The organism is Streptomyces sp. NPDC002870 (genome assembly GCF_042888505.1).
In the GTDB taxonomy this organism is placed as follows: Bacteria; Actinomycetota; Actinomycetes; order Streptomycetales; family Streptomycetaceae; genus Streptomyces.
In genome coordinates, this window is sequence record NZ_JBIAPW010000002.1 from 1 (window position 1) to 56297 (window position 56297).

Annotated in this window: 55 protein-coding genes (1 of these 55 running past the window's edge); 35 read left to right on the forward strand and 20 right to left on the reverse strand. The window is 70.7% G+C overall.

All coding sequences use genetic code 11. The features are described from left to right. The first annotated feature begins 250 nt into the window (after positions 1-250). The 6 genes from ACFYWY_RS02455 (at position 251) to ACFYWY_RS02480 (ending at position 7225) form a co-directional block, all read left to right on the forward strand. Positions 251-1879 carry an ABC transporter substrate-binding protein gene (locus ACFYWY_RS02455; RefSeq protein ID WP_389178444.1) on the forward strand — a complete coding sequence of 543 codons (1629 nt, stop codon included), beginning with the start codon at positions 251-253 and terminating at the stop codon, positions 1877-1879. 73 nt (positions 1880-1952) lie between these two features. Further along, entirely contained in the window at positions 1953-2876 is a 924-nt protein-coding gene (locus ACFYWY_RS02460) for an ABC transporter permease (protein ID WP_389178447.1), read from the forward strand. Further along, positions 2869-3858, forward strand: coding sequence for an ABC transporter permease (locus ACFYWY_RS02465; protein WP_389178450.1), 990 nt, complete (start codon positions 2869-2871; stop codon positions 3856-3858). The genes ACFYWY_RS02460 and ACFYWY_RS02465 overlap by 8 nt, the downstream gene beginning before the upstream one ends. 10 nt (positions 3859-3868) lie before the next feature. Then, positions 3869-4843 carry an ABC transporter ATP-binding protein gene (locus tag ACFYWY_RS02470; RefSeq protein ID WP_389178453.1) on the forward strand — a complete coding sequence of 325 codons (975 nt, stop codon included), beginning with the start codon at positions 3869-3871 and terminating at the stop codon, positions 4841-4843. Continuing rightward, complete coding sequence (locus ACFYWY_RS02475; protein ID WP_389178456.1) at positions 4836-5927, forward strand: ABC transporter ATP-binding protein; 1092 nt, start codon at positions 4836-4838, stop codon at positions 5925-5927. Before ACFYWY_RS02470 ends, ACFYWY_RS02475 begins: the two co-directional genes overlap by 8 nt. A 236-nt stretch (positions 5928-6163) precedes the next feature. Then, on the forward strand, positions 6164-7225 hold the full coding sequence (locus ACFYWY_RS02480; RefSeq protein ID WP_389178459.1) for a hypothetical protein: 1062 nt from the start codon (positions 6164-6166) through the stop codon (positions 7223-7225). A gap of 101 nt (positions 7226-7326) precedes the next feature. Here ACFYWY_RS02480 and ACFYWY_RS02485 read toward each other — a convergent pair whose 3' ends face one another. Further along, on the reverse strand, positions 7327-9459 hold the full coding sequence (locus ACFYWY_RS02485; RefSeq protein WP_389178462.1) for an alpha/beta fold hydrolase: 2133 nt from the start codon (positions 9457-9459) through the stop codon (positions 7327-7329). A 156-nt stretch (positions 9460-9615) separates the two neighbouring features. Here ACFYWY_RS02485 and ACFYWY_RS02490 point away from each other — a divergent pair, with 156 nt between their 5' ends. From ACFYWY_RS02490 to recQ, 5 genes are all read left to right on the forward strand, one after another. After that, positions 9616-9810: a hypothetical protein gene (locus tag ACFYWY_RS02490; RefSeq protein ID WP_324986400.1), complete on the forward strand. Its 195-nt coding sequence runs from the start codon at positions 9616-9618 to the stop codon at positions 9808-9810. A 31-nt stretch (positions 9811-9841) separates the two neighbouring features. After that, positions 9842-10732, forward strand: a complete 891-nt coding sequence (gene mshB, locus ACFYWY_RS02495; RefSeq protein ID WP_389178466.1) for an N-acetyl-1-D-myo-inositol-2-amino-2-deoxy-alpha-D-glucopyranoside deacetylase — start codon at positions 9842-9844, stop codon at positions 10730-10732. A 49-nt stretch (positions 10733-10781) separates the two neighbouring features. Continuing rightward, entirely contained in the window at positions 10782-11195 is a 414-nt protein-coding gene (locus tag ACFYWY_RS02500; RefSeq protein ID WP_389178469.1) for a DUF6113 family protein, read from the forward strand. A gap of 234 nt (positions 11196-11429) precedes the next feature. After that, positions 11430-13667: a hypothetical protein gene (locus tag ACFYWY_RS02505; RefSeq protein WP_389178472.1), complete on the forward strand. Its 2238-nt coding sequence runs from the start codon at positions 11430-11432 to the stop codon at positions 13665-13667. 268 nt (positions 13668-13935) lie between these two features. Continuing rightward, the gene (recQ, locus tag ACFYWY_RS02510; protein ID WP_389178475.1) at positions 13936-15798 is read left to right on the forward strand and encodes a DNA helicase RecQ; all 1863 of its coding nucleotides are present in this window, start codon (positions 13936-13938) and stop codon (positions 15796-15798) included. A 223-nt stretch (positions 15799-16021) separates the two neighbouring features. Here the strand turns inward: recQ and ACFYWY_RS02515 are convergent, their stop codons facing one another. Continuing rightward, on the reverse strand, positions 16022-16876 hold the full coding sequence (locus tag ACFYWY_RS02515) for a transglutaminase-like domain-containing protein (protein WP_389178478.1): 855 nt from the start codon (positions 16874-16876) through the stop codon (positions 16022-16024). A gap of 17 nt (positions 16877-16893) precedes the next feature. After that, complete coding sequence (locus ACFYWY_RS02520; RefSeq protein ID WP_389178481.1) at positions 16894-17904, reverse strand: GNAT family N-acetyltransferase; 1011 nt, start codon at positions 17902-17904, stop codon at positions 16894-16896. A 114-nt stretch (positions 17905-18018) separates the two neighbouring features. On the opposite strand from ACFYWY_RS02520, the gene fdxA reads away from it, so the two are divergent. Together fdxA and ACFYWY_RS02530 are read left to right on the forward strand one after the other, a co-directional pair. Next, positions 18019-18339 (forward strand): ferredoxin, encoded by a 321-nt coding sequence (gene fdxA, locus ACFYWY_RS02525; protein ID WP_018089397.1) that lies wholly within the window; start codon positions 18019-18021, stop codon positions 18337-18339. A gap of 103 nt (positions 18340-18442) precedes the next feature. Then, positions 18443-19537, forward strand: a complete 1095-nt coding sequence (locus ACFYWY_RS02530) for a bifunctional succinyldiaminopimelate transaminase/glutamate-prephenate aminotransferase (protein ID WP_389178484.1) — start codon at positions 18443-18445, stop codon at positions 19535-19537. A 123-nt stretch (positions 19538-19660) separates the two neighbouring features. Here ACFYWY_RS02530 and ACFYWY_RS02535 read toward each other — a convergent pair whose 3' ends face one another. Both ACFYWY_RS02535 and ACFYWY_RS02540 read right to left on the reverse strand, forming a co-directional pair. Further along, positions 19661-20158 (reverse strand): ATP-binding protein, encoded by a 498-nt coding sequence (locus ACFYWY_RS02535; RefSeq protein WP_389178487.1) that lies wholly within the window; start codon positions 20156-20158, stop codon positions 19661-19663. Positions 20159-20435: 277 nt separating this feature from the next. Continuing rightward, positions 20436-21365, reverse strand: a complete 930-nt coding sequence (locus ACFYWY_RS02540; RefSeq protein ID WP_389178489.1) for a hypothetical protein — start codon at positions 21363-21365, stop codon at positions 20436-20438. A gap of 39 nt (positions 21366-21404) precedes the next feature. Between ACFYWY_RS02540 and dapE the strand changes: the two genes are divergently transcribed. Together dapE and ACFYWY_RS02550 are read left to right on the forward strand one after the other, a co-directional pair. Continuing rightward, positions 21405-22484: a succinyl-diaminopimelate desuccinylase gene (gene dapE, locus ACFYWY_RS02545; RefSeq protein WP_389178492.1), complete on the forward strand. Its 1080-nt coding sequence runs from the start codon at positions 21405-21407 to the stop codon at positions 22482-22484. Between the two features lie 79 nt (positions 22485-22563). Further along, complete coding sequence (locus ACFYWY_RS02550) at positions 22564-23313, forward strand: TIGR00730 family Rossman fold protein (protein WP_389178495.1); 750 nt, start codon at positions 22564-22566, stop codon at positions 23311-23313. 323 nt (positions 23314-23636) lie between these two features. Here the strand turns inward: ACFYWY_RS02550 and folP are convergent, their stop codons facing one another. Then, positions 23637-24497, reverse strand: coding sequence for a dihydropteroate synthase (folP, locus tag ACFYWY_RS02555; protein ID WP_389178498.1), 861 nt, complete (start codon positions 24495-24497; stop codon positions 23637-23639). A gap of 101 nt (positions 24498-24598) precedes the next feature. On the opposite strand from folP, the gene ACFYWY_RS02560 reads away from it, so the two are divergent. Together ACFYWY_RS02560 and ACFYWY_RS02565 are read left to right on the forward strand one after the other, a co-directional pair. Further along, positions 24599-24952: a DivIVA domain-containing protein gene (locus ACFYWY_RS02560; RefSeq protein ID WP_389178501.1), complete on the forward strand. Its 354-nt coding sequence runs from the start codon at positions 24599-24601 to the stop codon at positions 24950-24952. Further along, on the forward strand, positions 24949-25536 hold the full coding sequence (locus ACFYWY_RS02565; RefSeq protein WP_389178504.1) for a DNA-3-methyladenine glycosylase I: 588 nt from the start codon (positions 24949-24951) through the stop codon (positions 25534-25536). Before ACFYWY_RS02560 ends, ACFYWY_RS02565 begins: the two co-directional genes overlap by 4 nt. A 61-nt stretch (positions 25537-25597) precedes the next feature. On the opposite strand, the gene ACFYWY_RS02570 is transcribed toward ACFYWY_RS02565, so the two are convergent. After that, entirely contained in the window at positions 25598-26398 is an 801-nt protein-coding gene (locus ACFYWY_RS02570) for an enoyl-CoA hydratase/isomerase family protein (RefSeq protein ID WP_389178507.1), read from the reverse strand. Between the two features lie 313 nt (positions 26399-26711). On the opposite strand from ACFYWY_RS02570, the gene ACFYWY_RS02575 reads away from it, so the two are divergent. Beyond that, positions 26712-26879: a DUF3117 domain-containing protein gene (locus tag ACFYWY_RS02575; protein WP_003966491.1), complete on the forward strand. Its 168-nt coding sequence runs from the start codon at positions 26712-26714 to the stop codon at positions 26877-26879. A gap of 138 nt (positions 26880-27017) precedes the next feature. Here the strand turns inward: ACFYWY_RS02575 and ACFYWY_RS02580 are convergent, their stop codons facing one another. Continuing rightward, positions 27018-27719, reverse strand: a complete 702-nt coding sequence (locus tag ACFYWY_RS02580; protein WP_389179549.1) for an O-methyltransferase — start codon at positions 27717-27719, stop codon at positions 27018-27020. Between the two features lie 107 nt (positions 27720-27826). On the opposite strand from ACFYWY_RS02580, the gene sigE reads away from it, so the two are divergent. From sigE to ACFYWY_RS02605, 5 genes are all read left to right on the forward strand, one after another. Then, positions 27827-28594: an RNA polymerase sigma factor SigE gene (gene sigE / locus ACFYWY_RS02585; RefSeq protein ID WP_389178510.1), complete on the forward strand. Its 768-nt coding sequence runs from the start codon at positions 27827-27829 to the stop codon at positions 28592-28594. Next, positions 28591-29544, forward strand: coding sequence for an anti-sigma factor family protein (locus ACFYWY_RS02590; protein ID WP_389178513.1), 954 nt, complete (start codon positions 28591-28593; stop codon positions 29542-29544). Before sigE ends, ACFYWY_RS02590 begins: the two co-directional genes overlap by 4 nt. Positions 29545-29637: 93 nt before the next feature. Then, on the forward strand, positions 29638-31311 hold the full coding sequence (locus ACFYWY_RS02595; protein ID WP_389178516.1) for a trypsin-like peptidase domain-containing protein: 1674 nt from the start codon (positions 29638-29640) through the stop codon (positions 31309-31311). 138 nt (positions 31312-31449) lie between these two features. Then, positions 31450-31896, forward strand: coding sequence for a sec-independent translocase (locus ACFYWY_RS02600; protein WP_389178519.1), 447 nt, complete (start codon positions 31450-31452; stop codon positions 31894-31896). Positions 31897-32016: 120 nt separating this feature from the next. Continuing rightward, on the forward strand, positions 32017-32709 hold the full coding sequence (locus ACFYWY_RS02605; protein ID WP_389178522.1) for a hypothetical protein: 693 nt from the start codon (positions 32017-32019) through the stop codon (positions 32707-32709). Positions 32710-32867: 158 nt separating this feature from the next. Here the strand turns inward: ACFYWY_RS02605 and ACFYWY_RS02610 are convergent, their stop codons facing one another. Genes ACFYWY_RS02610 through ACFYWY_RS02620 form a run of 3 tightly spaced genes read right to left on the reverse strand, consistent with a single transcriptional unit; the run spans position 32868 to position 35909 of the window. Next, on the reverse strand, positions 32868-34001 hold the full coding sequence (locus ACFYWY_RS02610) for an Mrp/NBP35 family ATP-binding protein (protein ID WP_389178525.1): 1134 nt from the start codon (positions 33999-34001) through the stop codon (positions 32868-32870). 44 nt (positions 34002-34045) lie between these two features. Then, positions 34046-34639, reverse strand: a complete 594-nt coding sequence (locus ACFYWY_RS02615) for a DUF1003 domain-containing protein (RefSeq protein ID WP_389178528.1) — start codon at positions 34637-34639, stop codon at positions 34046-34048. After that, the gene (locus ACFYWY_RS02620) at positions 34632-35909 is read right to left on the reverse strand and encodes a magnesium transporter MgtE N-terminal domain-containing protein (protein ID WP_389178531.1); all 1278 of its coding nucleotides are present in this window, start codon (positions 35907-35909) and stop codon (positions 34632-34634) included. Before ACFYWY_RS02620 ends, ACFYWY_RS02615 begins: the two co-directional genes overlap by 8 nt. A 186-nt stretch (positions 35910-36095) precedes the next feature. Here ACFYWY_RS02620 and ACFYWY_RS02625 point away from each other — a divergent pair, with 186 nt between their 5' ends. Then, positions 36096-36863: a hypothetical protein gene (locus tag ACFYWY_RS02625; RefSeq protein WP_389178534.1), complete on the forward strand. Its 768-nt coding sequence runs from the start codon at positions 36096-36098 to the stop codon at positions 36861-36863. 147 nt (positions 36864-37010) lie between these two features. On the opposite strand, the gene ACFYWY_RS02630 is transcribed toward ACFYWY_RS02625, so the two are convergent. Together ACFYWY_RS02630 and ACFYWY_RS02635 are read right to left on the reverse strand one after the other, a co-directional pair. Next, complete coding sequence (locus tag ACFYWY_RS02630) at positions 37011-37523, reverse strand: hypothetical protein (protein ID WP_389178537.1); 513 nt, start codon at positions 37521-37523, stop codon at positions 37011-37013. A gap of 28 nt (positions 37524-37551) precedes the next feature. Continuing rightward, complete coding sequence (locus ACFYWY_RS02635) at positions 37552-38667, reverse strand: magnesium and cobalt transport protein CorA (protein ID WP_389178540.1); 1116 nt, start codon at positions 38665-38667, stop codon at positions 37552-37554. 444 nt (positions 38668-39111) lie between these two features. Between ACFYWY_RS02635 and ACFYWY_RS02640 the strand changes: the two genes are divergently transcribed. The 4 genes from ACFYWY_RS02640 to ACFYWY_RS02655 all read left to right on the forward strand — a co-directional run bounded on the left by ACFYWY_RS02640 (position 39112) and on the right by ACFYWY_RS02655 (position 42252). Then, complete coding sequence (locus ACFYWY_RS02640; protein ID WP_389178543.1) at positions 39112-39708, forward strand: suppressor of fused domain protein; 597 nt, start codon at positions 39112-39114, stop codon at positions 39706-39708. Between the two features lie 203 nt (positions 39709-39911). Next, complete coding sequence (locus ACFYWY_RS02645; protein WP_389178546.1) at positions 39912-40550, forward strand: DUF6758 family protein; 639 nt, start codon at positions 39912-39914, stop codon at positions 40548-40550. A 188-nt stretch (positions 40551-40738) separates the two neighbouring features. Further along, on the forward strand, positions 40739-41602 hold the full coding sequence (locus ACFYWY_RS02650; protein WP_389178549.1) for a PHP domain-containing protein: 864 nt from the start codon (positions 40739-40741) through the stop codon (positions 41600-41602). A 44-nt stretch (positions 41603-41646) separates the two neighbouring features. Beyond that, positions 41647-42252 carry a MarC family protein gene (locus ACFYWY_RS02655; RefSeq protein ID WP_389178552.1) on the forward strand — a complete coding sequence of 202 codons (606 nt, stop codon included), beginning with the start codon at positions 41647-41649 and terminating at the stop codon, positions 42250-42252. Positions 42253-42335: 83 nt separating this feature from the next. Here the strand turns inward: ACFYWY_RS02655 and ACFYWY_RS02660 are convergent, their stop codons facing one another. Next, on the reverse strand, positions 42336-42488 hold the full coding sequence (locus tag ACFYWY_RS02660) for a hypothetical protein (protein ID WP_307661284.1): 153 nt from the start codon (positions 42486-42488) through the stop codon (positions 42336-42338). A gap of 173 nt (positions 42489-42661) precedes the next feature. Between ACFYWY_RS02660 and ACFYWY_RS02665 the strand changes: the two genes are divergently transcribed. Beyond that, entirely contained in the window at positions 42662-43576 is a 915-nt protein-coding gene (locus tag ACFYWY_RS02665) for an NYN domain-containing protein (protein ID WP_389178555.1), read from the forward strand. A 66-nt stretch (positions 43577-43642) separates the two neighbouring features. Here the strand turns inward: ACFYWY_RS02665 and ACFYWY_RS02670 are convergent, their stop codons facing one another. Continuing rightward, positions 43643-44500, reverse strand: a complete 858-nt coding sequence (locus tag ACFYWY_RS02670) for an alpha/beta fold hydrolase (RefSeq protein WP_389178558.1) — start codon at positions 44498-44500, stop codon at positions 43643-43645. A 322-nt stretch (positions 44501-44822) separates the two neighbouring features. Beyond that, positions 44823-46586 carry a DEAD/DEAH box helicase gene (locus tag ACFYWY_RS02675; protein WP_389178561.1) on the reverse strand — a complete coding sequence of 588 codons (1764 nt, stop codon included), beginning with the start codon at positions 46584-46586 and terminating at the stop codon, positions 44823-44825. Positions 46587-47102: 516 nt separating this feature from the next. Here ACFYWY_RS02675 and ACFYWY_RS02680 point away from each other — a divergent pair. Beyond that, a complete protein-coding gene (locus ACFYWY_RS02680) occupies positions 47103-47828 on the forward strand; it encodes a ferritin-like fold-containing protein (protein WP_389178565.1) in 726 nt (241 codons plus the stop codon). A 109-nt stretch (positions 47829-47937) separates the two neighbouring features. Here the strand turns inward: ACFYWY_RS02680 and ACFYWY_RS02685 are convergent, their stop codons facing one another. The 4 genes from ACFYWY_RS02685 to ACFYWY_RS02700 form a co-directional block, all read right to left on the reverse strand. Then, entirely contained in the window at positions 47938-48207 is a 270-nt protein-coding gene (locus ACFYWY_RS02685) for a hypothetical protein (protein WP_389178568.1), read from the reverse strand. Positions 48208-48404: 197 nt separating this feature from the next. Beyond that, on the reverse strand, positions 48405-48632 hold the full coding sequence (locus tag ACFYWY_RS02690) for a DUF3107 domain-containing protein (RefSeq protein ID WP_307661278.1): 228 nt from the start codon (positions 48630-48632) through the stop codon (positions 48405-48407). Between the two features lie 139 nt (positions 48633-48771). Continuing rightward, positions 48772-49413, reverse strand: coding sequence for a TetR/AcrR family transcriptional regulator (locus tag ACFYWY_RS02695; protein ID WP_389178572.1), 642 nt, complete (start codon positions 49411-49413; stop codon positions 48772-48774). 146 nt (positions 49414-49559) lie between these two features. Then, complete coding sequence (locus ACFYWY_RS02700; RefSeq protein ID WP_389178575.1) at positions 49560-49784, reverse strand: hypothetical protein; 225 nt, start codon at positions 49782-49784, stop codon at positions 49560-49562. A gap of 124 nt (positions 49785-49908) precedes the next feature. On the opposite strand from ACFYWY_RS02700, the gene ACFYWY_RS02705 reads away from it, so the two are divergent. The 5 genes from ACFYWY_RS02705 to ACFYWY_RS02725 all read left to right on the forward strand — a co-directional run. Beyond that, on the forward strand, positions 49909-50874 hold the full coding sequence (locus ACFYWY_RS02705) for an alpha/beta fold hydrolase (protein ID WP_389178578.1): 966 nt from the start codon (positions 49909-49911) through the stop codon (positions 50872-50874). An 8-nt stretch (positions 50875-50882) separates the two neighbouring features. Continuing rightward, on the forward strand, positions 50883-52280 hold the full coding sequence (locus tag ACFYWY_RS02710; protein WP_389178581.1) for a DUF3152 domain-containing protein: 1398 nt from the start codon (positions 50883-50885) through the stop codon (positions 52278-52280). Positions 52281-52609: 329 nt separating this feature from the next. Then, positions 52610-54292: a DUF3492 domain-containing protein gene (locus tag ACFYWY_RS02715; protein ID WP_389178584.1), complete on the forward strand. Its 1683-nt coding sequence runs from the start codon at positions 52610-52612 to the stop codon at positions 54290-54292. Continuing rightward, the gene (locus tag ACFYWY_RS02720; RefSeq protein WP_389178587.1) at positions 54289-55536 is read left to right on the forward strand and encodes a hypothetical protein; all 1248 of its coding nucleotides are present in this window, start codon (positions 54289-54291) and stop codon (positions 55534-55536) included. Before ACFYWY_RS02715 ends, ACFYWY_RS02720 begins: the two co-directional genes overlap by 4 nt. Before the next feature lie 62 nt (positions 55537-55598). Further along, a protein-coding gene (locus tag ACFYWY_RS02725; RefSeq protein ID WP_381193160.1) for an NAD-dependent epimerase/dehydratase family protein crosses the window boundary here: on the forward strand, positions 55599-56297 show its 5' portion. It continues 261 nt past the right edge of the window; only the first 699 of its 960 coding nucleotides appear in the window; the start codon lies at positions 55599-55601; its stop codon lies off the right edge, out of view.

A 56297-nucleotide genomic window follows, 5' to 3' on the forward strand; every position in this document is an offset into this window, starting at 1 on the left:
CGCCCCCCCGCGCGGGGGGGGGGGCGGGGGGCCCGCCCCCCCCCCCGGCCCCCCCCCCCGCCCCCCCCCCCGGCCCCCGGGGGGGGGGGGCGGGGCGGGCCCCCCCCCCCCCCCCCCCCCCCCCCCCCCCCCCCCCGTCGTCGTACGCGACTGCGGCCGCTCGTCCGGACGGGCGATGAGAATATGCGCGCCATGACGTATGAGGTGATATTTGGGCCTAAGTGAGACTCGGGACACTGGAGGCGACCTCATGCGTGGAGCCACGCACGCCAGATGGGCCGCAGGCGCCGTGGCTGTCGGCCTCGTGGCCACGGCCTGCGGCGGCGGCAGCGGCAGCGGTGGCAGTGGTGCCGACGGGATCGTGAGCTCCTCGTGGGGCGACCCGCAGAATCCGCTCGAGCCGGCGAACACCAACGAGGTGCAGGGCGGCAAGGTCCTCGACATGCTCTTCCGTGGTCTCAAGCGGTACGACCCCAAGACCGGCGAGGCCCAGGACATGCTCGCCGAGAAGATCGACACGACGGACTCCACGAACTTCACGGTCACCGTCAAGGACGGCTGGACTTTCAGCAACGGCGAGAAGGTCACCGCCAAGTCCTTCGTGGACGCCTGGAACTACGGCGCCAACCTCAAGAACAACCAGAAGAACGCGTACTTCTTCGGCTACATCGAGGGCTACGAGCAGGTCCACCCGGCGCAGGGCCGGCCAACCGCAGAAACCCTCTCCGGGCTCAAGGTCGTCGACGACAAGACCTTCACGGTCAAGCTCTCCCAGAAGTTCTCCACCTGGCCCGACACCCTCGGCTACGCCGCCTTCGCCCCCCTTCCGAGCGCGTTCTTCGACGACCACGCCGCCTGGCTGTCCAAGCCCGTCGGCAACGGCCCGTACGCCGTCGAGTCGTACGCCAAGGGCTCGAAGATCTCGATGCGCAAGTGGGACGACTACCCGGGCAGCGACAAGGCGCAGAACGGCGGCGTCGACCTGAATGTGTACACGGACAACAACACCGCCTATACCGACCTGACCGCGGGCAACCTCGACCTCGTCGACGATGTGCCGGCCTCTCAGCTGAAGAACGTGCAGGCGGACCTCGGCGACCGGTACATCAACACCCCGGCCGGCATCCTCCAGACCATCGCCTTCCCCTTCTACGACAAGGCATGGAACACCCCGGACGCCGCGAAGGTACGCACCGGCCTGTCCATGGCGATCAACCGGCAGCAGATCACCGACACGATCTTCCACAAGACGCGTACGCCCGCGAAGGACTGGACCTCGCCCGTGCTCGGCGCGGACGGCGGCTTCGACGACACCCTGTGCGGTGACGCCTGCGAGTACAACGCCGCCGAGGCGAAGAAGCTGATCACAGAGGGCGGCGGCATCCCCGGCGGCCGGCTGCAGCTGTCGTACAACGCGGACAGCGGCTCGCACAAGGAGTGGGTCGACGCCGTCTGCAACAGCATCAACAACGCGCTGGGCAACGACACCGCGTGCGTCGGCAACCCGGTCGGCACCTTCGCCGACTTCCGCAACCAGATCGGGCAGCACAAGATGCCCGGTCCCTTCCGGGCCGGCTGGCAGATGGACTACCCGCTCATCCAGAACTTCCTGCAGCCGCTCTACTACACCAACGCCTCGTCCAACGACGGCCTGTGGACCAACGCGGAGTTCGACAAGCTCGTCGACGAGGCCAACGCCGAGACCGACACGGCGAAGGCCGTCGAGACCTTCAAGAAGGCGGAAGAGGTCGTACGCGACCAGATGGCCGCCATCCCGCTCTGGTACCAGAACGGCAGCGCCGGCTACTCGGAGCGGATCTCCAATGTCTCGCTGAACCCCTTCAGCGTCCCGGTCTACGAAGAGATCAAGGTCAACTGACGGCGGAAGGCATCCGGCCCGGCGTCCTCCACGCGCCGGGCCGTCCCCCTTCCCACGACCCCCGGAGCCGCTCATGGGACGTTATGTGATCCGGCGTCTGCTGCAGATGATCCCCGTCTTCTTCGGCGCAACGCTGCTGATCTTCCTCATGGTGAACGTGATGGGCGACCCCATCGCGGGCCTCTGCGGCGACCGGCAGTGCGACCCGGCGACGGCCGCCCAGCTGCGCAGGGAGTTCGGCCTCGACAAGCCGGTGTGGCAGCAATACCTGACGTACATGGGCAATGTCTTCACCGGCGACTTCGGCACAGCCTTCAACGGGCAGAAGGTCACCGAGCTGATGGGCGAAGCCTTCCCGGTCACCATCCGGCTCACGCTGGTCGCGATCGTCTTCGAGATCGTCATCGGCATCACGCTCGGTGTGATGACGGGCCTGCGGCGCGGCCGTCCCGTCGACACCAGCGTGCTGCTGCTCACGCTGGTCGTCATCTCGGTCCCGACCTTCGTCACCGGTCTCATCCTCCAGCTGCTGCTGGGCGTCGAGTGGGGCGTCATCAAGCCCGCCGTCTCACCGGAGGCGCCCGTCAACGAGCTGCTCATTCCCGGACTCGTGCTCGCCTCTGTCTCTCTCGCGTACGTCACGCGGCTCACCCGGACCTCGATCGCAGAGAACGCCCGCTCCGACTACGTCCGGACCGCGAAGGCGAAAGGGCTCCCCAGAGGGCGTGTGATCAGACGTCATCTGCTGCGCAATTCCCTGATCCCGGTGGTCACCTTCATCGGCACCGACATCGGCGCCCTGATGGGCGGCGCGATCGTCACCGAGCGCATCTTCAACATCCACGGCGTCGGCTACCAGCTCTACCAGGGCATTCTTCGCCAGAACACCCAGACGGTCGTCGGCTTTGTGACGGTGCTCGTCATCGTCTTCCTGGTGGCGAATCTGCTGGTCGACCTTCTGTACGCCGTTCTCGACCCGAGGATCCGGTATGCCTGAGCGATACGATCCGGGCGAAGCCGTCGCTCCGACCGGAGCGGGTGGCGCGATGGACCTCGCGACCAGCGAGGGAACGACGCTGGAGCTGGGTGCATCGGCCGCCCCCGGCGGCCCGGCGGGCACCGGGCCCGCCGAGAGGCCCCGCAGTCTGTGGTCCGACGCCTGGCGCGACCTGCGGCGCAACCCGATCTTCATCGTCTCCGGGCTGGTCATCCTCTTCCTCGTCGTCATCTCCATCTGGCCCTCGCTGATCGCCACCCAGAACCCGCTCCAGTGCGATCTCGCCAAGGCCCAGGAGGGTTCCCAGCCTGGCCACCCCTTCGGCTTCAACGGGCAGGGCTGCGACGTGTACACGCGCACGGTCTACGGCGCCCGCGCCTCGGTCACGGTCGGCGTCTGCGCCACCCTCGGTGTCGCGCTGATCGGTTCCGTCTTCGGCGGTCTCGCCGGCTTCTTCGGCGGCGCGTCGGACGCGATCCTGTCCCGCGTCACCGACATCTTCTTCGGCATCCCGGTCGTCCTCGGTGGGCTGGTACTGCTGTCCGTCGTCACCAGCTCCACCGTCTGGCCGGTCATCGGCTTCATGGTGCTGCTCGGCTGGCCCCAGCTCTCCCGTATCGCGCGCGGCTCCGTCATCACCGCGAAGCAGAACGACTACGTCCAGGCGGCGCGGGCGCTCGGCGCGTCCAACTCCCGGATACTGCTGCGGCACATCGCCCCCAACGCCGTCGCTCCCGTGATCGTCGTGGCGACCATCGCGCTCGGCACCTATATCTCCCTGGAGGCGACCCTCTCGTTCCTCGGTGTCGGCCTCAAGCCACCGACCGTGTCCTGGGGCATCGACATCTCCTCCGCCTCGCCGTACATCCGCAACGCCCCGCACATGCTTCTCTGGCCGGCCGGCGCGCTGGCGATCACCGTGCTCGCGTTCATCATGCTCGGCGACGCGGTGCGCGACGCCCTCGACCCCAAGCTGCGCTGAGGAGCCCGCCATGTTGCTCGAAGTGCGCGATCTGCACGTGGAGTTCCAGACGAGGGACGGGGTGGCGAAGGCCGTCAACGGCGTCAGCTACACGGTCGACGAGGGCGAGACGCTCGCCGTGCTGGGCGAGTCCGGCTCCGGCAAGTCCGTCACGGCGCAGGCGGTCATGGGCATCCTGGACACGCCGCCGGGGAAGATCGCCGGCGGCGAAGTCCTCTTCCGGGGACAGGATCTGCTCAAGCTCAAGGAGGACGAGCGGCGGAAGATCCGCGGGGACGGGATGGCCATGATCTTCCAGGACGCGCTCTCCTCCCTGAACCCGGTGCTGAGCGTGGGCGACCAGCTCGGCGAGATGTTCGTCGTGCACCGCAAGATGTCGCGGAAGGACGCGCGGGCCAAGGCCGTCGAACTGATGGAGCGGGTGGGCATCCCGGCGGCGAAGGAGCGGGTCGGGCAGTATCCGCACCAGTTCAGCGGCGGTATGCGCCAGCGCATCATGATCGCCATGGCGCTCGCCCTGGAGCCTTCGCTGATCATCGCGGACGAGCCGACGACCGCGCTGGACGTCACCGTCCAGGCCCAGGTGATGGATCTGCTGGCCAAGCTCCGGAGCGAGCTGAACATGGGGCTGATCCTGATCACCCACGACCTCGGCGTGGTCGCCGACGTCGCGGACAGGATCGCGGTGATGTACGCGGGCCGGATCGTCGAGACCGCCCCGGTGCACGACATCTACAAGGCTCCGGCGCATCCGTACACCAAGGGGCTGCTCGAATCGATCCCGCGCCTGGACCAGAAGGGCCAGGAGCTGTACGCGATCAAGGGCCTGCCGCCGAACCTGATGAACATCCCGCCCGGCTGCGCCTTCAACCCGCGCTGTCCGATGGCCCAGGACGTGTGCCGGACCGATGTGCCGCCGCTGTACGAGGTGTCGCAGGACCGCAGGAGCGCGTGCCATTTCTGGCAGGAGGCACTCAATGGCTGAACAGGCTGAGCAGGCTTGGCAGGCCGCGACGGGGCAGGCCGGGCAAGCTGACTCGATTCTGGAAGTGCGCGACCTGTACAAGCACTATCCGCTCACCCGGGGGATCCTCTTCAAGAAGCAGGTCGGGCTGGTGAAGGCGGTCGACGGCGTCGACCTCGACCTGGCGGCGGGCGAGACGCTCGGCATCGTGGGGGAGTCGGGCTGCGGCAAGTCCACCCTCGCCAGGATGCTGGTCCATCTGGAGCGGCCGACGGCCGGGGTGATCCGGTACAAGGGCGACGACATCACCAAGCTGTCGGGGCGTGCGCTCAAAGCCGTGCGCCGGAACATCCAGATGGTGTTCCAGGACCCGTATACGTCTTTGAACCCGCGGATGACGGTCGGAGACATCATCGGTGAGCCGTACGAGATCCACCCGGAGGTGGCCCCGAAGGGCTCGCGCCGGATGAAGGTCCAGGACCTGCTGGACGTGGTCGGGCTCAACCCGGAGTACATCAACCGCTATCCGCACCAGTTCAGCGGAGGCCAGCGGCAGCGCATCGGCATCGCCCGCGGGCTCGCACTCCGGCCGGAGATCATCGTGGCGGACGAGCCGGTTTCGGCGCTCGACGTCTCCGTCCAGGCGCAGGTGATCAATCTGCTGGACAAGCTGCAGAGCGAGTTCAGCCTGAGCTATGTGTTCATCGCGCACGACCTGTCGATCGTGCGGCACATCTCCGACCGGGTCGGCGTGATGTACCTGGGCCGGATCGTGGAGATCGGCAAGGACGAGGAGATCTACGACCACCCGACGCATCCCTACACCCAGGCACTGCTGTCGGCGGTCCCGGTGCCGGACCCGGAGGCCCGGGAGCGCCGCGAACGGATCATCCTGCGCGGTGATGTCCCGTCGCCCGCGAACATCCCCTCGGGTTGCCGGTTCCGCACGCGCTGCTGGAAGGCTCAGGAGCGCTGCGAGCTGGAGGTGCCGCTGCTGGCGGTGCCGGCGGAGTTCCGGCAGCAGGAAGGGCCGGCGCGGCATCCGTCGGCGTGCCACTTCGCGGAAGAGAAACACGTGGTCCCGTCGGGCCCCGAGGCGGAGTGATGACTCTCGTCGGAGGCCGTGTTCGCGGCGGGCAAAGCCAAACAAATAGCCATCAATTTCGTTAACACGCAGGCAACTTGACCGTCGCAACTCCGATATACGAACGCGCCACGCTGAACAGCGTACGGCCGTGCGGGTGCCGTAGACCGGCTGGGGCTCGCCATGTGGCCCCGGCCGGTCGCCACCCGCTGCATGGGCCCTTGTTCAACGGTGTACAGCGATGCAACATCGCACGTGTGACTCTTACCCGGGGGGCTCGGATCACGGGAGCGCTGCTGTGCGCCGCGCTTGCTCTCATCGTGGGCGGCTGGATCGGCCGGGATCTCACCACCGTGGACGACCCGCTGGACCTCTGGCGGTACTGGACGGGGAACGGCAGCGCGGGAGCCTCGGCCCCGCTGACGACGTCCCTGGAAGACCTGCTCCTCTTCGCGGTGTACGTCACCGTGGTGGTCGTGGCCCTGCGCTCGGCCGTCGCGGCGGCCGCGCTGGTGGCCGTCGGCGTGATCACCCTCGCCCTGCGGCTGCCGGGCCTGTGTGTCCTCAGCTCCTCCTGGATGGGCCTGCGGGCCACCGACGAACTGCGCACCCGCGCGCTGTACTGCGCCTTCGCGGCCCTGGGGCTGGGCCTCGGGCTGATCATCACGGCCGCCGCGGGCCGCCGTGCGCCCGGCGGCTACGACCCGTACGTCTCGTACGCTGCCCACGACGCCCACGCCGCCCATGAGTTGACGCCGACCCGGCCCACCCAGGGCGTGTCCGTGCTCGCCTTTCTGCTGCTCGGCGCCTCGGCGGGGATCCTGGCGGCCTGGGAGGTCTACACGGCGACGGAGATCGGCGGCTCGCGCTTCCTCGACCGGTTCACCGGCAGCGACACGGTCCTGCTGCCGCTGCTCGGAACCCCGCCCGGCTGGCTGACCGCGGTGATCGTCGTGCTCGCCCTGGTGGCGGCGTTCGGCGCGCTCTTCCAGGCGGTCTTCTCACGGCCGCTGGGGTTGACGGTGGCAGTGTTCCTGCTGGGCACGGGCGGGCGGGGCGTCGACATCGCGGTCCGGAACGAACTCGTCTCCCGGCTCGGCGATCTGCCGACCCGTGATCAACTGCTCGTCCTGTCCTGGCTGTTCGAGCTGGCGGCGGGGGCGGTGCTGCTGATGGCGCTGGCGCGGCGGGGCGAGAGCGATGAGGTTTCGGGCGGGGCGCCGGGGTGGCAGCAGCCGCGGCGGCCTGGTCACGGCTACGGCTACCCGCAGAGCGGCGGGGGGCCGCCGCCGCCGACGTCGCCGCCGCCGGGGTGGTGACGGGGGGCGGCTTTCCCCGATTGAGGCGCGGGTGCGGGGCGGAGCCCCGACGCTCAGCCCGTCCGGCGATTGAGGACGAGCCGGCTGCCTGGCGGACCCCGTCACCCCGCCAACGACCGCTTCAGGAAGTCCACCTGAAGCAGCAGCAGATTCTCCGCGATCTGCTCCTGCGGCGTCATATGCGTCACCCCGCTCAGCGGCAGCACCTCATGCGCCCGCCCCGCCGCCAGCAGTGCCGACGAGAGCCGCAGCGTATGTGCCATCACCACATTGTCGTCCGCCAGACCATGGATGATCATCAACGGCCTCGCCGGATTCTCCGGCGCCGTCAACCCGTCCTCCGTGACAAGCGAGTTGGCCGCGTACACCTCCGGCCGCGCACCCGGATCGCCCAGATACCGCTCCGTGTAGTGCGTGTCGTACAGCCGGAGATCCGACACCGGCGCGCCCGCGACCGCCGCATGGAACACGTCCGGGCGGCGCAGTACCGCCATCGCCGCCAGATAACCGCCGTACGACCAGCCGCGAATCGCCACCCGGTCGAGGTCCAGCGGGAACGCCCCCGCCAGCGCGTGCAGCGCCTCGACCTGGTCGTCGAGGGTGAGCGGGAAGTTGTCCTTGATCGCCTTCTCCCAGCCGGGGGAGCGGCCGGGCGCGCCCCGGCCGTCCGCCACGATCACCGCGAAACCCTGGTCGGCGAACCACTGCGAGGTGAGGTATGGATTCTGCGCGGCGAACACCCGCTGCCCGTGCGGGCCCCCATAGGGATCCATCAGCACCGGCAGCGGACCGTCCGACTCCCGGTAGCCCTCGGGAAGCAGTACGCCGCACGGAATCCGCAGGCTGCCGGCCTCGCAGAGCCGCACCCGGGCAGTCAGCACCGGCTGCTCCGCGTACGAGGCGACGGTCGCGACCTGCTTGCCTTCCCGCAGTACCTGCACGGCCGCGCCGCTCACCTCCGTACGCGACGACGCCAGCACCGTCACCGGGCCGGAGCGCACGGCCGAGTGCACCCCGGGGCCCTCCGAGAGGCGCTCGATCCCCAGCTCGTTGACCCGGTAGACATGGATCTCGCCGATCTCCGGATCCGAGGCCTCCTCGCCAGCCGCCGCGGACACCAGCACATCGCTCTCGCCGATGTCCAGCACCGCCCGCAGCTGCAACTGGGCCCCGGTCAGCGCCCGGTCGCCCACCGCGAGCACCCGCGCGCCGCCCTCGTCCGCGATCCGCACAAGCCGCCCGTCCGGCGCCCAGGCCGGCACCCCGGGGAACAGATCGAGCCACACCGGATCCTCGTCGACATGCACCGTCCGGGTCGCGCCCGTCTCCGGATCAACCGCCAGACAGCGCTGCGTGCGCTGGTCACGAGCCTGTACGAGCAGCAGCGGGGCGCCCGCCGCCGACCAGTGCACCCGGGCCAGATACGGATACCGGGACCGGTCCCAGCCCACTTCCGTACGCTCCCCGTCCAGCGTGACCAGATACAGCCGCACCTCCGCGTTGGGCGTCCCGGCCGACGGATAGGCGACTTGCTCCGGTTCCCGGTCCGGATGTGCGGGATCGGAGATCCACCAGCGCCGCACCTCCCGCTCGTCGACCCGGGCGACCAGCAGCCGGTCCGACTCCGGTGCCCACCAGAAGCCGCGCGAGCGGTCCATCTCCTCGGCCGCGATGAACTCCGCGAGCCCGTACGTGATGTGCTCGTCCTCCGGCTCGGCCAGCGCCCAGTCCTCCGCGCCCTCCGCACCGGTCACCCGCAGCGCGCCCTGCGCCACATAAGCGATGTGCCGGCCGTCGGGGGACGGCCGCGGGTCGATCACCGGGCCGGGCGCGGGCAGTTCGCGCGCGGTCCCCGCCCGCAGCTCCGCCGCGTACAGCTGCCCGGAGAGCGTGAACGCCGCCAGCTCGACCGCCTGGTCCACCGCATAGCCGACAATGCCCGCTGAACCCTCACGGCTGCGCTCCCGCCGGGCCCGCTCCTGCGCGGACAGCTCCTCCTCCGCCCCGCCCAGCAGCGCGCCGGGATCCGCGGCCAGCCGCTCCTGCGGACGGCGTGCGTCGCCGTCGAGGTCGAGCACCCAGAGCCGGCCCGCCCGGTCGGTCCCCGAGGACGACCTGAGGAACACCACCCGGGATCCGTCCGGCGACACCGTGAAGGCGCGCGGGGCGCCGAGCGTGAAGCGCTGGGTCCTGGCGTACTGACGCGGGAAGGAGAGCTGCTGCCTCGTGGTCATGCGACCGAACCTAGCGGTCGTGCGCCCCCGTGTGCTGCCGTGCACCGATCGATGCGTTCGTACGGATAGTTATGATCCGTAGCGCAAGGTGGGTATGACCCCCCTGGCACATGCAACCTGCCCGTCCCGACCGAATATCTGTGGAGGTGAACCGCCGTGGCACTCTCGATTTCGGCGGTGGTGCTGCTGGCGATCGTCGTCTTCCTGCTGGTCCGGAAGTCCGGACTGAAAGGTGGGCATGCGGTGGTCTGCGTCTTGCTCGGGTTCTATCTCGCAAGCTCGTCCATCGCCCCCACCATCAACGAACTGACCACCAATGTGGCCGGGATGATCGGGGGCATCAAGTTCTAGCGCGGCGGGTCCGGCCTCGTAGGCTGTCCGCATGAAGGATCTTCCCGCCCGTCGTCTGCTCCTGGTGCACGCGCACCCGGACGACGAGTCGATCAACAACGGCGCGACGATGGCCCTGTACGCGGCCGCCGGCGCCCAGGTCACGCTGGTGACCTGCACCCTCGGGGAGGAGGGCGAGGTGATTCCACCGGACCTCGCCCATCTCGCGCCCGACCGGGAGGACCGTCTCGGACCCCATCGCGCCGGCGAACTGGCCGCCGCGATGAAGGAGCTGGGCGTCACCGATCACCGCTTCCTCGGCGGCCCCGGCAGGTTCCGGGACTCCGGGATGATGGGCGTCCCGCAGAACCGCCGCGAGGGCGCGTTCTGGAACACCGACGTGGACGACGCCGCCCCGTACCTCGTCGAGATCATCCGTTCCGTGCGTCCCCAGGTGCTTGTGACCTACGACCCGGGCGGCGGCTACGGACATCCCGACCACATCCAGGCCCACCGGGTCGCGATGCGCGCCGCCGAGCTGGCGGCGGAGCGCGCCTTCAGGCGCGACCTGGGCGAGCCGCACAGCATCGCCAGGATCTACTGGAACCGGGTGCCGCGCTCGGTGGCCGAGGAGGGCTTCGCCCGGCTGCGCGCCGCGGGCGGCGCGGACTTCCCGGGCATCGCCGAAATCGACGACATACCGGGCGTGATGGACGACTCGGAGATCACTACGGAGATCGACGGCACGGCGTACGCGGAGCGGAAGACGGCGGCGATGCGCGCCCATGCCACCCAAATCGCCGTGGACGGCCCCTTCTTCGCACTCTCCAACCATCTGGGGCAGCCGATCTTCGCGACGGAGTACTACCAGTTGGTGCGGGGCGAGCCGGGCCCGCCGCCCGGAGAGCGTGAGCACGATCTCTTCACGGGACTTGCACGATGAGCGGGAGTTGCGGCATGAGCGGAGTTTCAGCATGGACAGGAGTCGCGGCATGAGCGGACACGACGTACCCGGCTCCTCCTGGGTCACCCAGTCGTCGAAGTCCGGCAGGATCGCCGCTTACCTCGGTCTCGCGGTGCTCGGCGGACTCGTCGGCATCGCGGGCTCCCTGGTCCAAGGCGCTTGGCTCCCGGGCGGGTTGGTGCTCGCGCTGCTCGCGGCGGCAGGGCTGTTCTACGGCTCCCTGCGGGCGACCGGGGCGCAGCTCGGGGTCGTCGCGCCCGCCGTGGGCTGGCTGGCGGCGATCGTGCTGCTGAGTATCGGACGTCCCGAGGGCGACGGGGCGTTCTCCGCCGGGATCGGACCGCTGGTCTACATGCTCGGCGGGATGGCGGTGGCTGTGATGTGTGCCACCATGTCGCGGCCTGAGCAACCGGGCGGCGGGCCCGGCCGACTTGGCAAGTAGGGGGCTGTGGGACCCCCAGGTACCCAGCAGGTGGTGCGGGCCCTATGGTGGGTCGCCCCTAGGGGTGGGAAGCCACTGAACTGACCATGCCCGTACGGTCGGCGGAATGTCGCTTCCCACAGTCCCGGGGCGTCTGTCTTCGGCGGCAAGTATGGTGGTGCGCGCCGCCGAGCCGCCCGCAGCAGTAGCTATCCAGTAAGAAACGGGCGGCGAAGCCAACCGGGAGAACCTGCTTTGAGTCGTGAAACTGACAGTTCGTCCTCCGGGCCCCAGGGGCGCGGCGGAGCCGCGTACCCCTCGGGAACACCGCCGTACGGATCCCGCCAGTATCCGTCGCTGCATCCCACGCAGGACGCTCCGGACGAGGCCGGTGCGGCTCCCGAGCCGCAGCCGGACGAGCCCAGGACCGAGACCACGCTGACCACCCGCATCCGGATCAACATCCCGGGGTCGCGGCCGATTCCGCCGGTCGTCATGCGTACGCCGATGAGTGACGTCTCCGCGACTTCGTCGGGCGGCTCCTCTGGCACGTCTTCGGACGGGCCTTCCGGCGGGCGGGACAGCGAGCGTACGGGCAGCACTCCGCGGCCGGACGTGGCACAGGACGCGGCGGCGAAGCCGCAGGCCGAGGAGAAGCCGGCGACGAGCGACTGGTTCGCGCCGCGCAAGTCTTCCGGCACGAATGGGGCGGGTCTGTCGGCTTCTGCCGCGGCCGGCGGTCCTTCCGCGCCGGTGCCGACGCCGGCGCCGGGTCCGGGTCCGGGGGCCGCGAACGGCGGTGGCTCCGGTGCCGGTCTCCCGTACCTCTCGGACAGCTCGCAGTCCGGCAGTTCGCAGTCCGGCCGGGCTCAGGGCGGACCGGGTGCGCCCCGCCCCTACAGCGCGCTGAATGACCTGGCGGCGAACGCCGACGGCACGGCATCCGCCACGACCGGTTTCGCTCCCGGGAACGAAACGCCTCCGCCGGGTGTACGACCGCCTGCCGGGCCTACGGCGGGGCCGGTGACCGGCGGCATGCCGATCCAACCGCGCCCGGGTGGCCAGGGCGGTCCGGGTGGTCCCGGTGCGCCCGGGCACGGCGTGGGCTCTCCCGCCGGTCCCGGACAGGGTCCCGCGGGTCCGGGCCCCGGTGCTCCCGGTGTGCCTGGTGTTCCTGGCCAGGGGCCTGGCTCCGGCGCGCCCCGGATGTCCGACGACACCGCCGTGCTGACCCCGCAGAACCCCGCCGGCCCGGCCCCCGATCCCGCAGTCGGCCATGTCTCCGGCGACACGCTCACCAGCGGCATCCCCGTCGTGCCCCCGGAGCACCGCTCGCCCTCGCCCTTCCCGCCGCTCGGCGTTCCGCAGCAGGGCCCTGGCACCGGACCGAACCCCCTCCTGCAGTTCCCCGCCCCGGTGGACGAGGGTGACTTCTCCGCACCGGAGTTCCCCGGCGGCCCGGGCGGTGGCCCCGGCGGCCCCGTGGTGCCCGCCCCCCGGCCCGCCGCGGCCAGGCCCGCTCCCGCACCCCGCTCCGCGCCCGCCAAGAAGGGCCGCTCCAAGCTGGTGCTCGCCGGCGTCGGAGTGGTCGCCCTGCTCGGTGTCGCGTACGGCGCGGGTCTGCTGATGAACCACTCCGACGTACCGAAGAGCACCACGGTCCTCGGCGTCGACATCGGCGGCGGCACGAAGGAAGACGCGGTCAGCAAGCTCGACGGGGCCCTCGGCGAGCGCGCCGCCACGCCTCTGCAGCTCACGGTCGGCGGCAAGAAGGAACAGCTCGCCCCGGACAAGGCGGGACTCTCCCTCGACAGCCAGGAGACCGTACGCAAGGCCGCGGGCAGCGACTACAACCCCGTCTCTGTGATCGGCTCCCTCTTCGGTGCCGAGCGCGTCGCCGAACCGGTGATCCTGGTCGACGAGGAGAAGCTGGGCGTCGCGCTCACCGACCTCGCGGGCGTCTCGGGTTCGGCCACCGAGGGCACGATCAAGTTCGAGCCCGGCAAGGCCGTCGCCATACCGGGCAAGGCGGGCCAGTCTCTGGACGTCGGCCGCTCCATGATCTCGGTCAAGGACGCCTACCGCGCCCAGGTCGAGACCGGCAGGCCGAACATCGTCGAACTGCCCGTCGCCACTCGCGAGCCGACCATCAGCCAGGCCGAGCTGGACCGGGCGATGAAGGAGTTCGCCGAGCCCGCGATGTCCGGCCTGATCACGATCACGGCGGGCGGCAAGCAGATCCAGTTCGGCCCGGCCAAGTCGCTGCCGAAGATCCTTTCCATGAAGGCGATCGACGGCAGGCTGGTCGAGGTCTACAACAAGAAGGCGATCGACGAGCTGCTGGACGGCGTTTTCGACGGCGTGCTGATCACCAAGGGCGACGGCAAGAAGCACCAGCTCTCCGCGGACGACGTGGCCCAGGCGATGGGGACGGCCCTGCGCGGCAAGACGCCGGCCGAGCGCACCGCCACGATCGAACTCGACCCGAGCTAGCGGACGGCCGGTCGCCGTCGTCCCGAGCCGGTGGCCGGTCGCCGTCGTCCCGAGCCGGTGGCCGGTCGCCGTCGTCCCGAGCCGGTGGCCGGTCGCCGTCGTCCCGAGCCGGCGGCCGACCGCCACTCGTCCTGAGCCGGCAGCCGACCGCAGTCGTCGCTGATCAGAGCCCCTGCCCGGTCCCGGGCAGGGGCTCTGTCGCGCCGGGGGCCGCAGCGGGTCCGCCCATCGGCCGGACCTCGCCCCGGGATCCTCATAGAATCGCCGGATGAGCACTCCGGACCTCGACACCCCGCCCAAGGCGAGTGACGCGCTGGAGGTCCTGCACCGCGTCTTCGGTTACAGCTCCTTCCGGGGGAGTCAGCAGGAGATCATCGAGCATGTCGTCGCAGGTGGTGACGGGCTCGTGCTCATGCCGACCGGTGGCGGCAAGTCGCTCTGCTACCAGATCCCCGCGCTCGTGCGAAAGGGCGTGGGTGTCGTCGTTTCGCCGCTCATCGCGCTCATGCAGGACCAGGTCGACGCGCTGAGGGCGCTCGGGGTGCGGGCGGGGTTTCTCAACTCCACGCAGGATTTCGACGAGCGGCGGCTGGTGGAGGCCGAGTTCCTTGCCGGGGAGCTGGATCTGCTCTACCTCGCGCCGGAGCGGCTTCGCGTCGAGTCGACGGTGCGGTTGCTCGAGCGCGGCACCATCTCGCTGTTCGCCATCGACGAGGCGCACTGTGTGGCCCAGTGGGGGCACGACTTCCGGCCGGACTACCTTGCTCTGTCCGCGCTGCACGAGCGCTGGCCCGACGTGCCGCGGATCGCGCTGACCGCCACCGCCACCGAGGCCACCCATGCCGAGATCGCGTCCCGGCTGAAGCTGCAGGACGCCCGGCACTTCGTGGCCAGTTTCGACCGGCCGAACATCCAGTACCGGATTGTGTCGAAGGACGACCCGAAGCGGCAGCTGCTTGCGCTCCTGCGTGCCGAGCACGGCGGCGACGCGGGGATCGTCTACTGCCTGTCCCGGGCTTCCGTGGAGAAGACCGCCGAGTTCCTGGTGAAGAACGGGATCGCGGCGCTGCCCTACCACGCCGGGCTCGATGCCCGTACGAGAGCCGAGCATCAGGCGCGTTTTCTGCGCGAGGACGGGCTGGTGATGGTGGCGACGATCGCCTTCGGGATGGGGATCGACAAGCCCGATGTGCGCTTTGTCTGCCATCTCGACCTGCCCAAGTCCTTGGAGGGGTACTACCAGGAGACCGGGCGGGCCGGGCGCGACGGGCTGCCGTCCACGGCCTGGCTGGCGTACGGGCTGCAGGACGTTGTGCAGCAGCGGAAGATGATCGAGGGCTCGGAGGGGGACGAGGCGCATCGTCGACGGCTCTCCGCGCACGTCGACGCCATGCTCGCGCTGTGCGAGACCGTCGAATGCCGGCGCGTGCAGCTCCTCGCCTACTTCGGGGAGGAGAGCGGCCCGTGCGGCAACTGCGATACGTGCCTGACGCCCCCGGAGTCCTGGGACGGCACCGTCGCCGCCCAGAAGCTGCTGTCGACCGTCGTCCGGCTCAAGCGCGAACGCGGCCAGAAGTTCGGCGCCGGCCAGGTCACGGACATCCTGCTGGGCCGGAAAACGGCCAAGGTCATTCAGTTCGACCACGATGCGCTGAGCGTCTTCGGCATCGGTACGGAGCTGCGCGAGGCCGAATGGCGCAGTGTCGTACGGCAGTTGCTGGCGCAGGGGCTCATCGCCGTCGAGGGCGATTACGGGACGCTCCTGCTCACCGAGACGAGTGGCGAGGTGTTGGGCGGGCAGCGCGCCGTCTCGCTGCGGCGCGAGCCCGAGAAGATAGCAGCGGCGCGGACCGAGAAGACGTCCAAGAAGCGAGCCCCCGTCGACCTGCCAGAAGAGGCCCTGCCCGTCTTCGAGGCGCTCCGCGCCTGGCGGGCCGCCACCGCGAAAGAGCAGGGCGTGCCCGCGTACGTCGTCTTCCATGACGCGACGCTCCGCGAGATCGCGGTCACCTCTCCATCGACCCTTGCGGAGCTCGGCACGTTGAACGGGGTCGGCGAGAACAAGCTGGCGAAGTACGGCCAGCCGATCCTGGACACTCTCGCCGAGGCGACGAACGGCCTGACCGACTGACAACCCCCTCCCGATCGACGCCGCCCGACGGCCGGCGGGCGTACGGGCCCCATGTCGTGCCCTGTGCAGGCCGAGGGCGGGGCCGTACTGCCGCCGGACGCCGGCTCCTGACCGCAGGCGGCGACCCAACAGGAGTGCGGGGAGTGCGCCCAGTGCGGCGAAATACGGCTTCATGTCGCTGTGACGGGCGGCCAACGGGCCGGGTACCCGCGGCCGTTGCGGCTCAGTTCAGCATCGCCCGCGCCGCCCGCGCCCGCCCCTTGATCGCGTCCGCCGCGGTCTGGTCCACCGCCGCCACCACATCCGCGTACGCGTCAAGCTCCGCGGCCCCCGTCGCGAACTCCCCGCGCTGTACGAGCAGCTGGGCCCGTTCGTAGCGCAGGCGCGCCGGGTGGGACGGCAGCAGCAGGGACAGGTCGAGCGCCCACAGGGCTACGTCCGACCGTTCCGGGCGGGTCGCCGCCCAGGCGCGGATGTTGTTCAGGATGCGCACCACCACGTCGAGCGGGTCCGCCGGGGTCAGCATCGACGGGTCGAGCGGCGCACCGGTCGCGCCCGCGACCAGCAGTTCCGCGTCCGGGCCCGTCAGCAGGCGGCCGCCCGCGAAGGGATCCACGAGGACCTGCTCGTGGGGGTCGCCGAAGCCGACCACGAAGTGGCCGGGCAGGGCGACTCCGTACACCGGCGCTCCCGCCCGGCGTGCCACCTCGATCCAGACCACCGAGAGGAGGATCGGCAGGCCCCGGCGGCGCCGCAGGACCTCGTGGAGCAGGGAGGACTCAAGGCGCTGGTAGTCGCCGGGGGTACCTCTGAAGTCATAGCGGCCGCCGAGGAGGTCGGCCACGGCGGATGCCCATGCGCGGGGGCCGGTCAGACCGAAGGGGAGCAGGCCGGCCAGGCGGTCCAGTTCGATCTGGGCCGCGTCCAGGGCCGCCTCGTCCATGGAGGGGTCCGCCTCCGCGCCTACGAGCAGGCACAGCATCGAGAGGTCGGGCCGCTCGGAGCGGGCCTCCTCGGCGAACAGCCGCCGCCGGTCGGCAGGCCCGTCGGCGGGCGGATCGGGGGATTCGTCGTGCATACGCGATTCGTACCCGCTCAGGCAGCTCGGAAGTGGTGGTAGCGGTGGTGGGTCGCGAAGCCCATACCGTCGTACAGCGCACGCGCCCCGTCGTTGTCGGACTCCACCTGCAGCCAGGCCGCGGACGCGCCCTCCTCCAGCGCACGCCGGGCGAGCGCGGTCATCACCGAGGTCGCGAGGCCCTGGCGCCGGTACGCCGGGTCCACCTCCACCGCCATGAAGCCCGCCCAGCGGCCGTCGACCACACACCGCCCGATCGCCGCCGGTGGACCGCCCATGACTCCGGGTACGGATGCGAACCACACAGAGGGGCCGCTCCCCACTACCTGCAGCAATGCCTTCAGCACATGTGGCCCGGGCACACCGGACCGCTGGTAGCGCTGTAGCCACGCCTCGTCGACCGAGCGCGCGAGCCGCACGCGCTCCACCTCCGCGTCCAGGTCGCCGATCGGGGCCAGCGCCCCGATCCGCACCTCCGCCGAGACCTCGCGCCGCCAGCCGCGTGCCTCCAGCTCCGTGCAGAGCTCCTCCTGTGTGCCCGCCGCCCCGGTCGCCGTCTGCACATACGCGGGCAGGCCCCGGTCCTCGTACCACGTGCGCACCCTGGCCAGCGCGTCGTCGAGCGGCAGCCCCGGGTCTCCGAGCGGCAGCACCGAGTTGGCCCGCCGGGTGAACCCGGACGACGCCCGCAGCTCCCACTCGCCGAGGCGCTCGCTCTCCACCGGCTGCCAGGCACGTGCGGTCACCCTCGCGAGCTCCGGGAAATCCGCCGCGGGACCCCGTCGACGGGCCGGCTCGGCGGGCACCACCTTGCCCGCGACCAGCGACGCTTCGGGGATACGGACGGTCTCACCGGTCCGGCGTGTGATCAGCAGCACACCCTCGTTCCAGGATGTGAGAACGCCTACTGCGTCGGTGAACGTCGCGGGCGCCCCGGCGGAGCTGGTCAGGCGCCTGACTGATACACGTTTGCCCACGTCAGCGGGTGTAATACGGACTTCGAGCTGTCCGCCGCGGGTGAATTCCACAGTTCTGTGAGCCCCTCCTGTTCGGATCGTCCCCAAGAACGGAGATACTAGGGGCGGGCATCGACGACGCCGCGCTCCCGCGCAATGCCAGCCCTACCGAGGAGGAACGACAGCGTGACCTACGTCATCGCGCAGCCTTGTGTCGACGTCAAGGACAAGGCGTGCATCGAGGAGTGCCCCGTCGACTGCATCTACGAGGGCTCCAGGTCCTTGTACATCCACCCGGACGAATGCGTCGACTGTGGTGCTTGTGAGCCGGTCTGCCCGGTCGAGGCGATCTTCTACGAGGACGACACCCCCGAGGAGTGGAAGGACTACTACAAGGCGAACGTCGAGTTCTTCGACGAGCTCGGTTCGCCCGGTGGCGCTTCCAAGCTCGGCCTGATCGAGCGCGACCACCCCTTCATTGCTGCACTGCCGCCGCAGAACCAGTAGTTCCCGCAGCAAACGGCCCGCAGCAGTGCCGCTCCCGGTCCCGTACGGTTCGTCGTCCGTACGGGACCGAGGCCTTTGCCTGACGTACGAGAAAGAGAAGCCAGTGCCCGCAGTCTCTTCGCGCCTTCCGGTCTTCCCCTGGGACAAGCTCGAGCCGTACAAGGCGACGGCGGCGGCCCACCCGGACGGCATCGTGGACCTCTCCGTCGGCACGCCGGTCGACCCCGTCCCCGAGCTGATCCAGAAGGCCCTGGTCGCGGCCGCCGACTCGCCCGGCTATCCGACGGTGTGGGGGACGGCCGAGCTGCGGGACGCGCTCACCGGATGGGTGGAGCGGCGACTCGGCGCCGTCGACGTCGCGCACACGAACGTCCTGCCGGTCGTCGGCTCCAAGGAGCTGGTGGCCTGGCTGCCGACCCAGCTCGGTCTCGGCCCGGGCGACAAGGTCGCCTACCCGCGGCTCGCCTACCCGACGTACGAGGTCGGCGCGCGCCTTGCCCGCGCGGAGGCCGTCGTCTACGACGACCCGGCAGACCTCGACCCCGCCGGTCTGAAGCTGCTCTGGCTCAACTCGCCCTCCAACCCCACCGGCCGGGTGCTGGCCAAGGAGGAGCTGATCCGCATCGTCGCGTGGGCGCGCGAGCACGGCGTGCTGGTCTTCAGCGACGAGTGCTACCTGGAGCTCGGCTGGGAGGCGGAGCCGGTCTCGGTCCTGCACCCGGACGTCTGCGGCGGTACGTACGAAGGCGTCGTCGCCGTCCACTCCCTTTCCAAGCGTTCCAACCTGGCGGGCTACCGCGCCGCGTTCATCGCCGGTGACGAGGCCGTGCTCGGCGAGCTGCTCCAGATCCGCAAGCACGGCGGGATGATGACCCCCGCGCCGGTACAGGCCGCCACGGTCGCGGCGCTCGGCGACGACACGCATGTCACGGAGCAGCGGGCGCGGTACGCCGCCCGGCGCGTCGCCCTGCGCACGGCGCTGGAGGGGCACGGCTTCCGGATCGAGCACAGCGAGGCCAGCCTCTATCTGTGGGCGACGCGCGACGAGCCGTGCTGGGACACGGTCGCGCACCTGGCGGAGCTCGGCATTCTGGTGGCGCCCGGCGACTTTTACGGAACGGCCGGGGAGAGTTTCGTACGGGTGGCGTTCACCGCGACCGACGAACGCGTCGAGGCCGCGGTCAAGCGGCTGGGCTGAGAGCGGCAGAGAAGCGCAAAGAGGGGCCCCGGGAGTTCGCGCTCCCGGGGCCCCTCAGTCGTATCTCCGTTTGTCTCCGCCTGCCGCGGCCTGTCGTGGCCTGTCGTGTCCTGTCTGCGAGGACTAGAGCGGGGAAGTCACCGGCAGCTGCTCCACCGGCAGCTGCTCGGTGGGCAGACCGCCGCCGACGGGCAGGCCGCTGCCGACGGGCAGTCCGCCGAGGGACGGGGTCGCGGTGCCGACGGTCTCGCCGCCGAGCGACTCGGTCGCCGTGCCCGCCGTCTCGCCGACGACGTCGGCGGCGTTGCCCGCGGTGTCACCGGCGGCCTCCTTGGCGGTGCTGGGCGCCGACTTGCCGGTCTTGCCGACGGTCTTGCCGGCGGCCGGGACGGTCTTCTTGACCGCTTCGCTTCCGGTCTCGCCCGCGGTGTCGGTGGCCTTCTGCGAGGCACCGTCGACAGTGTTGCCGAGGCTGTCCGTGTCGAGGGCGGTCAGGCCGCCGAGCGGGCTCTGGGGAAGTTCCACGGCGCTTGCGGAGCCGGCCGCACCGACCACGGGGGTTGCGCCCGCCGCGATGAGCAGCGCGGCACGGGCGATCCGACGGGTCAGGGGGAGGGACATGATGCTCCTTGAGACGAGAAGGACTTTGGTTCGGACGCAGTGACAACCGCTGGAAGGGCGGGGGAAGTTGCGGTGCACCAAGGTAAAGAGTTGGTAATGCGTCGCATTATCAGCCCTGGATAAAAATGGACAAACGTTCCATTGCGCAGCGGTCTGCTGAACCGTCACTTCCCTTTTGGCGCAAGGGGTTTGATGGATCACTGGCAACCCGTGCGAATGGCAGTCCGGCTTCTCGTCAGGACGTGACCGAAGCGCCTCCTACGAGGGAGCGCCCGGATTACTGTGCGATGCGAATTCGGACGCCGGCCGTCTCGGAACCCGACGCCGGACCCGACGCGGCGCCCGCGGAACGCCAGCCCTCGTCGGACTCCTCCGCGCTCCACACCCGGCCCCCGTACGAGACCTCCTCGATACGCAGCCCCTCCGCCCGCGCCACCGCCCAGTGCGCCAGCTCCCAGCCGCGCTGTGAGGATCCGCCGCCGTCCGCCGCGACCGTCGACGGCACCGGTACGGACACCTCGCGCGAACCGGGCGCTCCCGCCCTGCCCGCGGTCCTCGCCCCGGGCAGGACCTCCGGGCCGAACGCGCGCACCAGCTCCTCGCGTACCTTCGCCGGGTCGCCCGGTCCCTCGCCCTTGGCCGACTCGCAGGTCAGAGCCCCGGTCGCGCGGCCGGTCAGGGCGGCCGCCAGCAGCGTCGCGTCCGGCTCGTGCTTCGCGTACGCCTGCGGGAAACCGCTGCGCTGGACGCGCTGCGCCGCGACGGTCAGCGGCAGCCGCGAGTAGCCAGGGACCTCGGCGAGATGCTCGTAGAACTTCCCGGCGGAGTAGACCGGGTCGAGGATCTGCCGGGTCGTGCCCCAACCCTTGGAGGGACGCTGCTGGAACAGGCCGAGCGAGTCCCGGTCGCCGTGGTTGATGTTGCGCAGCCCCGACTCCTGGAGAGCCGTGGCGAGCGCGATGGTGACCGCGCGCTCCGGCAGGCCGCGGGTGGTGCCGACTGCGGAGATCGTCGCGGCGTTCGCGGCCTGCTCGGTGCTGAGTTCGTACGTGGGGCCCTCGCCCTCGGCCGTACGGACCGTGCAGCGCGGGGCGCCGCCGGTGACGTACTGCACCACGACGTAGCCGATGAGTGCCAGCAGCACGGCGACCGCGGCCGCGATACGCAGGAGGCGGCCGCGCCGGACAGGGGAGGCGGTCTCGGACACGCTGCCCACCGTACTGGAGCCCGCGTTAAGGTCGGAGCCATGCCCGACACCGTGCTTGACCTCACTCTTGATGCTCCGGCCCTCACCGCCCGGCTGGTCGACTTCCGGTCGGTCAGCGGCGAGGAGAAGCCCCTCGCTGACGCGATCGAGCAGGCGCTGCGCGACCTGCCGCACCTCACCGTCGACCGGCACGGCAACAACGTCGTGGCCCGTACGAACCTGGGGCGCGCCGAGCGGGTCATCCTGGCGGGGCACATCGACACGGTTCCGATCGCCGACAACGTGCCGTCCCGGCTGGACGAGAACGGCGTGCTGTGGGGCTGCGGCACGAGCGACATGAAGTCGGGCGTCGCGCTGCAGCTGCGCATCGCCGCGACCGTCCCCGAGCCCAACCGCGACCTCACCTTCGTCTTCTACGACAACGAAGAGGTCGCCGCACACCTCAACGGTCTGGGACATGTGGCCGAAGCCCACGCCGACTGGCTGAAGGGCGACTTCGCGGTCCTCCTCGAACCCTCCGACGCACAGGTCGAGGGCGGCTGCCAGGGCACCCTGCGGGTCTTTCTCCGTACGGAGGGGGAGCGGGCACACTCCGCGCGCAGCTGGATGGGGTCCAACGCCATTCACGCCGCGGCGCCGATCCTGGCCAGGCTCGCCGCGTATGAGCCGCGACGGCCGGTGATCGACGGCCTTGAGTACCGGGAGGGGCTCAACGCCGTACGGATCGAGGCCGGAGTGGCCAACAACGTCCTCCCCGACGAGTGCACCGTGGTGGTCAACTACCGCTACGCGCCCGACCGCAGCGAGGAGGAGGCCGTGGCGCACGTCCACGAGGTCTTCGCGGACTGCGGGGTCGCGGAGTTCGTGGTGGACGACCACACCGGCGGGGCGCTGCCCGGGCTCTCGCACCCGGCGGCAGCCGCGTTCATGGCGGCGGTCGGCGGCACGGCGCAGCCCAAGTTCGGCTGGACGGACGTCTCACGCTTCAGCGCGCTGGGCATGCCCGCGGTGAACTACGGACCCGGTGACGCGCTCTTCGCCCACAAGCGGGACGAGCATGTCGCGGTCGGCAAGATCACGCACTGCGAGGGACGACTCCGCGACTGGCTCACTGCCTGACAACCCGGATTTCACATGTCGTAACGTTCACCGACCTACCCTGACTCAAAGCAACAATGTTCGGCGGAGGGAGCAGGTCATGGGCAACCCCGAGGGTTTGCGGGCGCTGGAGGAGCAGCGACTGGGGCCGGTGCTGCGCCGTAGGGACCAGGTGCAGCCCGGCACCACCGACCAGCGGCTGCTGGACACCGAGGGCGATTCCGAGTGGGTGCACACAGATCCCTGGCGGGTCATGCGCATCCAGTCGGAGTTCGTGGAGGGCTTCGGCGCGCTGGCCGAACTGCCCAGCGCGATCAGTGTCTTCGGTTCCGCCCGCACGGGGCCCGGGACCCCCGAGTACGACACGGGCGTCCGCATCGGCAAGGCGCTCGTCGAGGCCGGCTTCGCGGTGATCACGGGCGGCGGCCCGGGCGCGATGGAGGCGGCGAACAAGGGGGCGCGGGAGGCGGATGGCATCTCGGTCGGCCTGGGCATCGAGCTCCCCTTCGAGCAGGGCCTCAACCAGCATGTCGACATCGGCGTGAACTTCCGCTATTTCTTCGTCCGCAAGACGATGTTCGTGAAGTACGCGCAGGGCTTCGTGGTGCTGCCGGGCGGACTGGGCACGCTGGACGAGCTGTTCGAGGCGCTGACGCTGGTCCAGACCCGGAAGGTCACGCGCTTCCCGATCGTGCTGTTCGGCACGGCCTACTGGAGCGGACTGGTGGACTGGCTCCGCCACACGGTGGTGGCGCAGGGGAAGGCGTCGGAGCACGATCTGCTGCTCTTCCATGTCACGGACGACGTGGAGGAGGCGGTGGAGATGGTGACGAAGGAAACGGGCCACTAGGCGGGGGGCGCCTGCGGCGCTTTCCCCTATCCCCTTCCCGTAACCGGGGGGCAAGCCCCCAGACCCCCCGTACGCGCTTCGCGCGTGTCCTCAAACTCCCCCAGACTTCGTCCGGGGGGACCCCCACGGGCTGGATGTGCGGCCCTGCCGCAGATCCAGCCCCGTCGGCGTTTGAGGCGCGGGGGTCCGGGGGCAGCGCCCCCGGTTACGGGATGGGGGTACCTCCCACGGCCGCCAGGCCGTAGAGGGAGGGCGGGGTGGGGAACAAGCCCGCCGGCAAGCGCCCCGCACCCGCCCCGCACCCGGTACCGCACCCGCACCGCCTACGCCAACCCCCGCCGCGCCACCGCCGGCCCCCGGTGGCCCGCGATCGCCGACACCATGTCCAGCACCTGCTTGGTCTCCGCCACCTCGTGCACCCGATACACCTGCGCCCCCAGCCACGCCGACACGGCCGTCGTCGCCAGCGTCCCGATCACGCGTTCCTTCACCGGCTTGTCGAGCGTCTCCCCGACGAAGTCCTTGTTCGATAGCGAGACCAGCACCGGCCAGCCCGTCGCCGTCAGCTCCCCGAGGCGACGCGTCGCCTCCAGCGAATGGCGCGTGTTCTTCCCGAAGTCATGACCGGGGTCGATCATGATCCCGTCCCGCCGGACGCCGAGCTCCACCGCCCGTTCCGCCAGCGAGAGCGTCACCCGCAAAATGTCCGCCACCACGTCGTCGTACGCGATCCGGTGCGGCCGTGTCCTCGGCTCCGCTCCGCCCGCGTGCGTGCACACCAGTCCCGTGCCGTACCGCGCGGCGACCTCCGCCAGCTTCGGGTCCACCCCGCCCCACGCGTCATTGAGCAGATCCGCGCCCGCCTCACAGACCGCCTCGCCCACGTCGTGCCGCCAGGTGTCGACGCTGATCACCACGTCAGGGTGGCGCCTGCGCACCTCCGCCACGAAGCCGACCGTCCGACGTGCCTCCTCCTCGGCCGTCACTTCCTCCCCGGGACCGGCCTTCACCCCACCGATGTCGATGATGGCAGCACCCTCTGACACCGCCTGCTCGACGCGGGCGAGGGCCGGCTCGTCGTGGAAGGTCGCGCCCTGGTCGTAGAAGGAGTCAGGCGTACGGTTCACGATCGCCATGATCACCGGCTCGTGCGCGTCGAATTCGCGCCGTCCCAGCCGCAGCATCAGCGGTTTCCTCCTCAGGTCGTCCGCCTGCGACCCTAACTGTCAGAGTCCCGTGGCACGATCAGCACCGGACGGTTTTCCGCTTGGGGAGAGGCTCGCTCGTGTTCTTGTTCTTGCTGATCGCGATGGTCGTGGTCGTCGCCGCGGTCACCCTCGCCGTGGTCGGCGGCGGCGACAGCGCGGCCCTGCCCGAGGCGGCGCCCGAGCAGCTGGTCGACCCGCTGCCGGCCACCCGCCCGGTCGGCCGCGCGGACGTCGAGGCGCTGCGGCTGCCGGTCGTGCCCCGCGGCTACCGGATGGCCGACGTGGACGACGCGCTCGGCCGTCTCGGCGCCGAGCTCGCCGAGCGGGACGCGCGCATCGCCGAGCTGGAGTCCGCGCTGGCCGGGGCGCAGGCCACCGCGGTGGGCAGGGGCGACCTGTTCACCAAGCCCGGCGAGGAGCCCGAGCAGTGAACGGCGGCGTCGCACCCGGCTCCGACGGGAAGCTGCGCTGCCCCTGGGGCCTGTCCACGGACGACTACGTCACGTACCACGACGAGGAGTGGGGCCGCCCCGTCCACGGCGACGACGCCCTCTTCGAACGCCTCTGCCTGGAGGCCTTCCAGTCCGGCCTGTCCTGGATCACCATCCTGCGCCGGCGTGAGGGCTTCCGCGTCGCCTTCGACGGCTTCAAGATCGCGTCCGTCGCGGAGTTCACCGACGCCGACGAGGAGCGCCTCCTCGCCGACGCCGGGATCATCCGCAACCGCGCCAAGATCAAAGCAACCCTCGCCAACGCGCGCGTGCTCGCCGGCTGGTCCCCCGGCGAGCTGGACACGCTGATCTGGTCGTACGCCCCCGACCCGGCCGTGCGGCTGGCTCCACGCACGATCGCCGACGTCCCGGCCGTGACGGACGAGTCGACCGCGCTCGCCAAGGACCTCAAGAAGCGCGGGCTTCGCTTCATCGGACCGACGACGGCGTACGCACTGATGCAGGCGTGCGGCCTTGTGGACGACCACCTGCGCGACTGCTTCGCCCGCCGCGCGAGCGCCTAGCCCCAGTGCCTGGCCCCCAGTGCCTGGCCCCCAGTGCCCGGCCCCCAGTGCCTGGCCCCTCCTAGCGGCCGAGGTACTTCGGCTTCTCCTTGGCGATGAAGGCCTGGACCGCGATCGTATGGTCCTCGGACGCGCCCGCCCTCGTCTGCAGCTCGTCCTCCTTGTCGAGCGTCTCGCTGAGCGTGTGACCGGCGCCGTATGCCAGGGAGGCCTTGAGCGCCGCGTACGCCACGGTGGGCCCCTCGGCCAGCGCCCGGGCCACCGCGGCGGCCTCCTCGGCAAGGTCGTCGGCGGGGACGACCTTGTTCGCGATGCCCAGCTCGTACGCCTCCTGCGCGGAGAACGAGCGCGGGAAGAGCAGCAGATCCGCGGCCCGGCTCTGGCCGATCAGCCGGGGCAGCGTCCACGACACCCCGGAGTCAGCCGTCAGCGCGACGCCCGCGAAGGACGTCGTGAACTTCGCGGTGTCCGCGACGACCCGGTAGTCCGCGGCGAGCGCGAAGCCGAGGCCCGCGCCCGCGGCCACGCCGTTGACCCCGGCCACGACCGGCTTCGGCATCTCGGTCAGGGTCCGCACGATGGGGTTGTAGTGCTCCCGCACGGTGTTCATCGTGTTGCCGGTGCCCGACTCGCGGTCGGCGGCGAGGAGCCCGATGTGCTCCTTGAGGTCCTGGCCCACGCAGAAGGCGCGCCCGGACGCGGTGAGCAGTACCGCCCGTACGGAAGGGTCGGCGGCGGCTGCCCGGGCCGAGTCCCTCAGAGCGACTTTGGCCTCGATGTTCATCGCGTTCATGGCCTCGGGCCGGTTGATCGTGATCGTCGCGAGTCCGTCGCTCACCTCGTACAGCACGGAGTCGGCCATGGCAGGGTCCCCTTTGCGGCTCTGACGGTGGTGTTCAGGCGTGTTCTGGGCCCAGCATGGCGGAGATCGCCGGGGTCGAACATGTGACCTGCGTCAAACAATCTTCGGGCCCGGCCCGGCGCGCGGAGGCGAAGTATCGCAGGCGGATCGGCGAATTGAGTGGTTTTGAGAGAGCGCGTTGCGCAAGCGATGCCGACTGATGTTGGTCATCGGGTCCCGCCATGCGGGATAATGACCTGGAAGCAATGTGTTCGATGCCGGTGACACCTGGGTTGTCGGCTGCGATGAGCTGGTTTCAGGAAGGGGAACGAGCATGGCGGCCATGAAGCCGCGGACGGGCGACGGCCCGCTCGAGGTGACCAAGGAGGGGCGGGGCATCGTCATGCGCGTTCCGCTCGAAGGCGGCGGTCGGCTCGTGGTCGAGCTGACTCCGGACGAAGCCGATGCCCTCGGCGACGCTCTGAAGAAGGTCGTCGGCTGACGCGGAAGCGCACACACTCTGCACTGCCCCGGTACCTCGGTGCCGGGGCAGTGCTGTGTTCCGGGCCGGATGCGTTACGGGCGTGGCGGCGGACGTGTCGGCCGGGGCGGCTATGGGCTCAGCAGGGGCGGATACGGCTCAGCCGCGGCGGACCGCGCAGAGCAGGCCGTCGCCCACCGGCAGCAGCGACGGCAGCAGCTCCTGGCTCTCACGTACTGCGCGCAGCAGCTCCCGCAGACGCAGCACCTCCGCCGGCTGGGCCGCCGAGTCGACCGTGCGGCCGTCCGCGAATACGCCCTCGAAGCAGACAAGACCGCCAGGTCGCAGCAGGCGCAACGATTCAGCGAGATAGTCCAGCGACTCAGTCCGGTCGCCGTCGCAGAAGACGAGGTCGTAACCGCCGTCCGCCAGCCGCGGCAGCACGTCGAGCGCGCGGCCGGGGATGAAACGCGCCCGGTTCCCGGCGAAGCCCGCCGCGCGGAACGCCTCTTTGGCGAACTGCTGCCGGTCCGGCTCCGGGTCCACGGTGGTCAGTACGCCGTCCGGCCGCATGCCGTGCAGCAGATAGATCCCGGAGACACCCGTCCCCGTACCGATTTCGGCCACCGCTTTCGCGTCCGCGGTGGCAGCCAGCAGTCGCAGCGCGGCGCCGGTGCCTGGCGACACCGAGGGGAGCCCTGACTCCCGGGCCCGGTCACGGGCCCAGCGCAGCGCTTCGTCCTCGGCGACAAAGGCGTCGGCGAACGCCCAGCTCGTCTGCCGGTTGGCGGTAATGATCCTCTCCTGTCCCCGTAGTGGCGCGACGCTGACTGTATCCGCTGCGCCCGGGAACCCGCGGATGGGACCAGGCGTTATGGAGGGACAGGGGGAAGCGCATGGATCTGGAGCAGAAGCAGGACCCAAATTCGCGTAAAGATTCTTATCCGGAGCTAACGGGCGAGGTGGCTATGGTAGGGGCTCCGCTGGACACCACCAGAGCCGACAGGGGAGGTGCGGCTGCACCTGCGGATCGGAGAGGAGTGCTGAGGCGCTTCCTCAGGTCGGCGGGTGAGCCGAGATCCGTGACCGACATTGCTGACCGTTCTCGCTCCACTGACTCCGCAGCTACCGCGACCTTCGCATCGGATGCGGAATCGCAGGCGTGGACGCCTCCCACCTGGGAAGAAATCGTCAGCACGCACAGCGGCCGGGTCTACCGCCTCGCCTACCGGCTGACGGGCAACCAGCACGACGCCGAGGACCTCACCCAGGAGGTCTTCGTGAGGGTGTTCCGCTCGTTGTCGACGTACACGCCGGGCACCTTCGAGGGCTGGCTGCACCGCATCACCACCAACCTCTTCCTGGACATGGTCCGTCGCAAGCAGCGGATCCGCTTCAACGCGCTCGCCGACGACGCCGCCGAGCGGCTGCCCAGCCGTGAGCCGTCCCCGCAGCAGGTCTTCAACGACACCCACTTCGACGCCGATGTGCAGCAGGCGCTGGACACCCTCGCGCCGGAGTTCCGCGCCGCCGTGGTGCTCTGCGACATCGAGGGGCTTTCGTACGAGGAGATCGCCGCGACCCTGGGCGTCAAGCTCGGCACGGTCCGCAGCCGGATCCACCGCGGCCGGTCCCATCTGCGCAAGGCTCTGCAGCACCGTTCGCCCGAGGCACGTGCCGAGCAGCGCTCGCTGGCGGGTGTGGTCGGCCTGGCAGGGGAGGTCGGACCGGCGTGAGTGGCTCCAGCCCCACCCCTGCGGAGCAGCATCTGGGGGATCGGCTCGCCGCGCTGATCGACGGTGAGCTCAAACACGACGTCCGGGACCGGGTGTTGGCCCATCTGGCGACCTGTCCCAAGTGCAAGGCCGAGGCCGACGCCCAGCGCCGCCTGAAGAACGTCTTCGCCCACACCGCGCCGCCGCCGCCCTCCGAAGGGCTGCTCGCGCGGCTCCAGGGGCTGCCCGCGGGCCCCGGAGGCGATGACGGCCGGGGTGGACCGTTCGACGGGGGGCGGCTCGGTGGCGACGGGGTGTTCGGAGCGCTGAACGCCTCGTCGGGACGGGGCCGGGACTCCGGTGAGTCCCGTACGCAGACGTTCGGATATGTTCCCGCGGGCCCACACGCGAGCGTGCTTCCCGGCGGTTCCGGCAGCGGCTTCCGGATCCATGACGTGGGGCGTACGGAAGCGGAGCGCTCGCCATGGCGCGCGAGGAGGTTCGCCTTCGCGGCGGCCAGCGCGGTGTCGTTCGCGGCATTCGCCCTCGGCGGGGCACTGCCGCTCGACGCCTCGGTCCAGGCCGGACCCAGGGGCGAGGGCGCGGGCCGCAACGTCACGCCGCTGCGGGCCGCGACCCCGACCGCGGGCGCCACCGGCGGGAACACCGCGGCGGGCAACCCCAGGAGCGCCGAGACCGAGCGCCGCCGCACCGCAGGAAACGCCCTGGTCAGGTCGGACAACCGCCCTGCCGTCGCCGGGGCGCCCAGCCTGCTGGCCCCGGCGCCGCTGAGCCACCCCTTCTCGGCCCCGATGCTGACCGGCGCCTCCTACTCCCCGCCGCTGATACGTCCGACGGGCGCGGCATTCCAGCTCGCTACCGCCCCCGGGCTCACCCCGAGCGCCACACCCGTGCCCACGCATCTCGCTGCCCCGACCCAATCCGCTCTGCCCCTGTCGTCCCGGCGCTGAGCAGGACACTGCGCGGAGATTCGCAAACCTGGTTGAATCCTCGGAGGGGTGCCCCGTGGGGGTGCGCAGTGGCCGGCAGTTTGCGGGGAGAGCATGGACGACGGGAAGCCCACCGGACCGAAGGCGAAGTGGTGGAGCCGGCCCAGTGCGGGACGTGCGACCCAGCCCGAGCCTGAGACACAGGAGTCGGTGTCGGTGTCGGAGCCTGTGCCGGCACGTGTTCCGGTTCCGGTTCAGGTGCCCGAGGACGCCTCGGTGACCGCGGACACCGAGGTGACGGCGGAGCTGCCGCCCACGCCGGCGCCGGGCAGGCCGCAGCCGCTGCACGAGCCCGACGCCTACAGCACCCCGCCGTACGGCGGACCCGGGCCGTGGGCGCCCGCGCCTCCCGTACAGCGGCCGATGCCGACTCCGGCGCAGGGCACTCCCGTACCGCCGCAGTACTCCCCGGCGCCGAACGGCACCGCGCCGGGCACCGGCGGCGGGTACGCACCGCCGGGGCCCGGAGCGCCGCAGCCGCACGCCCAGCAGCCGCACGCCCAGCAGCCCCACGCCCACCAGCCCCAGGCCCAGCCCCCGACCTCCCACTGGCTGCAGTACGACCCCTGGAGCGCGCCCGGTCAGCCGCTGACCCACCCCGGTGAGCCCACCAGGAAGAAGCGCCGGGGCGGCTCGCTGCTGGTCGGGGCGGTCCTGCTGGCTCTCGTCGCAGGCGGCATCGGCGGCGGCATAGGCGCGTACATCGAACGCAACGGCGGCATCACCCAGGTCGAACTCCCGCAGGCGTCCAAGGACAACGGCAACCGCCCCCCGGACAGCGTCGCGGGCATCGCAGCAAGTGCGCTGCCGAGCGTCGTCACGCTCCACGTCAGCGGCGGCGGCGAACAGGGCACCGGCACCGGCTTCGTGCTCGACCAGCAGGGCCACATCCTGACCAACAACCATGTCGTCGACCCGGCGGGCTCGGCCGGCGACATCTCCGTCACCTTCAGCGGCGGCGAGACCGCCAAGGCGACGCTCGTCGGCAAGGACAGCGGCTACGACCTCGCCGTCGTCAAGGTCTCTGGCGTCTCCGGCCTCAAGCCGCTGCCCCTGGGGAACTCCGACAACGTCCAGGTCGGCGATCCGGTCGTCGCCATCGGCGCACCCTTCGACCTCCAGAACACCGTGACCTCCGGCATCATCAGCGCCAAGGAGCGCCCCATCACCGCGGGCGGCGAGAAGGGCGACGGCAGCGATGTCAGCTATGTCGACGCGCTGCAGACCGACGCTCCGATAAACCCCGGCAATTCAGGCGGTCCGCTGGTGGACACCAAGGCCCGGGTCATCGGCATCAACAGCGCGATCCGCGCAGCGGACTCCGGCGCGGGCCCCGAGGGCGGCCAGGCCGGCTCCATCGGACTCGGCTTCGCGATCCCCATCAACCAGGGCAAGCGCGTCGCCGAAGAGCTGATCAACACCGGCAAGGCCACCCACCCGGTGATCGGCGTCAGCCTGGACATGAAGTACACCGGCGACGGCGCACGTGTCGGCGAGAAGGGCAAGGACGGCAGTCCGTCCGTCACTTCGGGCGGCCCCGGCGCCAAGGCGGGGATCAAGCCGGGCGACATCATCACCAAGGTCGACGGCCAGCGGGTGCACAGCGGCGAGGAGCTGATCGTGAAGATCCGCTCGCACCGCCCGGGCGACCGGCTGGAGCTCACCCTGGTCCGCGGCGGCAATGAACGGACGATGACGCTCACGCTCGGCTCCGCGGACGGCACATGACAGACAGGGGAACCCCCGCGGGACCGGTCCCGGCACAGTTCGTCGGAAGGTACCGTGCGGACAGTTCCGGCGGGTACCGTGGATCGGGCCCGGACCCCATCCGACCTGCGGGCCGCAGAGAACACGAGGAGCAGCAGGGTGTTCAATGACATAGGCGCACTGGAGCTGGTGGCGCTCGTGGTGCTCGCCGTGCTCATCTTCGGCCCGGACAAGCTGCCGAAAGTCATCCAGGACGCCAGCCGCTTCATCCGGAAGGTCCGGGAGTTCTCCGAGAGCGCGAAGCACGACATCCGCAGCGAACTGGGCCCGGAGTTCAAGGACTTCGATTTCGAGGACCTCAACCCCAAGACGTTCATCCGCAAGCAGCTGAACGACAACGACGACCTCAAAGAGCTCAAGGACCTCCGCAGCAGCTTCGACCTCAAGAAGGAGATCAACGAGGTCGCCAACGCGGTGAACGGCACGGAATCCGACACGTCGGTCCCCGCCGCCGTCAACGGCTCGCCGGGCACCCCCGACCTGCTCAAGAAGCGCGAAAAGCCCCTTCAGGACGAGCGCCCGCCCTTCGACGCAGACGCGACCTGAGCCCCTCAATCCCTGCGAGCCGGGACAGGGTGGCTATTCTCTCCATCTGTCCGGAAGCGAGGACGCCCGAGGGGGGCGGGTCCGCTCCGGGCCTCGGACACAGAGGAGGCGGCCGGGTAGATGGAGACGACAAGTCGACTAGGAGCGCAAGGCACGGTCGGCGATCCCCATGCCCCCGACGGGGAGCCCCCGCTCGCGGCGGCGCCTGCGGGAACGTCGGCCCAGCGCGTGGTCGACGACTATCGGCGTGCGTCCTTCCCCTGGTACGGGCTGGACGAGGCATTCACCGGCCCACGCTGGCTGATGCAGGTCGGCATCGCGGCGGACGGCACGGTCCAGCACGGTGCGGTCGGCCACGGCGACGAGCCGTCGATACGGTCGGAAGCCGCCGGCGCTGAGAAAGAGCGTTTCGCCGCGGTCATCACCGTGGTGGCCAGCCCGGTGCGGCGCAGCGGCGACGGCACCGGCGTACTGGACGCCACCACGGTCTCCTCCGCGGCCTGGCTGGCCGGCTCGGGGCTGCTGGCCTACACCTGGCCCGCCCAACTGGACCACTCGCTGCGCGACGACTGGCTGGACCAGCAGACCGAGACCGCGTTCGAGCTGGCCGACGATCTGGCCGGACCGGTTTGGTCGATGCTCTCGCTGCCGGTCGACGGGGTGCCGACGACCTTCCACTACCGCGAGTCGGAGTTCGGCTGGGTGCTGGCCGGCTCGACCCGGGCCGGGGTGCACATCGGCGCGTACGGGCGTGGGATGAGCGCGTACGGGCTGGGCTTCTCGGCGGTCCAGGATCTCGGCGCGTACGTCTAGTCGCGTACGTCCAGTCGGGTACGTCCAGTCGGGTACCTCTGGTCGCGTGCGTCCAGCACGGTGACCGCGACGGCTGCCGGGGCCGGCCGGCAGCCGGTTCGTCCTCAATCGCCGGACGGGTTTGATTTCCAGCCCGTCCGGCGATCGGTGGCAAGCGCCTAGAACTTGTTGCGCGGGGTGATTCCCAGCGACATGCCCGCCAGGCCGCGCTGACGGCCCCCCAGCTTGGCCGCGATGTCCCGCAGCGCCGCGCCCGCCGGTGAGTCCGGGTCGGTCAGGACGACCGGCTTGCCCTCGTCGCCGCCTTCGCGCAGCCGTACGTCGATCGGGATGGAGCCCAGCACCGGCACATCCGCGCCGGTCGTCTTCGTCAGCCCCTCGGCGACCCGCTGCCCGCCGCCCGAGCCGAAGACATCGACCATCTCGTCGCAGTGCGGGCACGGCAGACCCGACATGTTCTCGACGACGCCGACGATCTTCTGGTGCGTCTGTACGGCGATGGAGCCGGCCCGCTCTGCGACCTCGGCCGCCGCCTGCTGCGGGGTGGTGACCACCAGGATCTCGGCGTTCGGCACCAGCTGCGCCACCGAGATCGCGATGTCGCCGGTGCCCGGCGGCAGGTCGAGCAGCAGCACGTCCAGGTCGCCCCAGTACACGTCGGCGAGGAACTGCTGGAGCGCGCGGTGCAGCATCGGCCCACGCCACACCACCGGGGCGTTGCCCGGGGTGAACATGCCGATGGAGATCACGCTCACACCGTGCGCGGACGGCGGCATGATCATGTTCTCGACCTGGGTGGGACGGCCGTCCACGCCCAGCATCCGCGGCACGCTGTGTCCGTAGATGTCGGCGTCGACGACGCCGACCTTCAGCCCGTCGGCCGCCATCGCCGCCGCAACGTTCACGGTGACGGAGGACTTGCCGACGCCGCCCTTGCCGGAGGCGACCGCGTAGACGCGGGTCAGCGAGCCGGGCTTGGCGAAGGGCACCTCGCGCTCGGCGGTCCCGCCGCGCAGCGAGGACGCGAGGTTCTTGCGCTGCTCGTCGCTCATCACGTCCAGCGTGACGTCGACGCGCGTGACGCCGTCGACGCGCGCGACCGCGTCGGTCACATTCTTGGTGATCGTCTCGCGCATCGGGCAGCCGGAGACGGTGAGGTACACCGTGACGGCGACCGCACCATCCGCCCCGATCTCGACCGATTTGACCATGCCGAGGTCGGTGATCGGCTTGTGGATCTCGGGGTCGTTCACCGTCGCCAGTGCTTCAAGCACCGCGTCTTCCGTAACCATACGGACGATGGTACGGCGCTGACGCCCACTGCCGGAAAGGGCGGTCAGCGGTCGCCTTCATCACTCCCGCGGGAGCCGTCGTGCGGGAATAGATGCCGCTCGTCCATGTCCTTCATCAGGTCCTGGAACTCGGAGCGGATCCAGTCCCGGGTGGCGACCTCGCCCAGACCCATCCGCAGCGCCGCGATCTCCCGCGTCAGATACTCCGTGTCGGCGATGGAGCGCTCGTTCTGCTTGCGGTCCTGCTCGTGCGTGACCCGGTCCCGGTCGTCCTGCCGGTTCTGTGCCAGCAGGATCAGCGGGGCGGCGTACGAGGCCTGGAGCGACAGCATCAGCGTCAGGAAGATGAACGGGTACTCGTCGAAACGCAAGGCCTTCGGCGCGAAGACGTTCCAGACCACCCACACGAGGACCGTCAACGACATCCAGACCAGGAACCGTCCGGTCCCCAGGAAGCGGGCGATCCGCTCCGAGAACCGGCCGAAGGCCTCGGGGTCGTACTCCGGCAGCAGGATGCGCCGCGGCGCGCGCGGCTGGTCGAGCCTGACCCGGTGACGCGGCGCGGCACCCGCTCCGGACGGCGTGCGCTCCTTCGGCTCGCCGCGTTCGCTCAGTCCGTACTCGCTGCCGCTACCCATGGCCGGACTCCTCGCGGAGGGACTCCTCGAAGTCCGTCTCCCGCCAGTCGTCCGGCAGCAGATGGTCGAGCACGTCGTCGACGGTCACCGCGCCCAGCAGCGAACCGATCTCGTCCACGACCGGCGCCGCGACCATGTTGTACGCCGCGAGATAGCTGGTGACCGCCGACAGCGGGGCGTTCGGCGAGAGCGGCGCCAGATCGTTGTCCACGATCGAGCTGACCAGCGTGAACGGCGGGTCCCGCAGCAGCCGCTGGAAGTGCACCGTGCCGAGGTACTTGCCGGTCGGCGTCTCGTCGGGCGGCCGGCACACATACACCTGCGCGGCGAGTGCGGGGGAGAGGTCCTGTTGGCGTACGCGCGCCAACGCGTCCGCGACCGTCGCGTCCGGCCGCAGCACGATCGGCTCAGTGGTCATCAGACCGCCCGCCGTGCGCTCCTCGTACGCCAGCAGTCGGCGCACGTCAGCGGCGTCGTCCGGCCGCATCAGCGCCAGCAACCGCTCCTTCTCCTCCTCGGGCAGCTCGGAGAGCAGGTCGGCCGCGTCGTCCGGGTCCATCGCCTCCAGGACGTCCGCCGCCCGCTCGTCCTTCAGCTTGCCGAGGATCTCCACCTGGTCGTCGTCGGGCAGCTCCTCCATCACGTCTGCGAGCCGGTCGTCGTCGAGGGCCGCGGCGACCTCGGCACGCCGCTTGGGAGAGAGGTGGTGCAGCACATTGGCGAGGTCGGCGGCGCGCAGCTGCTCGAAGGTCGCCAGCAGACTCTCGGCGCCCTGTCCGTGCTCCTCCAGCGAGAACCCGGTGACCGCGGACCACTCGACGGTCAGCGTCTGTCCCTTGCGGCGCAGCGCCCCGGACTTGCCCTTGCGTACGAAGACCTTGTCGATCTCCCAGTCGCGGCGGGCCGGCAGCTGCTGGATCGACACGTCGAGCACGGTGGCCTCCTCGCCGGTGTCCGCGAGCCGAACCCGTCGGTCGAGCAGTTCGCCGAGCACCAGACGCTCGGTGGGGCGCTGTTCGAAACGGCGCATGTTGAGCACGCCGGTGGTGATGACCTGGCCCGACTCCACGCCGGTCACCCTCGTCATCGGCAGAAAGATCCGGCGGCGGCTGAGCACCTCGACGACCATGCCCAGCAGCCGCGGCGGACGGCGGCCCACGCGCAACATCGCGACCAGGTCGCGGACGCGTCCCACCTGGTCTCCCTGCGGGTCGAAGACAGGCACGCCGGCGAGGTGGGAGACAAAGATCCGGGGGGCGCCTGCGGGCATGCTCCGCGCCTCCTCTTCGCCGGGACATCTGACGCTGAATGCCAGTGTTTGACGGCTTCAGGCTAGCCCGTACCCTTCTGGGCCGCCCCTGGCTGGCGTCCGTACGGCTCTCTGCGGATCGGTGCCCTCCGCACAGGTACGCTGCGGTCTGCCACCAACGACAAGCAGATGAGAGGCAGTGCGCTTGTGACTCCCCTCCCTCCGGCTTCCCAGGCCCGCCGGGTCACGCTCCCCCTGGTGCTGTGTGCCGGGCTGACCGTGGCGCTCACGGCATGCGGCAGCGAGGATCCGGACGCGGGGACCAATGGCGTCGGCAGGCTCAGCGCCGCCGAGATCGAGACGAAGGCACGTGCGGCGGCAGACGCGGCGGTGTCGGTACGCCTCTCCGGGACGCTGGTCAGCAAGGGCGGCACGTACAAGCTGAACATGCGCCTCAAGCACGACGGCGGCACCGGTTCCGTCACCTCGAAGGACAACACCTTCGAGCTGCTGCGGGTCGGTAAGGCGCTCTATCTGAAGGCCGACGCCGGTTTCTGGAGCGGCGGGGGCGACAAGGGCGAGGAGAAGCCGAGCAAGACGGACGCCGAGGCGGCGGGCAAGCTCGACGACAAGTACGTGAAGGTGCCGGAGGGGGACCCGGCGTACAACCAGTTCCGTGGCTTCACGGACATGGATGTGCTGCTGGAGGGGCTGCTCGGTATGCAGGGCGACCTCAGCAAGGGCGACCGCACACAGGTGGGCGGCGTCCGCACGATCAAGGTCATGGCGGGCGAGGGCGCGGGCGGCACGCTCGACGTCTCGCTGGAGGGGAAGCCGTACCCGCTCCAGTTCGCGAGGGCGGGCGGCGCGGGGGTGCTGACGCTGGGGGACTGGGACAAGGACTTCGCGCTGGCGGCGCCGGCGAAGGACGAAACGGTCGACTACGGCCGCCAGTTGCCGAAGACCAGCGACTAGCTGTTCCCCGGGGCTCCGCCCCGGACCCCTGCCGGGGTTCCGCCCCGGATCCCGGTCCTCAATCTCCCCCGGACTTCGTCCCGGGGACCCCCAACAGGCTTGATTTTCAAGCCTGTCCGGCGATTGAGGACAAAGCCCCTGCCGGGGCTAGCCGCGCTTCTTCTTGCGCTTCAGCAGCAGCCTCGGCAGAGCCGCCGGTGCGGGCTGCCGCGTCGTCGCCGGCGTCGGCAGGGGCGCGGCCGCCCCCGAGCCCTCCGGCAGCTCCGTGCCCGCGTCCTTCGGCTCCAGCCGCAGCACCCGGCACTCCCGTGCCCATCGCTCCGTCATCTGCTCCGCGTCCGGCGCGTTCAGACGCTTGCCCTTCAGCTCCGCGACGGCCGACTCCCACGCCTCGGAGTGCGGCTCCAGCTCGCGAACCGCCGCCGTCCAGGCGATCAGCCGGCCGCCCTTGTCCTTGCTGCGTACGGTGACCTCCGCCGTACCACCGTTCACCAGCTGCGGCAGTGGCTGCTCGCCGGGGCCGTCGCCGACGACGTGTGCCGCGCCCTCGTGCCACACGTGCCACAGGGCCCTCGCGGGTCCCTCGCCGCGCACCCAGATGAGGCCGGACTTCTTCGTGGCCTCCTCGATGAGGGCCTGGCCGAGCAGCATGTCTGTCATGCCCGCAGCTTAACGACAGCTGCCGGGGCTACAGCCAGCCGTTGCGCTTGAGGGTGCGGTGGATCGCGAGGCAGACGCCGACGATGCCGGTGAGCACCATGGGATAGCCGTACTTCCAGTGCAGCTCCGGCATGTGGTCGAAGTTCATGCCGTACACCCCGCAGACCGCCGTCGGCACGGCGATGATCGCCGCCCAGGACGTGATCTTGCGCATGTCTTCGTTCTGCGCGACCGTCGCCTGCGCCAGATTGGCCTGAAGGATCGAGTTCAGCAGCTCGTCGAAGCCGACGACCTGCTCCTGCACCCGCACGAGGTGGTCGGCGACATCGCGGAAGTACTTCTGGATGTCCGGGTCGACCAGCCGCATCGGCCGCTCGCTCAGCAGCTCCATCGGCCGCAGCAGCGGCGAGACGGCCCGCTTGAACTCCAGCACCTCACGCTTGAGCTGGTAGATCCGCCCCGCGTCGCCGCCGCGCGTGCTGCCCTTCGAGGGCGCGGAGAAGACATCGATCTCGACCTCGTCGATGTCGTCCTGCACCGCCGCCGCCACCGCGATGTACCCGTCGACGACATGGTCGGCGATGGCGTGCAGCACGGCCGAAGGCCCTTTGGCGAGCAGCTCGGCGTCCTTCTGCAGCCCGTGCCGCAGTGCCCGAAGCGAGCCCTTGCCGCCGTGCCGCACCGTGATGACGAAGTTCCGGCCGGTGAAGCACATCACCTCGCCGGTCTCGACGACCTCGCTCGTCGCGGTGAGCTCGGCGTGCTCGACGTAGTGGATCGTCTTGAAGACGGTGAAGAGCGTGTCGTCGTACCGTTCCAGCTTGGGCCGCTGATGGGCGTGGACCGCGTCCTCGACGGCCAGCGGGTGCAGCCCGAACTCCGCCGCGATACCGGCGAATTCGGCCTCTGTGGGCTCGTGCAGCCCGATCCACGCGAAGCCGCCGCCCTCGCGCACCCGCAGCATCGCCTCGTGCGGCGTCTGGCAGGTCGCGCTCTCCATCCGCTTTCCATCGCGGTAGACGGCGCAGTCGACGACCGCGCTGGAGGCGGACGGGTCGCGGGTGGCGTCGTACGTGCTGTAGGGGGCGTTGCTCTTGCGCAGGGACGGACGGACTGCTTCACGCAGTTCACGGATCATCGACATGGCAGGCTCCTTCACGGAGAGGCCGTCGTACGAGTGGCGTGGCACAGCCCGGAATGAGGACGTGATGCGTACGTCCGCAAAGCGGGCGGCACCGCGGGATCGCGGTGACGGCGTTCGCTACAGACAGGCAAAAACGAAGTGCTCTTCCGTCGTGCGAAATGCCATGGGCCCCGTGCGGGAAGGCCTCAGATCACAGAGGAAAGGTGCCGTGCGGAAGAGCGGTTGGTACTGACCGGTCGACTTCGATCCACCGCAGCCCCACCTCCTCCAGCCGGTCCCCCGTGGGGGATGACGTGTCGTCGGGACCTGAGAGCAACTCCTCCAGAGCTCCGCCTGGGGGGTACCCCCACCAGCGTGCCCGTCCCGACCAGCGGCCAAGACTATCAGCCGACTGAGGGTCAATCCCTTCGCTTGCCCATTCCTTACGCCATTTATGCTCGCGACATGGAAGATGTTCTTGCTCTGGTCGAGGCCCGGCTGCGTACGGCACTTGGCGAACCGGACGCGCGCGCCGCGGTGACCTTCCTCGGTACGGACCGTATCGAGGTGCTCCGGTTCGTTGACCCGAGCGGCGAAGCGGGCATCGTGCGGTACGCCACTCTCGGCATGTCCGCCCACCCGATGACGGACCCCACCGCGGCTCTCGCCGACCCGGTGCAGGGGCCGCGCGCCGAGCTGGTTCTTTCCGTACGGGCCGGGCTCGCCGACACCGACAAGGTGCTGCGGCCGCTTGCCGTACTGGCCGCGTCCCCGCAGGTCGAGGGCGTGGTCGTGGCGCCGGGCGCCTCACTGGACGTCGGCGGTCCGCTGTGGCCGGCCGCGCCGTTCAGCTCGGTGCTCGTCGCCGAGCCGGGCGGGCTCGTCGAGGACCTGGAGCTGGGCGGGCAGATGGATCCGGTGCGCTTCCTTCCGCTGCTACCGATGACGTCGAACGAGGCGGCCTGGAAGCGGGTGCACGGCGCGCAGGAGCTCCAGGAGCGGTGGCTGTCGCGCGGCACGGATCTTCGCGATCCGCTGCGCAGGTCCGTAACTCTCGACTGATTTCAGGCCAGTTGGTGAAGACCGTCACACCGTCCCCCGTCGGTGGGTGACCTGGAGCGCTCCGCCGAATGGGTGCGACATGCAAGCAATAAGCTAGACATCCTAATGATTGTAGAATGCATCTAATTTCGCCTGGTGAGGGTACGCGCCGGACGGGTGATCGTCCTTGACGGGGCGACGGCCGGGGAGGACCGTTGGTCGCTATGAGGGGCGAACCCAGTTGCCCGAAGTGCGGTGGCCGGGTCAGGGCGCCCGGTCTCTTTGCCGACTCCTGGCAGTGCGATGTGCACGGTGCGGTGCATCCGCTGCAGCCGGTGATCCCGCCCAGCGTCGAGGCCCTCGGGGTGGTCGTGCACCGCGCGAAAGTCCCTGTCTGGATGCCCTGGCCGTTGCCTGTCGGCTGGCTCTTCACCGGCGTCGCCTATGCGGGGGACGACCGAAGTGGCGGTCGTGCGACGGCAGTTGCCTGCTCGGGGCCCGGCCCGCTCGGCGGTATGGGCGAACTGCTGCTGATCGCCGAGGAACTGGGCGTCGGCCTCGGTGCGCGTTACGCGGGGATGGACGGACCGGATCCCGGCCCGCACATCTGCGTCGACAAGCCGCCGCAGACCAAGGTGCTCGCAGCGGGACGTCCCACCCCGCTGTGGCATGTCAGCGACGCCCCCGATGACCGCGCGGTCTTCGCGGGCGAGGCACGCGGGCTGTGGCTGTGGGCGGTCGTCTGGCCTGAGCAGTCAGGGTTGTTGATGTACGACGAGCTGGTGCTGACGGATCTGCGGGACGCGGGCGCGGAGGTGGAACTGCTGCCCTGCGGAGCGCTGTCGCCCCGCCTGCTGTCCTGAGCCGGACTTGAGCCGGACTGAAGCGGACTGAGCCGGACTGAAGCGGGCTGAGCCGGCCTGAAGCGGGCTGAGCCGGCTGATGCGGGCGAAGCGGGGCTGTTCGAATCCCCGATACACTGGACCGTCCCCTTGCCCGTCTTCCCCCAGAGCTTCGCCTGGGAGGTGCCCCCACCCTGGAGTTACGCGTCGTGCGCATCGATCTGCACACCCACTCCACTGCTTCGGACGGTACGGACACCCCCTCCGAGCTGGTGCTGGGCGCCGCAGCGGCCGGACTGGACGTCGTAGCGCTGACCGACCACGACACCACCCGCGGTCACGCAGAGGCGATCGCCGCGCTCCCCGAGGGCGTGACCCTGGTCACCGGCGCCGAGCTCTCCTGCCGTATCGACGGAGTGAGCCTGCATCTGCTGGCGTATCTCTTCGACGCCGACGAGCCGGAGCTGCTGCGCGAGCGTGAGCTCGTACGGGACGACCGGGTGCCGCGCGCCCAGGCGATGGTGGCCAAGCTCCAGGAACTGGGCGTCCCGATCGAATGGGCCCAGGTCGCCCGTATCGCCGGGGAGGGCTCGGTCGGCCGACCGCACATCGCGACCGCGCTCGTGGAGCTCGGCGTCGTGCCGACTGTCTCGGACGCTTTCACGCCCCAGTGGATCGCCGACGGCGGCCGTGCGCACATCACCAAGCACGAGCTCGACCCGTTCACGGCGATCCGCCTGGTCAAGGCCGCGGGCGGGGTCACCGTCTTCGCGCACCCGCTCGCAGTCAAGCGCGGCAAGACGGTGCCAGAGGCCGCGATAGCAGACCTCGCCGCGTACGGCCTCGACGGCATCGAGGTCGACCATATGGACCACGACGAGGCGACCCGGGCCCATCTGCGCGGCCTCGCCGCCGACCTCGGGCTGCTGGCCACCGGATCCAGTGACTACCACGGCTCCCGCAAGACCTGCCGGCTCGGCGACTACACCACCGACCCGGAGATCTACGGCGAGATCACGCGGCGCGCGACCGGCGCTTTCCCGGTGCCGGGCACGGGCGGACGCCCCGCCTGACCTCGCCCTCCCTGTTCGACCCCTCTTCCCGCTAGGCCCTCACTGTGTTCGACGCTGCCGTTTTCGGCTCCCTCTTCCTGACCCTTTTTGTGATCATGGATCCCCCCGGGATCACCCCGATCTTCCTCGCCCTGACCTCCGGGCGGCCCGCCAAAGTGCAGCGCCGGATGGCCTGGCAGGCGGTTGCCGTCGCCTTCGGCGTGATCACCGTCTTCGGCATTCTGGGCCAGCAGATCCTGGACTACCTGCATGTCTCCGTACCGGCGCTGATGATCGCGGGCGGTCTGCTTCTGCTGCTCATCGCGCTCGACCTGCTGACCGGCAAGACGGACGAGCCCAAGCAGACGAAGGACGTCAATGTCGCGCTCGTACCGCTCGGCATGCCGCTGCTCGCCGGGCCGGGGGCGATCGTCTCGGTGATCCTGGCCGTGCAGCACGCGGACGGCACGTCCCAGCAGATCTCGGTCTGGGCGGCGATCGTCGCGATGCACGTCGTGCTCTGGCTGACCATGCGCTACTCGCTGCTGATCATCCGGTTGATCAAGGACGGCGGTGTGGTGCTGGTGACCCGGCTCGCGGGCATGATGCTCTCCGCGATCGCCGTGCAGCAGATCATCAACGGCGTCACCCAAGTCATCCAGGGGGCTTGAGGCCGGTGTGCCGAACGTACTTCGCCCCCGTACGGACATTCCGTACGGGGGCGAAGTGCGTCACATCACTACGTCGTCAAGTGTTACGAAGCCATGGATTCGGCCGGTCGGATATAGATGCGCTGGCCGGTCGAGGCGGCCTGTTGCACGATCCGGTTGACGGAGGCGGCGTCTACGACGGTGCTGTCCACGGCGGTGCCGTCGACGTCGTCCAGTCGCATGATCTCGAAGCGCATGGCTTCTCCCTTCGTCTGATCCTCCTGCTGGAGAACTGATGGCGACGGTTGTCCGTCTGTGTTCTGTACGTGTTCAACGGGATGCACCCTGCAAACATTCCCTACGCTAAGGAAATTTTTTGGATGCCTAACTACTGGCAGGCTGCGGCGCGGCCACGGAGAATGAGCACCGTATGAATGAGCACCGTATGGACGACGCAGAGATCAATGACATCGGCGCCCGCCTGGAGCGCACCAACGAGCTGCTCCATCGCATGCTCGCCGAGGTCGCCAAGACGCCTTCCACCCACGCCATCTTCGTGGACGCGGGTTACGTCTATGCTGCGGCCGGGTTGCTTGTGGCGGGCACCGAGGACCGGCGCTCCTTCGACCTGGACGCGGAGGGTCTGATCGAGGCCTTCATCGACAAGGCCCGCACGATCTTCGCGGACAGCAGGCTGCTGCGGGTGTACTGGTACGACGGCGCACGGCGCCGTATCCACACCCCCGAGCAGCAGTCCATAGCCGAGCTGCCGGACGTGAAGGTGCGCCTGGGCAACCTCAACGCGAACAACCAGCAGAAGGGCGTCGACTCACTCATCCGTACGGACCTGGAGTCACTCGCCCGGCACCGCGCGATCAGCGACGCGGCGCTGGTGGGCGGCGACGAGGACCTGGTCTCGGCGGTCGAGGCGGCGCAGGGGTACGGCGCGCGGGTCCATCTGTGGGGCATCGAGGCGTCGGAGGGGCGCAATCAGGCGGAGCCGCTGCTGTGGGAGGTCGACAGTCAGCGGACGTTCGACCTGGACTTCTGTCGGCCCTACATCACGCGCCGCCCGGTCACGACGTACGAGAACGAGGGCGCGCCGCCGCCGTCGCGGGACGAGGTGCGCTTCGTGGGGGCGCAGATCGCGGCGACGTGGCTGGGGGAGCGGGGGCGGGAGGCGATGGTGGAGCTGCTGCCGGGCCATCCGTATCTGCCGGGTCCGGTGGACCAGGACTTGCTGATCGAGGCGGAGAGGGTGCTGCAGCGGTCGCTGCGGGGGCATGCGGTGCTGAGGCGGGCGCTGCGGGACGGGTTCTGGCAGCACCTGCAGGCCCAGTTCTGACGCGCCCGGTTCCGGCGTGCCGGGACCGGGCGTACCGGCGTGCCGGCTCGTTCCGTACCGACTCGATCAGTGCCGATCCCAGAACGCGGCGAGGGCTGCGGCGGTCTCGCTGGGGCGGTCGGTGTTCGGTGAGTGCTCGGCGCCCGCGATCACGGTCCGGTGAGCGTCCAGCCGCCGCGCCATCGCGTCGAGCAGCGGCACCGGCCAGGTGTCGTCCCGCTCGCCGGAGACCACATGCTTGGGCAGCGGCTGTACGGCGGCGAGTTCGTCGACCCGGTCCGGCTCCGCGGTCAACTGGCGGCCGGTGGCGATCAGCTGGGCAGGGTTGTGGCGCATCCAGCGGCGACGGAGGTCCTCGCCGTTGCCGGGTCCGGTGTCCGCGTCCTCGGGCGGGTCGAGCGACTTCATCGCCTCCCAGACCTGATCCATCGTCATGACAGCGAGCGCGTCGCAGAGCAGCTTGACCTTCTGCTGCTGGCCGGGGGAGATCTGGGCGGGCCCGGAGGACATGAGGGTGAGCGTGCGGAAGGGGGCGGGGTCGATGAGGACGGCGGCGCGGGCGATCTGCCCGCCGAGGGAGTGCCCGAGGAGGTGCACGGGCCCACCGACCGCCTCGGCCTGCGCGAGCACGTCGCGGGCCAACTCTTCCTGGGCGTACGCCTGTTGGCCGTCCGGCCCGGCGGTCTCGTACTGCCCGCGACCGTCGACGGCGACGGCACGGTAGTCGGCCTCGGCGAGGGGCTGCAGCAGGGCGATGAAGTCCTCCTTGCTCCCGCCGAACCCCGGAAGGAGGAGGGCGGTGCGGCTGCCGGCGCGGCGGCCGGGGCCGGGCTGCGCATCGAGCACGGCGAAGGTGCCGCGGGAGGTGTGGAGGTCGAGGGAGCGGACGGAGGGGGGCGGGGTGAAGGTGGGCGGGCGACTCATGCGACGAGGCTAGCGGGGGTGGAGATTTCCCCCACCCCGCGCCCTCGAACCGGGGCTCCGCCCCGGACCCCGCGCCTCAATCTCCCCCAGACTTCGTCCGGGGGACCCCCACGGGGCTTGAAAATCAAGCCCGTCCGGCGAGGACACGGCCGAAGGCCGTACTGGGGGTCCCCCACGCCCGCAGGGCGTAGGGGCGGGTCTGGGGCTTGCCCCCAGTTCGGGATGGGGGTACCTCCCACGCGCGCCCGGCCGTAGCGGGACGGCGGGCCGGGAAAAGCCAATGGCCCGGACCCATCGCGGGTCCGGGCCATTTGGGGGACGGTCAGCTCTCGGACTGAGCCGCCTTCAGCGTGCGCGTGCGACGGCGCGGCTTCGTCTCCGCCTCGGGCGTGTCCACGGCCGCCTCGACGGGCTTGGCGGCCCGCGTACGGCGGCGCGGCTTCGTTTCCGCCTCGGCCGTTTCGACGATCGCCTCGACGACCGGCTTGGCAGCGCGAGTGCGGCGGCGGGGCTTCGTCTCGGGCTCGGGCTCGGCCGTGACCGTGGCCACCGCCTCGACCGGGTCCGCGACCTTCACCGCGCGCGTACGGCGGCGCGGCTTCGTCGCGACCTCCGCCTCGACCTCAACCGCGACCGCGACCTCGGCCTCGACCATCTCCACCGCGGCCGGCGCTCCCACGCGGGTGCGGCGACGGCGGCGCGGGGTCCGCGGCTCAGCGGGTGCGTCGGGCGCGGCCGGTGTGTCCGTCGCGTCCGGCGCGTCCGGCGTCACCGTCGGCTCCGGCGCGTCGAGAGTGGAGCCGCTCCGCGTCCGGCGGCGCTGACGCGGCGTGCGCGGTCCGCGCTCTTCCCGCGTCGGGGCCGCGGACGGCGACGACTTGCGGCCGCGGCCGCCCGTCTCGCCCAGGTCCTCGACGTCCTCCGCCGCCAGGCCCGCGCGGGTGCGCTCCGCCCGCGGCAGAACACCCTTCGTGCCGACCGGGATGCCCAGCTCCTCGAACAGGTGCGGCGACGTGGAGTACGTCTCGACCGGGTCGCTGAAACCGAGGTCGAGCGCCTTGTTGATCAGCTGCCAGCGCGGGATGTCGTCCCAGTCCACCAGCGTCACGGCTGTACCGGACGCGCCCGCACGGGCCGTACGGCCGACGCGGTGCAGGTACGTCTTCTCGTCCTCGGGCGACTGGTAGTTGATGACGTGCGTCACGCCCTCGACGTCGATGCCGCGCGCCGCGACATCGGTGCAGACGAGGACGTCCACCTTGCCGTTGCGGAAGGCCCGCAGCGCCTGTTCGCGCGCGCCCTGGCCCAGGTCGCCGTGGACCGCGCCGGAGGCGAAGCCGCGACGTGCGAGCTGCTCGGCGATGTCCGCCGCCGTTCGCTTCGTACGGCAGAAGATCATCACGAGCCCGCGGCCGTCGGCCTGCAGTATCCGCGAGACCATCTCCGGCTTGTCCATGGAGTGCGCGCGGTACACGCGCTGCGTGACGTTCGCGACGGTCGCGCCCTCGCCGTCCGGCGAGGTCGCGCGGATGTGCGTGGGCTGCGACATGTAGCGGCGGGCGAGGCCGATGACCGCACCCGGCATGGTCGCCGAGAACAGCATCGTCTGGCGCTTGGGCGGAAGCATGTTGATGATCTTCTCGACGTCGGGCAGGAAGCCCAGGTCGAGCATTTCGTCGGCCTCGTCGAGGACGAGCGCGCGCACATGCGAGAGGTCGAGCTTGCGCTGGCCGGCCAGGTCGAGCAGGCGGCCCGGGGTGCCGACGATCACGTCGACGCCCTTGCGGAGCGCCTCGACCTGCGGTTCGTACGCACGGCCGCCGTAGATCGCGAGCACGCGGACGTTACGGACCTTGCCGGCGGTCAGCAGGTCATTGGTGACCTGCTGGCACAGCTCGCGAGTGGGGACGACCACCAACGCCTGCGGGGCGTCGGTCAGCTGCTCGGGCTTCGCCCGACCCGCCTCGACGTCCGCGGGGACGGTGACACGCTCGAGCAGCGGCAGGCCGAAACCGAGCGTCTTGCCGGTGCCGGTCTTGGCCTGGCCGATGACATCGCTGCCGGAGAGCGCGACGGGGAGCGTCATCTCTTGGATGGGGAACGGGGACAGAATGCCGACGGCTTCGAGGGCCTCGGCGGTCTCGGGAAGGATCCCGAGATCCCGGAAAGTCGTAGTCAGGGCGCTTGCCTCTTCTGTGAGACGCGGCGCGAGGCGAACGAAGGGGGTCGTACCGCACCTGGGTACTGGGCCGGCCGTGGGTTGGCCGGATGGCGCGGGACCACTGCCGTCGCTCGAGCGCTCGTGCCGCTGAGGGGGCCCCTCATCTGCGGTCATACGCAACTATGCGCACGGTCCGCGCGGAGGGCGGTCGGTTCGGAGCCGATCGTGCCACCGACCGGGCATCCTCAAGGGGACTCTGGAGGAGCAAATCCTCCAGTCATACACTGCGATCGCCCGCCGAGTAACCAAAACGCTCGACAGGCGCATTACCACTGTACCCCGGAATCGCGCATGTGTGTTGGGTGAAATCGTAGGAACCGAGGTGCGGAAGGGGCTGACCAGCCCCTTCCGCCCTGTGGCGAGCGGGCTATTGTGCGCTTCATGGAGACGCCTGACAACGCCACTGAACACACCGGGATCGCCGCCCAGGACTGGGCCACGGCGTCCGCCGACCCGCAGTACCGCGCCGCCGTGGTGGATCTGCTGGGCGCGCTCGCGTACGGCGAGCTCGCGGCCTTCGAGCGGCTGGCCGAGGACGCCAAACTCGCACCCACGCTCGGCGACAAGGCGGAGCTGGCGAAGATGGCGTCCGCCGAGTTCCACCACTTCGAGCAGCTGCGCGACCGGCTCACCGCCATCGAGGCCGAGCCGACCGCCGCGATGGAGCCCTTCGCCCAGGCCCTGGACGACTTCCACCGCCAGACCGCGCCGTCCGACTGGCTGGAGGGCCTGGTCAAGGCCTACGTCGGCGACTCGATCGCCAGTGACTTCTACCGTGAGGTGGCGGCCCGGCTGGACACCGACACCCGCGCGCTGGTGCTCGCCGTGCTCGATGACACGGGCCACGGGAACTTCGCGGTCGAGAAGGTCCGCGCCGCGATCGAGGCCGAACCGCGCGTCGGCGGGCGGCTCGCGCTGTGGGCGCGCCGGCTGATGGGCGAGGCGCTCTCCCAGGCGCAGCGCGTGGTGGCCGACCGCGACGCGCTCTCCACGATGCTCGTGGGCGGTGTGGCGGACGGCTTCGACCTCGCGGAGGTGGGCCGGATGTTCTCCAGGATCACGGAGGCGCACACCAAGCGGATGGCGGCCCTGGGCCTCGCGGCCTAGCTCTTGGGCGGCCTGGGCGACCCCGGCGATTGCGGAGGTTTCGCAGACTCCGGCGGTTTCGGCGGCTTCCGCGGCTCCTCGGGCTTCGCGGAAGCCGCGTCGTGCGGCCTCAGAAAGGGAACGCTCGGCGCAGGCGGCGCGTTGACGGCCGGATCAGCAGCGAGAGCAGTACGGCTCCGATGGCCGCCGCGCCCACCAGTGTCGCCAGGAAGTGACCGGGACCGAGCGCCGCGTGCGTCACATACGCGCCGAACAGCGCGCCCACCGGGCCAGTTGTGAAGACCACGCGGCGTGCCGGGAGCCGGTCGGGCAGATGACGGGAAACAGCCCAGGAGAGGGCGAGTCCGAGCAGGACTGAACCGAGCGCTTCCAGCAGCACTGCTGATCACCTCACGGACGTCGGGGCGGGCAAATCGGTCGTAGCCCGTACTACCCGGCGTCCGAGGAGCGCAACCCTCCCTGAGCGGCCGACCTGAGCAGCGGATCTGAGCAGCCGATCTGAGCAGAAAAGGAGGGCCCGGCGGGAATTCCCGCCGGGCCCTCCTGCGTACTGCTCCAGTGGCCGGAGCCGTCCTGCTACAGCGCGCCGAATCCCACGCGCCGTGCCGCCGGCTCACCGATCTCGATGTACGCGATCCGGTCGGCCGGTACCAGGACCTTGCGGCCCTTGTCGTCCGAGAGGCTGAGCAGCTGCGCCTTGCCGGCCAGCGCGTCTCCCACCGCGCGCTCGACCTCCTCGGCGGACTGCCCGCTCTCCAGAACGATCTCCCGGGGCGCGTGCTGCACGCCGATCTTGACCTCCACGGCTATGTCCCTCCGAACGGTCAGCGATGCGCGGTCAGCCGCGCCGTACGCAGCACACATTAGCCCGGCCGACGGACGGGGCCGACGTCCGCGGTCAACGCCAGGAGCGAACACCCCTCGACAGCGCCGCCGCAGTGCCTCAGTGCTGCTCTGTGCCGTGCAGCGGGAAACCCGCGATGCCCCGCCACGTCAGGGAGGTGAGCAGCTGCACCGCCGTGTCGCGCGGGATGCCGGAGCCGCTGGACAGCCAGTACCTGGCCACCACCTGGGAGACCCCGCCGAGGCCCACGGCCAGCAGCATGGACTCTTCCTTGGACAGGCCCGTGTCCTCGGCGATCACGTCCGAGATCGCCTCGGCGCACTGGAGGGAGACCCGGTCCACGCGCTCGCGCACCGAGGGCTCGTTCGTCAGGTCCGACTCGAAGACCAGCCGGAAGGCCCCGCCCTCGTCCTCGACGTACGCGAAGTAGGCGTCCATCGTGGCGGCGACGCGCAGCTTGTTGTCGGTCGTCGACGCCAGCGCCGTACGGACCGCGTGCAGCAGCGATTCGCAGTGCTGGTCAAGCAGGGCGAGATAGAGCTCCAGCTTGCCCGGGAAGTGCTGGTAGAGCACGGGCTTGCTGACGCCGGCCCGCTCGGCGATGTCGTCCATGGCGGCCGAGTGGTAGCCCTGCGCCACGAAGACTTCCTGGGCAGCGCCCAGAAGCTGGTTCCTGCGGGCTCGGCGTGGCAGACGTGTGCCCCGCGGGCGCGCTGCCTCTGTCTGCTCGATGGCTGTCACGCCGCCTCCCAAAATTCGTTCCGTGCGCGCTGTGCGCCGCGCCGCCATCGTACTTTTGGGTAACCCGGCTGTGCGTCCTGCGAACGCAGAATTTCACGGACCGGACGGTCTGGGTAGCTCCCGATTCGGGGGCAAAGAGGGGCAGGTCACCGGTAGTCGTCCTCGTCGAGAGAGACGACGCGGGCCTGTTCCGCGGCATCGGCCTCGTTCGCGGTCTCCGGGTCGATGTCGGTCAGCGGGTCGTCGTGTTCCGGTTGTATATCGGTGTGCTGCTCGGCGGCGTCGGCCTCGGGCACCTCTTCGTCGAGTGCGGCGTCGCCCAGGCCCTCTTCGTCCTCGAAGGTCTCCGGGTCGGTGGGATCGACAGGCATGCGGCACCGCTTTCCATGGAGAGCTGCCTTTCCTACGAGCCTAGGAGGTCCTGATTCATGGCGCTACGCGATGTGTGATGCCGAACACACGAATCAGAGTGTGATCGTCTCGTAACATTGCCGCATGTCTTCGACCGAGCTGCCGGGAGTCCGCGCCATCAACGCCGCGGTGGCCCCCAAGGTCGCGCCCGTGCGGGTCGCCGAGGGGGAGGAGCTGCGCTCCGTCGCGCTGCCCGGGCTGTCCCTCACCGTCAGATCCCGGCCCCCGGCGCGCACCGGACTGCCGCCCGCTCTGTACGTGCACGGGCTGGGCGGCTCCTCGCAGAACTGGTCGGCGCTGATGCAGCGGCTCGATGATGTCGTGGACGGCGAGGCGCTCGACCTGCCCGGCTTCGGGGACTCGCCGCCGCCGGAAGACGGCAATTACTCGGTCACGGGGCATGCCCGGGCGGTGATCCGGCACTTGGACGCGGCCGGGCGCGGGCCTGTGCATCTGCTCGGGAACTCCCTGGGCGGCGCGGTCTCCACCCGGGTCGCGGCCGTCAGGCCCGATCTGGTGCGCACCCTCACCCTCGTCTCGCCCGCTCTGCCCGAGCTGCGTGTCCAGCGCTCCGCCGTGCCGACCGCGCTGCTCGCGCTGCCCGGGGTCGCCTCGCTGTTCGGCAGACTCACCAAGGACTGGACGGCCGAGCAGCGCACCAGAGGCGTGATGGCGCTCTGTTACGGAGACCCCAGTCGGGTCGACGAGGAAGCGCTGCGCAATGCTGTGGAGGAAATGGAGCGGCGTATGCAGCTCCCGTACTTCTGGGAAGTGATGGCCCGGTCGGCGCGCGGCATCGTCGACGCGTACACGCTCGGCGGCCAGCACGGACTGTGGCGGCAGGCCGAGCGGGTGCTGGCGCCGACTCTCCTGGTGTACGGGGGGCGGGACCAGCTCGTCGCCTACCGTATGGCGCGCAGGGCGGCGACGGCCTTCCGGGACTCCCGGCTGCTGTCTCTCCCGGACGCGGGGCACGTTGCCATGATGGAGTACCCGGAGACGGTCGCACTGGCCTTCCGGGAACTGCTGAACGACTTCGACAGGAGCTGAATCGGGGCGTGGGACGACACAGCCGCAAAGGCCCCGCACCGAGGGGCTCCGAATCGGACGAGAAGTCCGGCATATCGACCGCCGGTGGGCCACAGGACCTCGGCCCGGACCCCGGCAGCGTGCGGCGGGGGCGGGGGGCGGCGCCCACGGGCTCCGAGCGGCACACCCCCTCCGGGTACGTCCCTTCCGGATACGGCTCCTCCGAGTACGGCCCGCCACAGGTCAGGGGTGGGCACCCCGAGCAGCATGAGGCGGGCGGCGGCTGGGGAGTCCCGCAGCCGTACGACAACAGGCAGGGCGGACAGGGCCGACAGGGCGCGCAGCGGTTGCAGACACCCGTCGCCTCGCCGCGGACGATCGCCACGGGGGCGCGAATACCGGGCCCGCGACGAGAGTTCGTCGATGCGTTCGACCAGCCGCAGTCACAGGCGCTGTCGCAGCAGGGCAGGGTGCCAGGTCCGCGGGGGGCCCAGTGGGGGGCCGATCCGTACGCCTCCGTCACCTCCTGGGACGACGTCCCCGACCTCGTCTCCGAGCCCGATGTCCCCGACGCCGACGGGGAAGCGCCCGAAGAGCCGCCCGCCAAGGCCGGCAAGGGCCGCACACTCGCCGGGGTCACCGCCGCCGCGGTGGCCACCGTTCTCGCGGTCGTCGTGGCCGGTCAGGTCGCCACCGACGGGCCCGGCGCCCCGAGCGCGCAGTCCGCGGGCGAGGACCGGGGGGCCGCTCAGAGCCCGGCGTCCCGCTCCAACGGCCGGCAGGTGCCGCCGAAGGGCGCGCCGCCCGCCGCTCCGGCCGCACCGGTCGCGTACGCGAAGCTGATGGCCACTCAGTTCTCGGTCGATCCGAAACTGACGGCGGACGGTGAATTCGAGGCGGTGCCCGGCTTCCAGAAGGCGCCGGGCAAGGGTCGCAAGATCCGCTACCGGGTGGATGTCGAGAAGGGTCTCGGACTGGACGGCGCGCTGTTCGCCAAAGCGGTCCAGGAGACCTTGAACGACGAGCGGAGCTGGGCGCACGGCGGGGCCATGACCTTCGAGCGGATCTCGTCCGGCGAGCCGGAATTCGTCATCACGCTCGCGAGTCCGGGGACCACGGCGGACTGGTGCGCCAAATCCGGTCTGGACACGACCGTCGACAATGTCAGCTGCGACTCCGCGTCGACCGACCGCGTGATGATCAACGCGTACCGCTGGGCACAGGGTTCGGAGACGTACGGCGACAAGGCGATGTTCCCCTACCGCCAGATGCTCATCAACCACGAGGTCGGGCACCGGCTCGGGTACGGGCATGTGACCTGCCGCACGCCGGGAGCGCTCGCGCCGGTGATGCAGCAGCAGACCAAGTCCCTGGACGTGGACGGGATCCAGTGCAAGCCCAACCCGTGGGTGCACCCCGGCGGTTGAGTCCAGCGGCGGATGAGTCCAGCATGCGGGACAGGTGTCTCGCACACAGGCTCCCCATGCGTTGACAGCGGCGGCGGGGTCGTACCCGGTGCTCGCCGCGGCCCGCCGCTCCGGCCGCAAGGAGCTGGCCGCAGCCTGACGCACCGTAATCAGATACTCGCGTAGCGCGACAGAACGCTACCCGGGTGGGAAAGTTACGTGCATTCACCCCTTCCGGTGGCGTGATGGACAACCGTCCGTCGCGCCACCGGCGTACCGGCTTACGTTCTTCCCGCTGCGAGTCGCCGGACCAACGGCGGCCGCCCACAAGGGAGATCGGGGGTGCACTGGTGCGGATCGGACTGCTTACGGAAGGTGGTTATCCGTATGCGACGGGTGATCAGAGGCTGTGGTGCGACCGGCTTGTGCACGGGCTCGCGCAGCACGAGTTCGACGTCTACGCGCTGAGCCGCAGCGCGCGCCAGGAGGACCACGGCTGGATCCCGCTCCCGCCGCAGGTGCAGCGCGTGCGTACCGCACCGCTGTGGGCGCCCGAGGACGACGGGCGCACGTACGGGCGGCGTGAACGACGGCGCTTCGTCGGCCACTTCAAAGAGCTTGCCGCCGCTGTCTGCGGCGAGGGCGACGGCTTCGCCGACGGGCTGTACGGGCTCGCCGGACTCGCCCGCGACAGCGGCGGCCTCTATGCGGCCCTCCGCTCCGAACTCGCGGTACGGGTCCTCGAATCCGCCTGCCGCGCCCCCGGCGCGCGCCGCACCGTGCACGCCGCCACCGTCCCCGACTACCTCGCCTTCGCGGACGAGTTGGAGCGCGCGCTGCGTCCGCTCTCCCTGGACTGGTACGGCGAGGACGGCCTCGGCGCGGTCGACCTCTGCCATGCCGCTTCCGGTGGATCCGCCGCCCTGTCCGGCCTGGTGGCCAAACGCTTCTTCGGCGTCCCGCTGCTGGTCACGGAGTACGGCGTACAGCTGCGCGCGCACTATCTGGCCGCGAGCGACGGCGAGCTGACCGCGCCGGTACGGGCCCTGCTCGCCGCCTTCCAAGGACGGCTCGCCGCCGAGGTGTACGCGCAGGCGTCCGTCATCACGCCCGGCAACACGCACGCACGGCGCTGGCAGGAGAAGTGCGGCGCCGACCGCGCCAAGCTGCGGACCGTCTACCCCGGCATGGAGGCGGATCGTTTCGCGGCGGTGGGGGAAGCGGTGGGGGAGGGCGCGGACAGCGGCGACCCGCACACCCTCGTCTGGGTCGGCAGGATCGAGCCCGCCAAGGACCTCATCGCGCTCCTCCACGCCTTCTCCGAGGTGCTCAAGAAGGAGCCGCGGGCGCGGCTGCGGCTGTTCGGCGCGCCGGTGCAGGGGCCCCAGGCGGCGACGTATCTCGCCCACTGCAAGGCGCTGGCCGCCCAGCTCTTCCCGGACGAGGCGGCCGACGCGCACGCCGTCGGCACCAACCCCGTCTCCTTCGAGGAGATCGGCGGGCCCGAGGCCCCCGAGCTAGCCGACGCGTACGCCTCCGGAGGCGTGGTCGTCCTGTCCAGCGTCGTCGAGGGCTTCCCGATCAGCCTGGTCGAGGCGATGTTCTGCGGCCGCGCGACGGTGTCGACGGATGTCGGCGCGGTCGTCGAAGTCATCGGCGGTACGGGCCTCGTCGTGCCCCCGCGCAATCCGCGGGCGCTCGCGGACGCCTGCCTCGCGCTGCTGCGCGACCCGGAGCGCCGCGAACGGCTGGGCGCCGCGGCGCGCGCCCGGGCGCTCGAACTCTTCACGATCGAACAGAACCTGACGGCATTTCGCGGCATTTACCTGGAGCTGATCTCGCACTCCCCGGTGCAGCGCGAGGCCGTGAACGAGGACGGCGAACCGTTGCCCTTCGCCCATCCCGCAGAGGCGCATGTACCGGGCCACTGGGCGGGCGGCGGCACTCCGTCGCAGGGCCGCACACCACGCTGGGCGGACGGGCCGGGGCTCGTCTGTGCGGCGGCCGCCACCGCACAGGAGGCACGCGCATGAGCACGTCCCGTACCACCGAGACCGGGGAGAACGCGCCCGCAAAGCCGGGCAAGGCCGCCGCCCCGCGCCGTGGCCCCGCCGATCCCGTCAAGGCGCTCATGCACCGCCACCGGGAGCTGTGCGAGCGGGCCGTCGATCCCCTCGAGATCGCCGCGGGCCTCGAAGCCCATGGCGTCACCGACCGGACCGCCTCGCGCTTCCGTCACCGGGATGTCTTCTCGCTCGCCGAGGAGCTGTACGCGCGCGTGCCGCGCGGAGGGGAATCGGGTACCAGCCCGGCACGTACGGGGGCGCGCGCCGCCGAATCGCGAGCCGGACACGCCGGGGGCGCCGGACACACCAGGGATGCCGGGCGCGCCGGGCGTGCACTCCTCGCGCTGTTGCCGGGCGCGGTCTGCGCCCTCGCGGTCGTCGCCCTGGAGGTGACCGACGGCGCGGCCCGGCTCGCGGCCGGGGCCGGGGGCGCGGTCGCAACCGCCGTCGCGCTCGCTCTCTGTCTGCGGCGCGGGCCGCTCCGCGCGGTGGGGCGCACCGTCCCCGCCGTGCGCCTGTGGACGCTCTGGCTGCTGGCGTACGCGGCGTACGGCGAAGGCCTGCTGCAGCAGATCGCCCACGGCGGACCCGTAGGACCGCTGCCTCTGACCGCCGCCCCGCTGGTCGCCCTTGCCCTCGCGGTCGCCCCCGCGGCCTGGTGCGCCCGCCACTTCTCCGTACAGGCCCGGCGCAAGCTGGACGGCAGCCGCGGACTGGAGGAGTTCGCATCCGCCGCGCGCCCCCTGCTGCTCTCAGTCGTCGCGTTCTACGTCTGCGTCCTCACCGCGCTGCTCGTGCCGGCCGGCCTCGTCCTCCCGCACGAGGCCTTCGCCCCCGCCGTCGCCCCCGCCGTCGCCCTGGGCACCCTGCTCTTCCTGGCCCGGCTGCTCATCGTCCACGGCTTCCCCGAATCCGCGGCCGCCGGACTCGCCGCCGCCTGCGCCGCCGAAGTCGCGGCCCCCGTCCTGCTGCTGGCCGGACGCCTCCCCGGCTGCGAGTTCCTGGCGAGCCCCGTCGAGGCGGCCGTCGGCGCATGGGGCGCCGGATCCGTACCGGCAATCGCCTGCGGGGCCGCCGCCGTCGGCCTGCTGGCCCACGCCACCGCCGCCCTGTCCCGGGCCTCGGCGCACACCGTCCAGACCGACCGTGGAGCCGACACCGCGGACGTACCCCAGCAGCACCAGCACCCGCATCGACAGCAACACCCTTAAGGAGAAAGCGACATGACCCCCGAACCCCCAGCTCCGGCCCGTCGGCACCGAGGGGCCGCGCGATGAGGGTGCTGCTGCTCGGTGCCAATGGATTCCTCGGCCGCTTCGTCGCCGACCGGCTGCTCGCCGACCCGGCCGTGCACCTCACCGCCCTCGGTCGCGGCGACGACGCCGACGTACGCTTCGACCTCGCAGGCGGCAGCCCGGGTGCGCTCACCCGCTTCCTGGGCGCCGTCCACCCCGGCGTCGTCATCAACTGCGCCGGCGCCACCCGCGGCGGCGCTCGCGATCTGACGCGGCACAACACCGTCGCCGTCGCCACTGTCTGCGAGGCCCTGCGACGCAGCGGCTGCGGCGCCCGGCTCGTCCAGCTCGGCTGCGCCTCCGAGTACGGCCCGTCCCAGCAGGGGTCGTCGACCGCGGAGGACGCGATTCCGCGCCCCGGCGGGCCGTACGGCGTCAGCAAGCTCGCCGCCACCGAACTGGTGCTCGGCTCCGGCCTGGACGCCGTCGTGCTGCGGGTCTTCTCACCCGTCGGCCCCGGCACCCCGGCCGGCTCCCCGCTCGGCCGCCTTGCCGAGGCGATGCGCCGCGCCATGCAGGCCGGCGACGGCGAACTGAAGCTCAGCGGCCTCGGAGTGCAGCGCGACTTCGTCGACGTACGGGACGTGGCGCGCGCGGTGCACGCCGCCTCCCTGTCCGCCGCGCAGGGCGTCGTCAACATCGGCACCGGACGTGCCGTCCGCCTGCGGGACGCGGCC

Coding starts and splice junctions, on each gene's coding strand:
- ACFYWY_RS02455 (WP_389178444.1), top strand. CDS start 251: ATGCGTGGAGCCACGCACGCCAGATGGGCCGCAGGCGCCGTGGCTGTC.
- ACFYWY_RS02460 (WP_389178447.1), top strand. CDS start 1,953: ATGGGACGTTATGTGATCCGGCGTCTGCTGCAGATGATCCCCGTCTTC.
- ACFYWY_RS02465 (WP_389178450.1), top strand. CDS start 2,869: ATGCCTGAGCGATACGATCCGGGCGAAGCCGTCGCTCCGACCGGAGCG.
- ACFYWY_RS02470 (WP_389178453.1), top strand. CDS start 3,869: ATGTTGCTCGAAGTGCGCGATCTGCACGTGGAGTTCCAGACGAGGGAC.
- ACFYWY_RS02475 (WP_389178456.1), top strand. CDS start 4,836: ATGGCTGAACAGGCTGAGCAGGCTTGGCAGGCCGCGACGGGGCAGGCC.
- ACFYWY_RS02485 (WP_389178462.1), bottom strand. CDS start 9,459: ATGACCACGAGGCAGCAGCTCTCCTTCCCGCGTCAGTACGCCAGGACC.
- mshB (WP_389178466.1), top strand. CDS start 9,842: ATGAAGGATCTTCCCGCCCGTCGTCTGCTCCTGGTGCACGCGCACCCG.
- ACFYWY_RS02500 (WP_389178469.1), top strand. CDS start 10,782: ATGAGCGGACACGACGTACCCGGCTCCTCCTGGGTCACCCAGTCGTCG.
- recQ (WP_389178475.1), top strand. CDS start 13,936: ATGAGCACTCCGGACCTCGACACCCCGCCCAAGGCGAGTGACGCGCTG.
- ACFYWY_RS02515 (WP_389178478.1), bottom strand. CDS start 16,876: ATGCACGACGAATCCCCCGATCCGCCCGCCGACGGGCCTGCCGACCGG.
- ACFYWY_RS02535 (WP_389178487.1), bottom strand. CDS start 20,158: ATGTCCCTCCCCCTGACCCGTCGGATCGCCCGTGCCGCGCTGCTCATC.
- dapE (WP_389178492.1), top strand. CDS start 21,405: ATGCCCGACACCGTGCTTGACCTCACTCTTGATGCTCCGGCCCTCACC.
- ACFYWY_RS02550 (WP_389178495.1), top strand. CDS start 22,564: ATGGGCAACCCCGAGGGTTTGCGGGCGCTGGAGGAGCAGCGACTGGGG.
- folP (WP_389178498.1), bottom strand. CDS start 24,497: ATGCTGCGGCTGGGACGGCGCGAATTCGACGCGCACGAGCCGGTGATC.
- ACFYWY_RS02570 (WP_389178507.1), bottom strand. CDS start 26,398: ATGGCCGACTCCGTGCTGTACGAGGTGAGCGACGGACTCGCGACGATC.
- ACFYWY_RS02575 (WP_003966491.1), top strand. CDS start 26,712: ATGGCGGCCATGAAGCCGCGGACGGGCGACGGCCCGCTCGAGGTGACC.
- sigE (WP_389178510.1), top strand. CDS start 27,827: ATGGTAGGGGCTCCGCTGGACACCACCAGAGCCGACAGGGGAGGTGCG.
- ACFYWY_RS02595 (WP_389178516.1), top strand. CDS start 29,638: ATGGACGACGGGAAGCCCACCGGACCGAAGGCGAAGTGGTGGAGCCGG.
- ACFYWY_RS02605 (WP_389178522.1), top strand. CDS start 32,017: ATGGAGACGACAAGTCGACTAGGAGCGCAAGGCACGGTCGGCGATCCC.
- ACFYWY_RS02610 (WP_389178525.1), bottom strand. CDS start 34,001: ATGGTTACGGAAGACGCGGTGCTTGAAGCACTGGCGACGGTGAACGAC.
- ACFYWY_RS02615 (WP_389178528.1), bottom strand. CDS start 34,639: ATGGGTAGCGGCAGCGAGTACGGACTGAGCGAACGCGGCGAGCCGAAG.
- ACFYWY_RS02620 (WP_389178531.1), bottom strand. CDS start 35,909: ATGCCCGCAGGCGCCCCCCGGATCTTTGTCTCCCACCTCGCCGGCGTG.
- ACFYWY_RS02630 (WP_389178537.1), bottom strand. CDS start 37,523: ATGACAGACATGCTGCTCGGCCAGGCCCTCATCGAGGAGGCCACGAAG.
- ACFYWY_RS02635 (WP_389178540.1), bottom strand. CDS start 38,667: ATGTCGATGATCCGTGAACTGCGTGAAGCAGTCCGTCCGTCCCTGCGC.
- ACFYWY_RS02640 (WP_389178543.1), top strand. CDS start 39,112: ATGGAAGATGTTCTTGCTCTGGTCGAGGCCCGGCTGCGTACGGCACTT.
- ACFYWY_RS02645 (WP_389178546.1), top strand. CDS start 39,912: ATGAGGGGCGAACCCAGTTGCCCGAAGTGCGGTGGCCGGGTCAGGGCG.
- ACFYWY_RS02660 (WP_307661284.1), bottom strand. CDS start 42,488: ATGCGCTTCGAGATCATGCGACTGGACGACGTCGACGGCACCGCCGTG.
- ACFYWY_RS02665 (WP_389178555.1), top strand. CDS start 42,662: ATGAATGAGCACCGTATGGACGACGCAGAGATCAATGACATCGGCGCC.
- ACFYWY_RS02670 (WP_389178558.1), bottom strand. CDS start 44,500: ATGAGTCGCCCGCCCACCTTCACCCCGCCCCCCTCCGTCCGCTCCCTC.
- ACFYWY_RS02675 (WP_389178561.1), bottom strand. CDS start 46,586: ATGACGCTCCCCGTCGCGCTCTCCGGCAGCGATGTCATCGGCCAGGCC.
- ACFYWY_RS02680 (WP_389178565.1), top strand. CDS start 47,103: ATGGAGACGCCTGACAACGCCACTGAACACACCGGGATCGCCGCCCAG.
- ACFYWY_RS02700 (WP_389178575.1), bottom strand. CDS start 49,784: ATGCCTGTCGATCCCACCGACCCGGAGACCTTCGAGGACGAAGAGGGC.
- ACFYWY_RS02705 (WP_389178578.1), top strand. CDS start 49,909: ATGTCTTCGACCGAGCTGCCGGGAGTCCGCGCCATCAACGCCGCGGTG.
- ACFYWY_RS02720 (WP_389178587.1), top strand. CDS start 54,289: ATGAGCACGTCCCGTACCACCGAGACCGGGGAGAACGCGCCCGCAAAG.